The sequence below is a fragment of the Terrimonas ferruginea DSM 30193 genome (genome assembly GCF_000425585.1).
Classification (GTDB): Bacteria; Bacteroidota; Bacteroidia; order Chitinophagales; family Chitinophagaceae; genus Terrimonas; species Terrimonas ferruginea.
Map to the genome: position 1 here is coordinate 325,429 of NZ_KE384398.1, position 57,671 is coordinate 383,099.

Here is a 57,671-nt window from a genome sequence, read left to right on the forward strand (position 1 = left end):
TGGGGCCAGGATAGAAATCCAGCCCCGTTTTTAAAATCCAATATCCTATGAAAAACCAAGACGAAGATAGACATTTTTTGGTATATTCCTAGAGTTGCCCTGCTTTTTTTATATTTTTTGAAATCATTTATTTATAGCTACTTATCATGAAAAAAGCCACGCTTCAGCGTGGCTTTTTTCTATACTTTTCCAAGGTTCAAACATTGATCAGTATTCCCACAGATCTTGTTCGAAGTTGAACAGTTTCTCTTTGATATCTTCTCCTTCCAGCAGGGCAAGGATTTGATTTTTCTGGTACTGTTTGATCATACGGTTGGATGGGTTGTCCAGGCTAGACTTAATGATATAGCTGCTGAACATACGGCTTTCAAACAGTTCTTCCCATGTCATCCGGCTTTGGCCCATGTTTTTAGGGTTGTATACTTCCATACGTGCCAGGATCGGACGCAGATCAGGATAATAGATCCAGAACATCGGAGAGCTACCCAGTTCTTTCCCGGTATTACCAATGTATTTGGTTACGAGCGGAGAGATACCCAGGATGCGGCAGAAATAGCGGCTGGCCTCGCGGTCAAATACCCACTCTTCCTTGATACGCAGCTTGGTAACGGTATTTGCATCAAACGTGGCGCGTGTTACGGTATAGCGAACGATTTTGTTGATGTCGTTAACGTCGTAAACGGGCACCGTATCAGCAGAACCTACGGTCAGCTGGGCAACTTCGGCGGGGGTCATCGGAGTAGTGAAGCGCTCATCGGCAAAGGCTGTAACCTCGCCGGTGGCCACCGCTCTGAGGAGCATATCGATGAAGACCTGGCTTCCGTTATCGTCCTGGGCCTGGTAGCGGAAGGTTTGGTTCATCTTCTCGCGCAGATCCAGTTCGCGCCATACTTTTTCTGCAAAAAGGGCATCATCCCAGCGCAGGTGTTCGTAAGGCAAAGGGGTACGTGCTGTCAGATTGGATTTATCGAACGCATTTTCATTGCGCAGTGATTTTTTGACAGCGGTATCAGATACACCGGAAGAATCTACCACGATGGGGATACCACCATAGGGATCGTAGTTGGAGGGCGGACGGGTGTCATTCGTCTGCTGCTGCTCCTGCTGGTTGCCGGCGGGCTGCTGGGTATTGTTGTTACGTCTTCTGCCGGTACGCTGTGCATCAGCCTCAGAGATGGCGAGCACTGCCAGCAGTACGAACAAACATTTTTTCCCAATAGAGTATTTCATAGTCACTTTTTACAATTTCTTACTTGATATAATATACAAGCGACGGCGCATTTGAACCACGACCGTCTGGTCCCTGTACACGGATATTATCGATGGTTACGATCTTACCGGATTTCACCTGGGCGTTGATGTGTGAACGCGCAGCAGCACTGAACGTATTACCCTGACAAGTAGCTGTTGCAACGTCTCCGTCGTCAGTATCAACAGAGAAGGTGAATGATGTAACAGTGTAAGAGAGTTCGAAGGGGAAATCCTTGATACCGGCACCTACACCTTGCTGAGCGCGGAAAGCTCCTGCAGGAATGTTGGCACCACTCTCATAACCACCTACATAAGCCTGGGCACGTGGGATGGTTCTTACGCGGAACTGCGAAGCGCCAGCCACTTTACCGTCAACAGACACCGTGATACGGCAGTCGTCGGTTACAGAACCCACACGGGCTACGTATTTGCCGGGACCAACGCGGGTCAGTGATCCGCCACCACCTGTGATGGTAGCCTGAACCTTGTCGTCGCCGCCACCGCTTGCCGCGATGCTTACGGGGTTGTCCACACCTATGTAAAGAACGTTCATTTTATCCAGGGCAATAGAGGCGTTGGCCTGACCTACTGTGTAAGTAATGGTCTTGTCAATAGTCTCCTGCTTGTTGGTATACTGGTTAAAGAACGTAATTTTTACGGGAATAGTATGTTGACCGATACCGCCACCAGCAGTTTTGTAGTGGGCGGAACCGTCTTCACCGATTGAAACGTTGCTGCCACCGATAGAAATGGTTGGTTGTGCTTTTTTGCTGAACGCACCTACACCGGCAGTGATTTCCAGTTCCTGGCCGGGCATCAGGTAGTTGGAGTTCTGACCTACGATTGCTGCGTAAGAGTCAAATACCACTTCTACTTTACCAACCTGAGCGTGGTAGTAAGCAACTACCTTGTTCTCAGACGTTTTGATATCGTTCTGGAATTTGCTGAGAATAGTCAGACTCGCGATGGTAGGCACCATGTTGAAATAAGTGATGTCCCATGCACGTACTTTACCATCCTGGCTTTTAGGCGTTTCCAGGTTGATTTGGATGTCATTTTCAATTTCTTTCCTTACCGCGGGGTCGATCGCCAGCAAAGCAGCCTTATAATCCCCAAGGCGCTTTTGCAGTTCCTTACCTTTTCCGCCTTCAATCATGATCTTGGTAGCAATACCCTGGCTTTCCATGTTAAAAGGCTTGGTAGGATCGTTAGGGTCGCCGCCTGCATTTTTAATGATCTCTGACTTCAGTCCGTTGATATAATCATACAGCGATTTGGTCAGGCTGGTAGCTTGTTGAGCTTTGGCCAACCAGATAGTCGCTTTTTCGCGGGTTTCTTCTTTTTTAGATTTCTCCTCCAATGACGACATGATCGTATTGGTAGAAGCGTGGATTGTTGTATTAGTCGTTTCGAGACTTGTATTAACCGTTTTAAAGGCATTGAGGATCTCGGCTGAGATGTTGATGGCCAACATCGCAGTCAACACCAGGTACATGATGTTGATCATCTTCTGCCGCGGCTCTTTAGGTAGTGCCATATCAGGTCAAATAGTTTTTTCTTAAGGAATTATTATTTACAAGTTAGTTGGTATGCTTTGACCTTATTTACCCTGCATAGCAGTCAGCATATTACCGTAGATATTATTCAGACGGCCGAGGTTGGTAGCCAGCGATCCGATCTGCTCCTGTACTTTCTTAGCGTCTTCAGCGCTGTTGAGCATAGTGGCAGAAGCTTCAGAAAGTTTACCATAGAAAGAGTTCAACGCTTTCAGGTGGTTGTTGCTTTCCTGCAGTTCCAACTCATAAATAGTATTCAGCGAAGAAAGGTTTTTAGTGAGTACCTGTACCTGGTCGTGGAATACTTTCGCGCCTTCAGTAGCCTGGTTGAAAGCACCAACAGAACCGGCAGCCGTAACATAAGCGTCTTTCACTTTGTCGAGTGCGCCGGTTACTTCGCGGGTTTTAGCGGTGTAGTCGCCTGTAGCAGCTACCACGTCAGAGATATTGTTCATATTACCGATAGTCTCGTTCAATTTTTTGAAGTTGTCGCCGAGACGGTTCAGTGTTTCAGGAGTTACGTGTGCTTCGATCAGTGCTTTGTCCATAGCGGCCAGTGCGCCACCTTTAGCGGGTTTGATTACTTCGCCTGCTACAGTCAGTTCTTCGGAATGAGACGCATCGGGCAGTGCGGGATAGATCAGGTAAAGGATACCATACAGCGCGAAGATTGCGGCTTCAATGGTAAGACCGATCCAGAGCCATGTGTCTGCGTCGGGAGCGTGCGTGATTTTTCTCAGCGCACCCCAGATAACCAGTGATGCACCAAATGAAACGGCTACGTCAACGTATTTGCTTACTTTGGTAGGAATAGCTGCTGCCATAAAGAGTCAGTTTTAAAACGAGAGTTGTTTTGTGTTGATAATTAGGAATTGGTAAAACTAAAGCAGGGAAGGCTGAGGTTGATCGTCAACCTTCCCTGCTATTATTAAGTTTAGATGCGATAAGTAGTCAATTTGGTGGAGTCTTATCTGCGGCGACCGGAAGCAGCTGGCAGATCGATCACACAACGGAAACCGACATACGATTTTGCTGAATCCTGGTATTCGTACGTACTGGTACCTGTTTGCAGGTAATAACCTACATCTTTCCAGCTTCCGCCACGGATGATCTTGCGTTTCATGAGGGGGGGATCGTCGTCTTTTGCATTCCAGCGTACATCGGGGTTCATATCGTGCTGGAAGTTGTTACGACCTTCGTAATAGATAGAAGAAGTCCATTCTGCTACGTTACCTGACATGCAATACAGACCGTAATCATTGGGCCAGTAAGCATCGGCACGCACCGTGTAGAAACCTCCGTCTTCAGGATAGTTACCACGGCCAGGCTTGAAGTTGGCCAGCAGACATCCTTTCTTGTTGCGGAGATAGTAGCTACCCCAGGGGAACATAGACTGAGAGCGTCCGCCGCGGGCTGCATATTCCCACTGCGCTTCGGTCGGCAGGCGGAAGTCAGACTCCTGTACGCGGTTCTTGCCGATCAGGAATGAATTGAGGTAGTGCGTTCTCCACTCGCAGAAAGCAGTTGCCTGTTTCCAGCTTACGCCTACTACAGGATAGTTGTCAAATGCGGGGTGAGAGAAGTAACGTTTTGTCATCGGCTCGTTGTAAGAATACGCGAAGTCGCGGATCCACACGAGGCTATCAGGATAGATACGAACGTCTTTCTTTTCGATGAAATCTTTGCGGGGTCTTTTAGCGTTCTCACGCTTGGCCGCTTCTTTGAGGTCGAAGATTTCGGAGTGGTAAACCAGTTGGTTGACATCCACTTCTTTTTTTCCGAAGATACGGTCCTCAGGAGAGAGGATCATGTCGGTACTAGCAAGGGCCTCAACGTTTTTAGGATCGTTCCACTTGAACGTCTTCATCTTCTGCCAGTCAACTGCTTCATCGCCGTCAGCACCAGCTTTCACATAGCCGAGCTTGCGGGCAGCAACGGAGTCACGTACCCAGTAAACAAACTGGCGGTACTCCATGTTGGTGACTTCAGTAGCATCCATCCAGAAACCGCTGATTGAAACAGCACGGTTACGGGCACTGAACGCAAAAGCAGGGTCCTCATCACTGGGGCCCATGTGGAAGGAACCTTGCGGGATGTAAACCATTCCCGGAGGCTTCGGCAAAGAATACCTGCTGCCGGCCGCGATGCCATGCACCTGACCGTCGTTCGGTAAAGAGCCGCCTTTGTTTTTTCCCGATTTACAGCTCGCCAGCATCAAAATGCTCATAGCCGCAACGATAGCGTAGTTAGGGTTTTTCATTTTCATACACTTAAAGGGTATTGGGCAAATATAATATTTTGGTTTATTCAAGCGCACAAGGTTACAATTTATTTTTTTACAGTCAAAGGTTGTTTTACGGCGTAATTTATCTAACGAATCCTGATGCAGATTATTGTATTTAACAGAAAATTATCTTACACCTCTTACGCACTGTTAATCAACGTCATAAGCTGTTTTACCTGCTCCACCGGCTCGCGACAGGCAAAATTTTTGCACAGATAAATATTTGTTTTTTGACCTGGTTTTTTCCCTTTCGTCAGGGCAAATTCCTGGTTTTCAACCGGTGAATAAAGCATCAATCCATGCGGCACATACTCATATAATATTTTCTCATATATCTCTTTTTCCGGACCAATTACCACAATTTCCTGGGTCCCTCCGGCCCACTCCTGTAACAAACCCGCCCAGTTAGCAAAGGACCCCGCATATCGTCCGACCACGCCGGAAAGGCTCTCCACCATCTTTTCCGCACGATCCCGCCAGGGCAATGCATCATAGTAAATGCCCAGCCGGTACAGGTTAGTGGCCATTACCGAATTACCGGACGGCACCGCTCCGTCATAGATCTCTTTTTTCCGTAAAATAATATCGGTCTGGTAATCAGGCGTATAATAGAAAAGCGGGCCTTCTTCATCCCCAAAATGTTCCCACACATGATCCGTCAGTTGCGCCGCTTCCTTCAGCCAGCGCGTGTCGGCCGTGATTTCCTGTAATTGCAGCAACGATTCAATCAGGAAAGCGTAATCGTCCAGGAATGCCGGGTATTTTGCTTTCCCGTTTTTCCACGTATGCAATAACCGGCCTTCTTCCGCATCCCTGAATGCCTTCAGTAAAAACTCCATGTTCCGGATAGCCAGGTTCCGGTATTCTTCCCGGCCGGTTGCGCGGAATGCGCGGCTGCATGCCGTATTCATCAACGCGTTCCACCCCAGGATTATTTTGTCGTCGAGTAAAGGTCTGATTCTTTTTTCCCGGGCTGCCAGCAGGCGCTCCCGGCCTTCCTGCAGCGTTTGTTTTAACCCGGCGGCATCAATCCCTCTCAACCGGGCAAAAGACGCCAGATCGGGCTCCTGTACACGCAGGATGTTCTTTTCCTCCCAGTTACCCTGCTCCGTTATGTCGTAGTATTCACAAAACAGCGCGGCCTTCTCTCCCAGCGTTTCTTCCACCTCTTTTTTATTCCACACATAGTAACGTCCTTCTTCTCCTTCGCTGTCGGCGTCCAGGGCCGCATAGAACCCGCCCTCGGGCGACAGCAATTCACGTTTTACGAATCCCATTGTTTCATGGATCACCTCCTGGTATCGAGCGCTGCCGGTCAGTTGCGCCGCCTCGCTGATCACCGTCAGCAGCAGCGCATTGTCGTAAAGCATTTTTTCAAAATGGGGGATCAGCCATTCGGTATCCGTGGCATAGCGGGCAAAGCCGCCCCCGATCTGGTCGTAGATACCGCCTTCGATCATCCGGTCGAGACTGAGCAACGCCTGTTGCAGCGCCTCGGCTTCGAGTCCTTCCTTGTCATTGCGGCGGCCGTAGCAAAGCAGGAAGCGGATCACAAATGTCTGGGGAAATTTGGGTGCCCGGCCGAATCCGCCCCATTCCTTGTCGGCGGTGCGCAACAGGTTGGCGGCCACTTCTTCCATTCGCACCGGTGCTTCCGTGCGGTTGCTGCGGCCGAATTGGTTGGCCTGCTCGAGATGGGCGATCATATTGCCGGCCTGGGCTTCGATCTCTTCTCGGCGCTCAGTAAAGGCCTGGTAAATGCCTGTGAGCGTTTCCGTCCAGGAGGAGCGGTTAAAGGCCCGTCTGGGGGGAAAATAAGTGCCGCCGTAAAAGGGTTTTCCTTCCGGCGTCAGAAATACGTTGAGCGGCCATCCGCCGCTGCCGGTCATGGCCTGCACGGCATCCATGTAAATGTGATCGAGATCGGGCCGTTCTTCGCGGTCGATTTTGATGTTGACGAAGTGTTCATTCATCAGCACTGCTACGGCCGGATCTTCGAAACTTTCACGTTCCATCACATGACACCAGTGGCAGGCGGCATAGCCGATACTTACCAGTATGGGTTTGTCTTCCTTCCGTGCTTTTTCCAGCGCTTCCGGGCTCCAGGGATACCAGTCTACCGGGTTGTGGGCATGTTGTAAGAGATAGGGGCTTGTTTCGTGTACGAGATGGTTGGTATGAGCGTGCATCCCTCAAAGTTCCTCAAAATTCAAAAGGCAAAATTCAAAATTCAAAAAAAAGAAGTGAGGAATCGTCAATGGTGAATCGTGAATCGTCAATAAAAAGCCATGGTTCGTGTATACACGAACCATGAAAAAACTTATAACCTATTACTTAAAACTTATAACGGCTGTTTAACTCTTCTTCTTTACAGTCGTCGACGCGAGGTACTGATCCAGTGCGGAAACCATACTGGGGCTTTTGGGGTGCGGCGCTACGATCTCGAGGCTCAGGCCGGCTTCTTCGGCAGCGCGGCTCGTATTGCTGCCAAATGCGCCGATCACCGTTCCGTTCTGTTTGTACTCGGGTACGTTGTCAAAAAGACTTTTGATACCGCTGGGGGTAAAAAAACAAATGACGTCGAAATCTGTCTTGGTCAACAGCTCTTTCACGTCATTGCTTTGGGTACGGTACATAAATGCCAGCGCAAATTCACAATTGTTGCTCTTCAGCCAGTTCACAATGTCATTGTCCTGCTGGTTTTCGGAACATACATACAGGAATTTTTCATTTCCCTTGTGTTTGTTCACTACCTCGAACATGCTTTTGTTGGAACCGTCGGCGCCGTAGAAAACCTTGCGTTTGCGGTAGAGGATGAATTTCTGGAGATAAAGTGCCACCGCTTCGGTGATACAGAAATACTTGGTATCCTGCGAAACGCTCACTTTCATTTCCTCGCAGGTGCGGAAGAAGTGATCGATGGCGTTGCGGCTGGTGAAGATTACCGCAGTATAAGAAGCAATGTCGATCTTTTGCTTGCGGAAATCGCGGGCCGGAATCCCTTCCAGCCGGATAAATGGTTGGAATGCCAGTTTTACATTATACTTTCTTTCCAGCTCAAAATACGGCGATTTCTCGCTTTCCGGTCTCGGCTGGGTGATCAGTATCTGTTGTGTTGTTTTGGCCTTTGTATCGGCCTTGGTGACCCCGTTCTTTACCATGAAGTGTGGCTGAATTTGGGTGCAAAGGTACACCTTTCTACTTAAATACTGATAGTACCACTTTATAGATGAGCAGCAGGGGGGCCACTTCAAAGGCCAGCAGGTACAATACAAAATGAAAAAGCCTGAAGCTGACCTGATTACGGACGGCTCCCCATCCTAATATGTAACGATACAATAACAATAAACCGATACCAACCCAGGAAATTGACCAGGCAACCGTCTGCAATTCGCCCGAGGCATAACTCACGAGCCACAAAAACGGCAGCAGGAATATGCCCAGCGCCTTGTTCACCATGAACACCACAAACACATACGCATCGGTCAGTGGTGTCATGCGAAACAACCAGCCGATCAGTTTCAGACCGATGTATTTGACCAGGTAGATAGCCGCCAGTGCCCCAAAACCATAGAGCGCCAGCAACCAGAATCCTGTGTCCGGCAGATCCAGCTCCAGGTGCGTAAACAGAAAAGCGAGGTAAAGTCCGCCCGTTATGAAGAAAAAGATATTGAACAGCAAGGATGGCAGTGGTGTTTGCAATAATTGCTCGCGCAATTGACGCTGCTTGAGCGTAGACCGGAAAAACAAACGACGCAGATCCGCCAGGTATTTTCCAAATACCTGTTTAAGCAACGCAAACAACAGCACCACACCCGTCAGTACATAAAACAACAGGTCGCGGTCATCCACTTTTCGTTCCCTCGATTGACTGATTACCGGCTCACCGGCAAAGCCAAAGTATGGCTGGTGCGACAGGATTTGTAAAGGCAACGGTACACCCTCCTGTGTAGTCCACGATGGCGTGGCCGCCGAATGTTTTTTTACGGGCAACGGATTCCGGCCCGAATATTTCTGCAGACTGTCTGCCCGCGCTGCATTGATGCTATCCGCCTGCGCACTTGCCGCACTGGCGCGGGATAGTGAGTCCGGCTGTTGTCCGGATACTACCAACGAGAAGAGCCCAAAAATGCACAAGAGGAAAATTCGGTTCAATACCACGATTTATGTTGCAAAAATAAAGGCGCCGTTTTAGAAAAAGCTGACAAACCCAAAATGAATCTTTGATTGACGAAGATTAAAGTCCGTGTCATCTCTTTTGCCCACCGCCCAGGCCAGGTTGAAGATGCCCACTTTCGTTTCAAACGCGATGCCTAATCCCGCACCGAGATAAGTATGCGTTTCTTTTACATTCTGACTGTGATTGCGTCCCCAGCCGCCGTCGACAAATCCATAGAAGAAGGAGTTCTCCCCTATTAGATATCGGTATTCCACCGTGCCGATGCCATATTGTGAGAGGTACTGGCTTTCTTCATCAAAACCGCGCAGCAATTTGTAACCACCGATCTGGAAAAGCTCATTGCGGAACAGATAGCCACTTTGCAGATAACCGCCCTGCGCCCCCACTTTCAGGGTGCTCAGGCCTTTTTTACTGAGGGGGAAATAATGCGCCGCCTGCAGCCGCACACGCACCTGGTAGGTTTTTGCTTTCAGCGTATCGTAGATTTTTTTGAAGTCAAAGTCCGGATCGTTGGGGTCTTTCAGCTCCAGCACCGCATTGTTCTGTTTGATCTTTTTATTCCCGATGGTGGTGACCATTTTTATTTCACTTCCCCGCACCGGATTGAACCGGTAGTTGGTGGTGTTGCTTTCATATTCCAGTCCCACATTGGTCACCGATACATCTGCCGCTTCCGGCAGCCGGCGGTTTTGCAGTACATAATTGAGGTCGATGCCGTTGACCACCGTTTGAAATCTTTGCAGGAACAGCTTTCCCGATTGCTGCGTGTTGAGGATGTATTGCGCGCCGATCTGGAAGTTGACGTTCAGAAAACTGCTGTCTTTGCGGAACATATCGAACCCGAAATCCAGTCCTATCGGCGAACGGAACAGGTAGGGATGCTGGTAAACGATGTTCAGCCGCTGTGATTTTACCTGCAATTGCTGCCATATCAGTCCGATCGTTTCTCCGGCGCCCAATGCATTTTTTAAATTCAGGTTGCCTTCGCCCGTGATCAGTAATTTTTTGGAGGAAAGCTGATCGTTGTTGGGCAAAAAGCCGACAATCAGGCTTGCCTGGCTGCTGCGTTTTTGTTTCAGGTATACTTCGATCGTTGCGCCGCTGCTGCGCCACAGGATGCGTGGCGGAAATTCTTCTTCCACATAAGTGAGTTCGCGGAGTAGACCGCTGATGCGTTGCAGCTTTTCTTTACTATAAGTGCTGCCGTTGCGCAGATCGAGGTAGCGCTGCAGGTATTCGTTGGATACTTTTGCATTGCCTTTGATCTCGATACTGTCTACGCGGTACAACGGTCCTTTGTCTACTTTTAACCGCGCCGAAATGGCGTCATCATTCAGTTGAAGATTTTCCAGCGACACTTTTGCAAAAGGATGGCCGTTGTTTTCCAGGTAATTCAGGATGCGTTGCTGCAGCATGCTCACCTGGTTGAAGTCGATGGGTTTGTCGCGGTATTGTTGTTCGCGCCAGCCGCCGGCCGCCAGCAGCGCGGGTTCCACACCATCGGCATCGAGTTTTGCCCAGCGGTAAGGTTTGCCGATATAAATCACCGCATAAGCACCCAGTGAATCAAAACGCGCGGTATCGAGAGAGGCGGTAACGTAACCGCGGCCACGCAGGCGATCCGGTAATCCGTTGACATATTCAACGCACAACAGGCGGTTGTCGAATGTACCGGGCGGCTGCAAAATCTGCTGCAATGCCTTTTCATCGTAGTCCACAGCTCTCAGCGTCAGTGAATAACGATCCTGGGCCGATGACCTGAGTCCCGACAATAAAAACAAAACTGCGGTAAGAAGGTGTCGTACCTTTGTCATGCTATTCTCCGGCAATAATAGTATTAATCCACAAACAATCGGTTTCACTTGGCTGGTATTTATCTTCATATTCCTTTCTGCAAACAGGCCTGTCACTATTGCAATTTTCATTTCAGTACTTCGCTGCATTACAAGCCCGAACTGGTGGCTGCGTTGCAGGAAGAGGCGCGGCTGGCGGCGGAACAATTTCCCTTTCCTCCCGGCGAAGCCGTTCACACCATCTATTTTGGCGGCGGCACGCCCAGTTTGCTCACCCTTGCCGAGCTTACGCAATTGCTGACTGCGGTCCGCGGCCACTTTAACGTAGATCCGGATGCAGAAATTACATTGGAAGTAAATCCGGATGATATTTCAGAGGAAAGATTGAAAGAATGGCGTGATGCAGGCATCAACCGCCTCAGCATCGGCGTACAGAGTTTTTTTGAAGAAGAACTTCGCTGGATGAACCGCGCACACACGGCCAAACAGGCACTCGAGCAGGTTAAAAAGGCCCGGGAATATTTCAACAACATCACCATCGATCTTATTTACGGAGGACCGGGACTTTCGGATGAACAATGGCACCAGGATCTTGAACAGGCCAAAGCGCTGAACATTCCCCATTTATCCTGTTATGCGTTAACGGTGGAACCGCAGACTCCGCTCAATAAAATGATCCGTGCCGGCAAAGTGCCGGATGTGGACCCCGATAAACAATCAAGGCATTTTCTTTACCTCATGCAATGGGCAAAAGAAAACGGTTACGAACATTATGAGATCTCCAACTTTGCGCGGCCGGGATATCGCAGCCGGCACAATTCCGCCTATTGGCAGGGCAAATCCTATATCGGGCTGGGGCCATCCGCACATTCGTTTGATGGAAAAAGCCGCTGGTGGAACATCGCCAATAACCAGGCCTATATCCGTTCGCTGCAGGAAGGACTTATTCCTTTCGAAAAAGAGGAACTAACCGGCGTACAACAACTGAATGAACGGATCATGATTGCCTTGCGCACCGCAGACGGGCTGGATCTTTCCCATATTCCTTCTTTGGAAAAAACGCAATTACTGAAAGCGGCACAACGCCATATCGATGCAGGACACCTGGTAGCGCAGGAGAACAAGTTACGCCTTACCGATGAAGGCCGTTTACTCGCGGATGGCATTGCTGCCGATCTTTTTTTCGAAGAAATCAAATAAGCGACTGCTCGATCTGGCGGAAACCTTCGGATGGTTTTACCTGGTTCCACACGATCTGGTACACCGTCTCTGCAATCGGCATTTCCGCACCTACTTTTCTGTTGATGTTATAAATGCATTTGGCGGCATGATAGCCTTCCGCCACCATGTTCATTTCCAATTGCGCTGCCTGTACGGAATAACCTTTGCCGATCATTTGTCCGAATGTGCGGTTGCGGCTAAACAATGAATAGCAGGTCACCAGCAGATCGCCGAGGTAGACCGACGCTGCATAGTTGGAGGATTTCCGATGTGTAACCGGATCTTCTTCTTCGTGCTCGCCCACCACAATGTGCTCGGCTCCGAATTTTTTCAGGAAACCGGCCATCTCATCGGCACAGTTGGCAATGAATACGCTGAGGAAATTATCCCCGTATTCGAGACCGCGCGCGATACCCGCGCCCAAGGCATAAATATTTTTCAGCACGGCAGCATACTGCACGCCCAGGATATCCCCGTTAACAACGGTATTGATGTAGGGAGTAGAGAAATGCGCGGCCAGTTGCCTTGTGGTGGTAAGGTCTACACCGGAGAAGGTGAGGTAGGATAATTTTTCGCCCGCCACTTCTTCTGCGTGGCAGGGACCGAGTACGGCAAAATAATCGGACAGTTGCACATCGAATTCACGCTCGAGGTATTCGTTGAGCAGAATGTCTTCGCCCGGGATCAGTCCTTTGATGGCGGATACGATTTTCTTGGCGGCCAGGTCTTCCGGTTTCAATGCAGCAAAGCTTTCGCGGATATAAGCCGACGGCACGCCAACGATCAGTGTGTTGGCCTGTGCAATGGCTTGCCCGATCTCCGGATATAAACTGAAGCGGGTTTTATCGAAATTGACGGAACTGAGATAATGCGGATTGTGTCCGCGTTGACGCATGTAGTCAATCGTTTCTGTGTTGCGGATCCACCAATGGATATGGTGGCCGTTATCGGTAAGGATTTTGGCGAGTGCTGTTGCCCAGCTACCGCCGCCGATGATAGCAAATGTGTGTGTCAACCCTGCAGAATTTGCCTGCAAGATACAAGATTACTTCTTGAAGAGTTCTTCCTTGGGCACCACTTTCACCTTCATGCCGTCTTTGAGTATTTCACTGATGGTGGTATAGGGCGCCGTTACGATCTGCTCCCCGCCTTTCAGTCCGGAAAGTATTTCGATATAGTTGGCATCCTGGATACCCGAGCGGACCACCTGTTTTTTAACCGAACCATCCTCCTGCACGGTGAACACCACTTCTTCCATGTCATCATCGGCGGTAGCGGGTGTCGCAGTGGTGCCATTGTCATCGGCTTTCGATTGTTCTTTTTCCTTTTTGCGGTCTTCCATGCTCTGGTCCGTGCCTTTGGTGCGCACGTTGACGGAAGCGATGGGAACGGCGAGTACATTGGCTACCCGTTTGGTTTTGATATCCGCATTGGCATTCATACCCGGGCGGAAAGGAAATTTCTTGGGGTTGGCCGGATCAACCAGGTCTTCATAAGAAGATTTATCCAGGCGTATTCTCACTTCGTAGTTCGTTACATCCGTGGTGGAAGTGCTGATGCCGGTGGCGCCGCTCTTGGTGCTGCTGGCAATCTGTGTAACGATGCCGCGGAACTTGCGGCGGTTGTAAGCGTCAACGGATACATCAGCCGAGTCGCCGATACTTACTTTTACGATATCATTTTCCCCCACGTCCACGCGCACTTCGAGCACAGACATATCGGCAACGGTCATCATTTCCGTACCGGCCATCTGCGCAGTACCTACCACGCGTTCTCCTTTTTTAATACTGAGTGAAGAGATGACGCCGTTCATCGGCGCCACGATGGTAGCGCGTTCGAGATTTTTATTGGCCGATGTCAATCCGGTTTGCGAAACGCGTACGCCGGCCTGCAGGCTGCGGATGTTTTCTTTCGCCGCTTCGTAGTTGGCGGTGGCGGTGCGCAAAGTGGTTTCATATTGCTCGAGTTCGGATTGCGAGATCACTTTTTCGTTGTAAAGTTTTTTATTACGGTCATATGCCTGGCGGGCCTGCGTTACGGAGGCATCGAGCGCCTGCAATGCGGCCTGGCTGTTGGCTACCGTGGCCTGCGACTGGCTTACGCGTGAAGCGGCTTCGTCGCGCTGCAGCGCAGTGATGTCGGCATAAATGCGTGCAAGCACCTGCCCTTTTTTCACACTGTCGCCTTCCTGCACGTTCAGGTCCGTTACCTCACCGGAAATATCCGGACTGATCTTTACTTCCACTTCGGGATAAATCTGCCCGCTGGCCGTCACCGTTTCCACGATGGTACGGCGCACTACTTTTTCAACCGCCACTTTCTGGCTGTTGTCTTTCGGGAAAAAAATTTTACTCCCAACAATGACAGCCAGCAATACAGCGGCAATGATCAGGATCCATTTCCAGGTCTTTTTCATCAGACGTTTTTTTCAATTATAATTTCAACCCCTGTCCTTTGTAAAACTCCAGCAGTTTCATCTTGAACACATAATCGTACTGAGCCGACAGCAGATTGATCCGCGCACGGAAAAAATTATTCTGGTTTGTAATCAGGTCGATGGAATTGAGCAGGCCGACATCAAATCGCTTGCGGGCAAATTCATACGCTTTCTGCGAGGTAGCCACCGCTTTCTGGCTCGCCTGAAACTTTTGCAGGGCCGCTACGGCATTCAGGTGTGCCTGGTAAATATCCTGCTTCAATGTTTGCCCGTCCAGCTCTTTCTGTAATTCAACCGACTCTACATTCAGCTTTGCTTTGCGCCAGTTGGTGCGGGCAATGCCTGCGTTAAAAATGGGAATATTCAGGCTTAAGCCAACCGACTGGCCAAAGTTGTTATTGATCTGGCGGAAATAAGTATTTTTTGAAAAAGTGGTCGGCACCAACCGTTCGTCGAGTGTGGTTACGATCTCACCCGTTGGTGTGCGGCCGATCGGCACAAACGTATTGGTGAAGGCCGAAGCGTACAATCTTTCCGCATTGGAATAACGTGTATCCAGTCCGCCGAACAAGGTAAGTGACGGGTACATGGCCGCCTTCTGCACCGATACATTTTTAATGGCGGCTTTCAGGTTGAGTTCGTTGATCTTTTGCTGCGGCATGTTCTTCACCGCAAGTTCGTATACGGCTGCGGGCTCCAGTTCGGAAAGCGTTTCCACCGGAATGCTTTCAACCGAAGGCTCTTCCACTTCAAACGGAACATCGGCTTCGATGTTGAGTAAGGCTTTTAATTGTAATACGGACAGGCCGTAATTAGCCTGCGCATTGATCAGTGTGGCACTGTCATTGGACAGTTGCGCTTCCATTTCCATCAGGTTCAATTCGGGCAATGCACCTTCCTTAACCTGCTTGCTTATGTTATCGACCTGCTCTTTACTTTGCTTTACCTGTACCTCGCTGATGTTGATCTGTTCGCGGCTCAGCAATATTTGCAGATAGGCATTGGCCACATTGAGTGCAATATCACTGCGTGCTTTCTCCACGCCGGCACGTGCCGCTTCCGCGCGATACGTGTTGGCAATGACGGTGTTTTTTTTACTGAACCAATTGAAAAGATCGAGTCCGATATTGAGGGAATGATTGGCAAAAAGAATTTCCGCCGTGGTAAACTGGTTGCTGGTAGGATCGATCGAGCGGCCGAACTGATAACCGCCGTTGTTCTGCATACTTGCCGAGGGCAGGCGGGCCAGCTTGCTTTGCTCCAGGGTAAGCGCGTCGATGCGGGCCTGTACATCAGCCTGGCGCACGGAGATACTTTTATCCATGGCATATTCCACGCACTGCCGCAGACTCCATTTCTGGGCCATTACCAGTGAGCTGCAACACAATAGCAGCAGCAGTTTTATCCCGCGTAACATCATGCAACAAAAATAACTGAAAAGATGGTCGGCCCTGTTGATTTTTGATAAGCGGGCTCAGATGGCGTCAAACGCCTGTTTCAGGTCGTTGATAAGATAGTCCGGTTCTTCCAGCCCTACGTATAGCCGCACCCATCGATGTTCAGGGTTGGATACGTCGAAATCTGCCGCCGGAATACCGGCACATTTAGGAATGACCAGGCTTTCATGCCCGCCCCAGCTTACCGCCATCAGGATATGTTTCAGCGCTTCGCAAAAACGGACAACCGATTCCCTGTCGGGCACATCCAGCTCGATGGTGATCAGCCCCAGCGCGGCTTTCATCTGTTTGCGGGCCAGTTCGTGCTGCGGGAAAGTGGGATCGAAGGGGAACAGGAGGTTTTTAACCCGCGGATGTTGTTGGAGAAAAGCCAGCACGGTTTGCGTGGAAGCTTCTACCCGTTGCAACCGCAATGGTAAGGTACGCAGGCCCCGCAGCAGTAACCAGGCATTAAAGGGTTGCAGTCCGCTGCCGATGGCCAGGAATTCCGTATCGAAGATCTTTTTAATGAGGGCGTGCGAACCGGTGAGCACACCACCTAGTGTATCGCTGTGTCCCCCGATGTATTTGGTGGCGGTCTGCATGGCCAGGTCGATGCCCATGCCGATCACGGGTTGGTACAAAGGCGTACAATAACTGTTATCGATCATCGTCACAATGCCCCGGCTTTTAGCGAAAGTGGCTACTTCTCCGATGGGTTGAATGGCATAGTTCCAGCTATTGGGTGATTCGAGGTAATAGAATTTTGTGTTGTCCTGCGTGGCATTTTTCCAGGAATCGACCGTGCCGCCATCGACATAGGTGGTGGTAATGCCGAAACGCGGTAAGATCAGGTCGAATAATTTACGCGCCCAACTATAGGGTTCTTTTACGGAAACGATGTGATCACCGGAACTGACGAAAGGCAGCACGCCGGCAAAAATGGCGGCGGCGCCGCTGTTGAGCACGAGGCAATCTTCTGCTCCGTCGAGTGCCGCCAGTTTTTTGCGAAGAATGTCGATCGTTGGATTGCGTCCCCTGCTGTAAACATAGCCACTCATCTCGTCGGCAAACACTTTTTCCATGTCTGCTACTTTATCAAAAGCAAAATTACTGGCCTGTGCAATGGGCGGTGCTACGGTATTGAAGTAAAGCGAGCGGTCTTCGCCGAGTTCATTGATGATTGATGAAAGATCCATGGGGTTGATCAGTTGTTTTCAGCCGGCTTGCGGTTGAGCCGCCTGCTCAGCAGGTAAAGAGGATAAAATCCGAAGAACAAAAGTAAGCCGTATCCCGTACCCGAAGGATCTTTGATCGCACAACTTATGGCTACAAAAATATAAGCAAGGATATAAATAACGGGCATCAGCGGGTACAACTTCATTTTATAAATGCCGGTGCCATCGAGATGTTTTGTTTTTTTCCGTAAAATAAAAATGGAACCTACCGCGGTGGCCAGCCCGATGGAATCGAGAAAGATCACCCAGTTGACGATGGTATCAAATGATTCGGCAAAAAAAAGCGTGATGACCGCCACTGCTGCAAATACGGGCAAAGCCACGGTCAGCACGTGAGTGCGCTCATTCGTTTTCTTTAAAAAAGAGGGCAACACTTTTTCATCGGCCATGGCATACATCACGCGCGGGTTACTCATCAGGCCGATGTTGACATAAGCCAGCACCGCAAAAAAAAGCAGCCCGCTCATGATCGTATAACCGGTAGGGCCTACCATTTGTTGCACATGCCGCGCGGCCAGGTCATTTTTGGACGGAAGGCCCGCATCATTATACACAATACCATCAAAACCCAATACATGGTAATAGGCAAGATTGGTCAGGAAATAAAGTGTAACGATGATCCCGATACCCCAGAAGATGGAGCGCGGAATAGTGCGTTGCGGATTGTTTACTTCACCGCCGAAATTGATCGTTTGCTGATAGCCGCCGTAGGTGAACGATACGGCGATCAATGCGGCGCCAAACATTTTGATGGTATCCCAGGCGCCCGAAGGGGCAGTAAGACGCGAAGTGGTAGTTGGTTCGGCACCGGGCCAGAACAATCCGGCGCAAATAAATAAGACGATGCCGATCTTGATCACCATGAGTATATTCTGCGTGCGCACGCTCATGCGGAAGCCGAGGTAATTGACAAAGAAAAAAACGATCACGGCTGCAAGTGCTACAATCTGTACCACATTATCCGTTTGCCATTGCTGCGGCAAAATACCTTTGAGATAACCGGCGCCGATCAACGCCACTGCGCTTACCGATGCAGCATTGGAGATCAGGATAATGCAATTGATCATGAACGCCAGCGCGGGGTGGTAACAATAAGAATAAATTTTGTAGAACCCGCCCATCACCGGGTAGCGGCTGCCGATCTCGGCAAAAGTAAGCGCACCGAATAAGGCGATGAGGCCACCAAACAACCAGGCCGCAAAAAAGATCCAGGGACTTTGCGCTTCCATTGCCACATTGAAGGAACTGCGGAAGATGCCCATGCCGATAACAAGACTGACCACGATCATGGTCAGGTCGAAACGGCTCAGCTTATTTTTGGATGTCATGCAATGAAGATACCAAAACGAAGCATTCGCCGCACAGCGTCCATTAATTTCCTGCGGGCGTGTAAGGCTAAGGTAAAAGGCGTAGGGTGTAAGGCGTAAGGTGTAAGGTTGTACATCCTCATCATGGTTCGTGATTCACTATTCACCATTCACTATTCACTTATTCACCATTGACAATTCACGCCGAGACTTCAGGACTGAATTTTTGAATTTTGACTTAGTAAGTCGGACAGCCATACATATTCTTCTTCCCTATCCGGTAAACCACTCCCACTGTATGACTATAAAAATGATCATTGCGTGATGGATTGGCGGAGCGGCTGAACCCATCGATATAATCGGAAGATGTGATGCGGTAATTTGTTTCGAGGCTTACCCCCCACCTGTCGTTTAAATAATACCGTGCGCCTACACTCACGGGAATGGTGACCACACCGCGTGGAGGTGAAGTGGCGGCATCTTCCGCAAGGCGCGGCATCAGGTCAGACTCCGCGCCGAAATAAGCCACATTCATCCGGCTGTAATCGCGTTTTACATGCAAAAAAGAATAACCGATACCGGCCGATATATAAGGAGAAAAACCTCTCTCCCGGTAGTTGGTGCCAAGCGGTGCCCATTCGCCCTGGACAGCCACTTCGGCAACGGGTGATTGAAAATAGAAATTGCGTTCGCGGCGGTATTCGGGATGTGCATAGCGTGAATCATCGCCCTGCAGTGCACCAAAACTGAATACTCCTTTCAGCGAAAGAGAACGGCTGAATAACTTAGCGGCGGTTAATTGTAAGGCAGGCTTTGCGGTACGGTAAGAACCGATATCCGACGGTGTAAGATCGCCCTGGTAAATGAACGCTCCGGCGGAAACGCCGAGTTGAAAGCGGGGCACATTGCTGAGCTGCGCGTGTGAGGCCGTGCCGGATACAGCCAGACATAAGATGGCTGCTCCGCTGAAGATGTTTTTCATTGGTGTGTGTTTTTGCCAGTAAAAAGGAATGAAGCAGCAGTTGGTGAGAATAAGGCCAAAGGTCAACGTGCAATCACATAACGCGCTATCCGCTTTTTCATTTCGGACGGACTGTTAAAAAAATGTGAGAGCCTATAAGTCGCGGTAACGTTTCCATTCATCGACCACGTTGGTATAACTATCACTGACAGGCAGTTCTTCACCGGACATTAATCGCAGTTTGCGTCCCTGTATACCACTGATATGATCGAAAGCCACGATATAGCTGCGGTGAATACGCCTGAAACGGTCGGCAGGTAATTTTTCCAGGATGGACTTAAGCGTCATCAACGTGAGTACGGGCTTGTCGTTGTCACGGTGTACGCGTACATAATCTTCCATGCTTTCCAGGTAGCGGATGGAAGCAAAAGGAATTTTCAACAATTGATAACCGGCATAAACAAAGAGGCTGTCATCTGCATCCGACAGCGCGCGGCGGCGGTAGTGATCAAACTCCCGCGCTTTGCGTACAGCGCGCGAAAACCGTTCGAAGCTGATCGGCTTTACGAGGTAATCCACCGCATCCAGTTCAAACCCTTCGAAAGCAAACTGCCGGTAGGCCGTGGTAAAAATGATCATCGGTTTTTTTTCGAGTGCCCGCACCACGGCGAGACCATTTACATCGGGCATGTTGATATCGATGAAAAGCAGGTCTATCCCGTTATTGCGGATAAACTCGCTACCCGCAACCGCATCTTCAAATGTTTGTATCAACTGCAAGCCGTCGACACGACTTACATACTCGCGGATCAATTGCAAGGCAAGCGGCTCATCATCTATGGCAACACACTTCAGGGGCATGGGCATTAGTTTACGCTAGCGATCCGGGTACCGGCAATTCGAGATCTACCACAAATCTTCCGTTTTGTTCTCCAACCGACAAAGTATATTGGTGTTGATAAAGATGTTGGAGACGCTGTCTTGTGTTCTCGATTCCGATACCGGTGCTTACCTGTTCTTTTTTATCGGGGAAAAGCGGATTGTCTGTATGAAAAAATAACCGGTTGTCCTTCACCTCTATGCTGATCGTGATCACGGAGGCCTGTTGTTTACTTACGCCATACTTGAATACGTTTTCCACAAAAGCGACAAGGATCAGCGGGACAATACGTTTACCGGCCACCTCGCCTGCCGTGATCAACCGCACTTCTGTATTGGCGCCCAGCCTGAGTTTTTGCAGATCGATATAGTCGCGCAGGAAATCCAGTTCATCTTCGAGCCATACAAAATCTGCGCGCACATCATCGGTGAGGTAGCGCATGATGTTGGAAAGTTTCATGACGCTGAGTGCGGTGTGTTCGCTACCCGTAACGGCGAGGGAATAAATATTATTGAGTGTGTTGAAAAGAAAATGAGGGTTGATTTGTGCTTTGAGAAACGACAGCTCGGCATTGGCGCGGTCGGCTTCGGCTTGTAGCATTTTTTTCTCCGTAATCCGCCATTGGCGGATGATACAGATTGCGAGGCCGAGTGACCATACGGCCAGAAACAAAATGGTGCTGACGATATCGGTTTTTCCGGGTCGTCTGTTTTGCGGCGGCTCGTTGCGCGACGGCATTTGCGGCCCCGGTTTGTTTTCCCATTGCGGTGGTGGTGGGGCCGGCATCTGGCCTGGTGGAGGTCCGGGCATATCGGCACGTTCGTTCCGGTTAATGGTCATCAGCTTGTCGAACGGTTTAAAATACATGATGGCGGCCAGTAGTCCCACAGACACAAGTGCATACAGTATATATTTTCCCCGTAAATAAATAAAAGGGATGAGTACAAATGTGTTCAGGTAAAAAAGAAGCAGGTACAGCAAACTGAAGCCCAGGAAGCTTTTGGAAAAAAGCATACCGGGCCATGCGTCTTGTCCTGTGCCGTTAACAAAACCGGCAACGAGACTGAAGAAAAATAACCAGCCGGCGATATGCGCTGATATGGTAAGCCACGAACGTTTCATGTGGAGTAAAGAAAGATAATTAAAAACAGTGAGCCGGGAAGGTGTCGGTGAAAAAAGCAATTGTCGCGATGAACGGTGAATCGTCATCCCTTCGCCTTGGTTCGTGTATACACGAACCAAGGCGAAGATGTACAACCTTAAGCCTTACACCTTACGCCTAATGCCTTACACCTATTACTTAAAACTTATTACTTAATACTCATTACTCCCTACATTTGCAGCGATGACGGTTCCGCCAGACGGCGGATTAAAAGGGAAGTCCGGTGAGAATCCGGCGCTATCCCCGTAGCTGTAAGCCTTATGGGACCACAAGTCCCGGTAACCGGTTTCTTACGCCACTGTCCGCCGAAGGCGGACGGGAAGGCAACCAAGTTAAAGGCGAGCCAGAAGACCTGCCTCCATCATTTCATTGCTGAGCTTTCGGGTGAAAGGCTGGCAGGGTTTATCCGCTTTGCCGGTACGCTTCTGCTGTTTTTTACCTTTTTGTTTTTATTCATGATCCCGCTTACCAGGTATATCGCCAATATGGGCCGCATGGCTGTTGTTGTAATCCTTGCAGGATTAATCACCACCTATGCCTCAGCCCAAGCGCCTGACACCCTGAGCCCGGTGAATGTTACGGGCACCGTCCGCGCAGACACGGTATTGACCACCGTGCTGGTGCAGCGGTTTGATAAAAAAGAATGGATACAATTCAACAGCCTGTCGGTAGCTGACGTCGTTCGCTTTTTTGCCGGCACATTGGTAAAGGACTATGGCGGAATAGGCGGACTGAAAACGGTATCCGTTCGAAGTATCGGCGCTTCACATACCGGTATTTTATATGACGGGGTACCGATGAGTGACGCGCAGGGCGGACAGATCGATCTGGGAAAAATCTCCCTGGACAACCTGCGCGAAGTAGTGTTGTTCAACAGCCAGCCACCTGCTTTATTGCAACCGGCGCGCGCTTACGCAAGTGCTGCCGTATTATCCTTGAGAACTTCCGGCGATCAGGCCGATTCAACCAGCGCAACCGCGGGTATCCGGGCAGGCTCCTGGGGTTTCTTCAATCCTTCGCTTACCTTGCGGCATAAAGCGAACAAACATTTTTCCCAATCACTCAACGGCGAATGGCAGCAGGCAGACGGAAGTTACCGCTTCGATGCCTACGAACAGGATGGCTCCCGCGCTAAACGAAACAATACCGATATCAAAGCGCTGCGTGCAGAATACGACGCCACCTATCGCTTTAATTATACCAGCCGCATCAACTTCAAAGCCTATTATTACTCCTCCCACCGCGGACTTCCCGGCGAAGTGATCCTATACAATACGCGCAGCCGGCAGCGTCTCGAGGACCAGATATTTTTTGCACAGGCCGGATGGCAGAAAAGAATTGCGCTGAAAAGCCGCATGGCCATCAATGCGAAATACCAATATTATTACAACCGCTATACAGATCCTGATTTTCTGAATGCGCAACGTTTCCTTGAAAACCGTTTCTTTCAACGCGAAGGATATTTATCTGCCGCTTACACCTACGAATTCAATCATATCCTGTCGGCGGCCTACGCAAGTGATTTCACCTTTTCCTCCCTCCGCCGCAGCGATGCCTACACCGAAAATTTTCCCAGCCCCGATCGCCATCATTTCCTGAACAATGCAACACTTAAAGCCAGGTGGGATCGTCTGGACATACAGGGAAACATCCTGCATACTTACCTGCAGGACCGCGTAAAAGCAGGCAATACGCCACGGATATTGAGAGCCTACACACCTGCCATAGCGGCCAGTTATCAACCCGTTGCCGCATGGCCGATGCGTGTCCGTTTTTTTTATAAAGAAATTTTCCGCGTACCTACTTTCAACGACCGCTATTATACATTAGTAGGCAATACCAATCTGCGTCCCGAATATGTGCGGCAATACAACCTGGGTGTGGCATGGGCCAGCCGCGATTTTTCCAACCGTTTTACCTGGTCTGCGAGTGTAGATGCCTACTATAATTATGTCCGCGACAAGATCGTGGCCGTGCCGCGTCAGAACTTATTTCAATGGACCATGCTCAACGTAGGCACCGCAGATATCCGCGGCATTGATGCCGTGCTTTATGGAAATAAAAAATGGAATGAACACTGGCGTACTTCTGTCCGGCTGAGTTATTCCTATCAGCGTACCCTGGATATCACCAATCCATCTTCACCGCTTTACAAAACGCCGTTGCCTTACGCACCCGCGCACAGCGGCTCGGGCAATGTGAGTGTTTATTACGGTAAATACACATTGGGATATAACCTGCTGCTCTCTTCCTATCGTTACAGGCAGGGAGAACCGATCCGCGAGAATATGGTGGAAGGCTTCCTGATCCATGATGTGTCGCTTGCACGCACATTCGCTTATCGTGGTCAGCAACGTATACGTGCCATTGCAGAAGTCAACAATCTTTTTAATACAAACTATGAAGTGATCCGCTACTACCCGATGCCCGGCTTGCAATTCCGGGCGGGCGTGTCAGTGGACTTTTAATCAAAAAATGAATAACGCGAAATACATGAAAAAGAAAAATCTACTCCCATGGACGCTGGCCCTGATGGTGCTGGCAGCTTCCTGCTCTAAAGACGATGTAAATCCCGGCGGCCCGGTTCTTTCCCCGGCGCAAGGTGTGTATGTACTGAGTGAAGGCAGCTCTAACAATGCCACACTCGGCTATTATTCTCTCAGCAGCAACACACTTACGGGTAATTTTTACCAACAGCAAAATCCAACGCAGGCCGGCCTCGGCAGCATCGGCAATGACATGACCATCTACGGAAGCAAACTCTACATTGTAGTGAATGTGTCAAGTGATGTGGTAGTAGTGAATGCAGCTACCGGAACCTTTATCAAACGTATTGCCTTCAAAGAAGGCAGCACCAACAAAGAGCCCCGCTATGCAGTAGGTGCCAAAGGAAAAGTATTTGTAAGCTGCTACGACGGAACCGTTGCCGTGATAGACACAACCAGTCTCAACATTGCCACCAGCATCCGGGTAGGCACCAATCCCGAAGAAATGGCGCTGAGCGGCGACAACCTGTATGTAGCCAACTCCGGCGGCCTCAACTTTCCCAACTACGACTCCACACTGTCTGTGGTAAACGTTAATTCGCTGACCGAAATAACCAAAATCAAAGTAGGGATCAACCCGCAAAGCGTAACAGCCGATGATCAGGGATTTGTTTATGTAAGCTGCACCGGCAACTACGGTAGTATACCGGCCAGACTGGTGAAAGTAAAAATATCGGACCGCTCGATTGCCAAAACTGCAGATACGGCAGCAGGACGTATACGTTATTACGACAACAAGTTGTGGGTAACCGGCGGTTACATTGGTTTGCCTTATGTACGTACGTTGAGCACCGCGGATTTCTCCCAGACACGTGCAAATTTTGTAACAGATGGTACCGCCATTGCCACACCTTATGGTCTTGACATTGATAAGCAAAATGGCGACGTATATGTAACGGATGCACGTGACTATGTATCATCCGGGCAATTGCTTTGTTTCGATAAAACGGGCAGGAAGAAATTCGCCGTTAATACTACTCCGGGCGTGATTCCAACAAAAGTGGCATTTAACCGTTAAATGTATAAATGAGTTGCCACGAACAAAAAAAATGCCCGCGTTGCGGAAATGCATTTGAATGTAAACCGGGAAACATTACCGAATGCCAATGCTTTGGTATTGTATTGTCCGATGAGCAGCGTTCGTGGATCGAACAAAAATACAGCGACTGCCTGTGTCGTCCCTGCCTTCAGCACCTGCAACAACAGGTGAACCTGTTCCGGGAGAAACACGGGTTATAAAGTCAAAATTCAAAAGTTAAAAAGCCCTGGTTTATGGCGTAGAAACAACCGTGGTTCGTGTATACACGAACCACGGTTGTTTTGCCTATAACTTATTACTTAAAACTTATAACTGGTCACTGATCAGGATCCAACTGCATAAACTCCCGCTTCACAGCCTTGAGCATACTGAACAATTGCGCCACCTGGATTGCCAGCATTACTACCAGTGCTAATAATACGTACCAGGGCAGGGAAATTTTTTCTATGCCGGTCACATGCTGAAACTGTTCGAGATGCCAGCCGGCGAGTGCTGCACCGAATGCCATTCCCACTAATAAAAAAGATAACAGGGAATAGATCACTTTCATGAACATGATCCGCATGGTAGAGTAGCCGATCTTGAAATTTTCAAAGATGGCTGCGGGAATAATCAGTACCAACGTCACCCAGCTCCAGTTGCTGCGAAACCAGCCATCACTGAGCGTGAGGTTCAACGTAAGCATTAATACAATAGATAATAAGCCCCAGGGAAATAACAGAAAAGCTGAGGGCTTGCCAGAGGTTTGCGCCATGGTAATGGTTTTATCAGTAAGATAAGAAAAACCTGTCACCGGGCATTGCGGTCCTTTAGGACACTTCTCCTTTTTTGATACGGTCCAGCAGCGACGATGCCCGCTCCTGCAAACCGGCAGCATCCGGCAGTGCCGGGCTTTTCCAAGCGGCACCGACTACCGTCGCCGTATGCCGGAGCACGGGATCATCCGCGAGCATTTGCTGCAGTGTTTCTTTTTCGCTGGCGGAGGCTTCTCCGCTCAGGTGTCGGGCAAGTAGTTGCCAGAAGGGGTTGTTTTCTTCCATGAACAGGGGCATGAGAACAGCTTCCGATTAAAGCTATCTTCCGTCAAACGTGTGGATGCTGATTTAGTTACAGCCCATGCATCATAAAAAATTAACATATAAACCAGGTGAACCATCTTTCCAACCCGTTGTTTTTTAACATAGATCATCATGCAGTCCGTCCAGGGTGACGAATTTTGCAGCTTAAACCGGATAAAGAATGGAATTCAGCAATTACCTGAAATATTTCGAAGAAATTTTGCTCCTTCCCGAGCCATTGCCGCCTTATGATAATCCCGCTTACCTGGATTATACGCGCCTGAACTGGTCGCGTATGAACCGTTGGCTGAAACATGGCGTGTTGCTGCCGGAAGTGGAAGAAGCCATGGCGGCCATAAAGGAACCCCGTCACTGGATCATCATCACCGAGCCGTGGTGCGGCGATGCGGCACACAGCGTTCCTTTCATTGAACGGATGGCCGCACTGAACCCGCTCGTGACCACGAGTTATGAGCTCCGCGATTCGCCGCCTTTCCTGATTGAAAAATACCTCACGGGCACGAGTAAATCCATTCCGAAACTGATCATCCGCAATGCGGCAGGTGAAGATCTGGCAACCTGGGGTCCCCGCCCGGCAGATTGCCAGGTATTGTATCAGCAATTGATCGATGAAAAGGCAGACTTCGAAACAGTGAAAACTGCCCTGCAGCAATGGTACAATAAAGACCACGGACGACAACAACAGCAGGAATTGCTTCCGCTGATCAGCCTTTGATCATTCAGGAACGTTGATAATACAAACCAACCAGTCCTGAACTGAATGCACGCGTGTGCGTAAGGCGGAGATTGATGCGGTCTTTTACATTACTGAACAGCGGCTTACCGGTACCAAGGACAACGGGATGCACGGCTATGCGGTATTCATCCACGAGGTCATCAGCGATCAATGCGCTGATCAATGAAGCGCCGCCGAATAACCAGATATCCTTTCCAGGCCGGGATTTGAGTTGCGTCACCGCGTCTTTGATATTGTCGCGGATGATGGTAGCGCCCGGAGCGTTGAAATCTTCATTGCGTGTGAAAACGACCTTGTGCATCTGGTTGATCTGCCAGTAGAATTGTTTTTCAAAATCACTGGCAGTGTCCGCGGGTGTATAATTGCCGTAGCCGTCATAGCTGATACGCCCATAAAGAACAGTGTCGATCCGGGAAGCCAGTTTCAACAGTTCTTCCAATACTTCCTCGTCGAGGATACACCAATCGATTTCGCCGTTTTCATCTTCAATGAAGCCGTCGAGAGAAACTGCCAGGTCGAGAATTATTTTCCGCATAAAGGACAAGTTATATGTTTAAGTAAGGTTAAGACTGCAGGCTTATAATTGCGCGCAAGATTACGGCCAATCGGACTTTAAAAAAAGATACTCTTACCGGATCCGGAAATTAAACGATGAAGCAGGAGTCAATACTTATGACCTTTTATTTAAAATGAAAAAACAGCCGTTATAAGTAGTAAGTTATTCATTCACTGATTGACTGATTCACTGAACGACCTGTTGCCCTTTTCCTCCAATACTCCGGTGATAACATTGACGCCGCAACTCACTATTTCCCATTCACTTATTGACCTATTCACCGATTCACCCAACTTTCTTTTGGCAGTTTCCTTCAACCGGATTAGCTTTGCGTTTAACAAATTTGTCAAACATAATTGTAAAATGGCAGTAAAAGACAGTCGCACGGAACAGCAGATAAAGGACGCCGCTAAGAAACTCTTCTTTACCGAAGGACGTTTCAAAGCCACTACCCAGGAAATTGCCGATGCAGCCGGTGTCAACCGCACATTGGTAAATTACTACTTCCGTTCCCGCGATCAACTGTTCGACCAGGTACTCAAAGATGCGCGCCTCCAGATGGACAGCCGCCTCGAAGCTACTGCAGATGAAAAAAACTTCCGCAAAAAAATAGAACATTTCATCGACGTATTTATGGAGCAGGCCCGCAACTACCCCTACCTCGATATCTACATGGTGTCCCGGCTGAATGACGACGTGGAAAAACAAAACGAAATCCTTACGGATATCAAGAAAACCGACAAACTGAAATTGTTTTTAGCGGAAATAGAAGAACAAATGAAACTGGGCACCATCAATAAAATGCCGCCCGTACAATTCTTCATCAACATGCTTTCTCTCATCAGTTATCCGCAGGTAATGCAGCCGCTGCTGAAAAAAGTTTTCCGCTACACCGATAAACAATACCAGCAAATGCTGGCCGAACGCAAGGCCATCATTTTAAAAATACTGTTTCGCTGAACAGTTTTTTTTGCCCCTGATTTGACAAAATTGTTAAACATATTAATTAAATATAGAAGTTAACATGCAAGAGTTGATCTACCACGAAGCGGCCCGCCTGTTCGGGCTTCATGGTCTCCGTAGCGTAACGATGGAGGATATCGCGCGCAGCCTCGGCGTTAGCAAGAAAACACTTTATATATGGTTTACCGATAAGCAGGAACTTATTTCCGCCGTTTATCTGCCCTTCCTGCAATCGACCAGGCAAAACTGCCTTACCATTTCTGCACAAGCTCCCGACGCCATCCACGAAGCCTTCGATTGCTGGCAGGAAATACGTCTTTTCCTGCTTCGCCTGCAAGGCGGCCTATTACAGGATTTGCAAAAACAACATCCCGCTATTTATAAACGATATACCCGCTTCTGCAACCTCACCATCCCTTCCCTGTTCCGCCTCAACCTCGAAAGAGGGCAACGTGAAGGTCTCTACCGCGATGACTGGTCAAAACAACTGGTCCTCTACCAGGCTAAAGCTGCACAGGATCTGTTACAGATGCTCGCCCTCAGAGAACCCAGGCGGCCGGATTGGTACACCGATGATGAACTCGTTGTGCATTACCTGCGTGGTTTGTCTACTCCCAAAGGACAAGCAGCTATCGAAGCATGTCATATGCAGACAGCCGCTGCCGCCATCTGACCAGCAAATAACTTTTTGACATAAACCCAACAATTGTATGATTCGTCGTATTTCATCCGCCCTCTTTTCCCTGCTGCTTCTATTATCGGCAGGTCAATTGCAGGCGCAGGAAAAAACACTCTCGCTTCCGGACGCATTGAACTATGCGCTCAAAGCAAGCCAGGACGCCCGCAAGGCCCGGCTGGAAATTGAAGCAGGCCGTTACAAAACGGAAGAAGTAAAGTCACGCGCTTTACCACAGATCAGCGCCACCGGCTCATTGAATTACAACCCAATCCTGCAGCTCACGGCTTTGCCCGGTGAACTGGCCGGACAACCCGGGCAAACATTGCTGGTAGCCTTCGGACAAAAATGGAACTCCGGTGCCAGCGTTTCTCTTTCACAGAATCTTTTTGATCAAAGCGTTCTGACAGGCCTTAAAGCCGCTAAGTCAACGCAGGAATTTTATCGCATCAATGCACAGCTTACCGAAGAGCAATTGATCGAGCAGGTAGCCAATGCCTATTATCAGATCCTCGTGGAACGCCACAAGATCGGCGTACTCGACACTACGCTTTCCAATACAAAACGCGTTCAAGACATCATACAGGGTCAATACGACAACGGACTGGCCAAACAGATCGATGTGGACCGCATCAAAGTAAGCATCGCCAATCTTCAGACACAAAAACAACAACTACTTAATGCGGTTACATTGCGCGAAAACCAATTGAAGTACGCGATGGGCATGCCGATACAGGATACTATCAGACTCCCCGAGATGGATTTCTCGCGCGTCCAACCGGGCGAACTCGCGATCCGCGACACCGTCAATGTTTCCGCACGCACAGAATACCGCCTGCTGCAACAACAGGAGCAACTCCTGAAATACCAGAAGGAAGCTTACAAGTCCGAATACTATCCTTCTTTGTCGCTTTCCGGCAATTATGGTTACCAGGGTCTGGGAAATGAGTTTCCGCTTTTCAAAGGCGCTCCGGCGATCAACTGGTTTGATTACGCCTCGATTGGTCTATCGTTGAAAATTCCTTTGTTCAATGGTTTTGCCACCCGCTCGCGGGTTCGCCAGGCCGATGTGGAACTGCGTAAGCTGAAAGAAGACATGGACCAGACCACACTCGGTCTCAACCTCCAACACGAGAACGCGAGAACACAATTGAAGAACAGCATTATCATCCTCAACAACCAGGAAGAGAATGTGTTGCTCGCACAAAAAGTTTTCGACAACACACGCAACAACTATAACAACGGACTGGCTCCTCTCACCGATCTGCTGGATGCAGAAACCTCGCTCACCGAAGCCAACAATAACCGCTCCGCCGCTTTGCTCGATTACAAACTGGCCGAAATACAACTCATTAAAGCAAAAGGAAATTTAAAATCATTGTTAAACAACTAACTCATGAAGAAGAAAACAATCATCCGCACCATTATTACTATAGCCGTGATAGCTATTGCTTTTGTTGCCGTAGCGCGGGTGCTGGTCAATAACAAAAAAAAGAACGCAGAAAAGACGGCCATCGTAGCGCAGTCAGACGGTGCCGTAGCGGTGAGAATAAGTGTTGTTCAGCAAGATACCCTGCAACAGGATTTTAGTGCAAATGGCAATTTCATTCCTGTACAACAACTCAACTTCTCTGCTGAAAATGCCGGCCGCATCACCCGCGTATTGGTAGACGAAGGCAGCCGCGTGAGCAAAGGACAATTACTCGCCGTAATCAAAGCCGATCAATTGAATGTGGATGTGGAAAGCGCGCAGGCCGCCTACCAGAACGCCATGGCCGATAAACAACGCTATGAGAATGCCTTCCGTACGGGCGGCGTTACACAACAGCAAGTCGACCAGGCACGTCTCGCACTCAGCAATGCTGAGGCCAGGCTTTCACAGGCACGTCTCAAAGTAAGCGACACCTATATTAAATCTTCGATCAATGGCATTGTCAACAAACGCTTCATCGAACCGGGCGCAGTCGTTTCCCCCGGCACACAATTGTTCGAACTCGTGGATATTTCCCGGTTGAAATTGCAGGTGAATGTGAGTGAGGCAGTGGTCGCACAGGTAAAGGAAGGTGACCAGGCAAAGATCCGCGTGAGTGTATTTCCTGATAAAGAATATACCGGCCGTATCAGTTTTATTGCGCCGAAGGCAGACAACACACTCAACTTTCCATTGGAAATCGAGCTTACCAGTAACCCGGAACAATTGGTACGCGCCGGTATGTATGGCACTGCCATCTTTACCGCGCCGGCCCGCAACTCCGCGATCCTCATTCCCCGCTCTGCTTTTGTGGGCAGCGTAAACAGCAACCAGGTGTTTATTGTGAAAGACAGCGTCGCCAGTCTCCGCCAGATCGTGGCCGGTCGCGTACTGGGCGATCGCGTAGAAGTATTACAAGGCCTCAACCAGGGCGATAAAGTAATTACCAGCGGACAGATCAACCTCAGCGAAGGCACCCGCATTTCCATTGTTAAGTAAGCGTGGCATTGATTAAAAAAACTGATTCATGAAACTTGCAGAAATATCCATTAAGCGGCCCACACTCGTAATCGTACTTTTTACCGTACTGATCCTCGGCGGCCTGCTTAGCTATACCATGCTCAATTACGAGCTGCTACCCAAATTTTCTCCGTCCGTGGTTTCGGTTACTACCGTTTATCCCGGCGCTTCTCCCAGTGAAGTAGAAAATACCGTTTCCAAAAAAATTGAAGACGCGGTTTCTTCGATGGAGAACATTAAAAAACTCGAAACAAAATCGTTCGAAAGCCTTTCCATCATCACCATCACCCTCAACAGTGGTACCGATGTGGACCTTGCGCTCAACGATGCACAAAGAAAGGTAAACGCCATTCTCGGTGATCTTCCCGATGACGTGGATCCACCTTCTCTCAACAAGTTCTCGCTCGATGATCTTCCAATCATGACCTTATCGTCTTCCGGCAAGATCAACGAAGCGGATTTTTATGACCTGATCGACAAACGCATTGCGCCCGTGTTGTCCCGCGTACCAGGCGTGGCACAAGTAAATCTTATTGGCGGACAGGAACGTGAAGTACAGGTAAATATCGACGCTTCCAAACTGGAAGGTTTCGGTTTGTCCCTGTCGCAGGTGCAAACAGCCATCCTCAGCTCCAACCTCGACTTTCCCACCGGTAGTGTGCAAACAAGAGACCAGGACATTCTTATCCGCCTCGCCGGTAAATACAAAGACGTGGAAGAACTGCGCAATCTCGTGGTGTTTAATAAAAATGGTGTGCAGGTACGTTTGCGCGAGATCGCCGATGTACAGGATACGCAAAAGGATGTAGAAAAACTTGCGCGTGTAAACGAACAAAGCTCTATCGCCTTACAGATCATCAAACAATCGGATGCAAACGCCGTATCGGTGAGTAAACAGGTAACGGCCAGCATTGAAAAACTGCAAAAAGATTATGCCAGCTCCGGTTTGAAGATCGATATCGCCAACGACAGTTCCGTTTATACCTTACAATCTGCCGACGCGGTGATACATGACCTTTTATTGGCCATTGTGCTCGTGGCATTCGTGATGCTGTTCTTCCTGCACAGTGTGCGGAACGCATTGATCGTAATGGTTGCCATTCCTGCTTCCCTCATCGCCACATTTATTGGTATGCAATTGCTAGGTTATTCGCTTAACCTGATGTCGCTGCTGGCGCTTTCACTGGTGGTTGGTATCCTGGTGGACGATGCGATCGTGGTTTTGGAAAATATTTACCGCCACATGGAAATGGGCAAGAACCGCGTGCGCGCAGCTTATGATGCCACAAAGGAAATCGGTTTTACCGTCACTTCCATCACGCTTGTAATCGTAGTGGTATTTATTCCTATCGCGCTTAGCACAGGACTGGCCGCAGACATCCTGAAACAATTCTGTGTTACCGTTTCCATTGCCACCCTGTTGTCATTGCTCAGCTCATTTACCATCGTACCCTGGCTCTCCTCACGTTTTGGTAAACTGGAAAAGATCACCGGCAAAACGTTTTTCGGGAAGATCATTGTTGGTTTCGAAAAGGGCTTGCATGCCTTTACCAACTGGATTACCAATTTATTGAAATGGTGTCTGGGGCATAAGAAAACAACACTCGGTGTAATGTTGCTATTGTTCTTCGGCTCCTTCTACCTGGTGGGTGCCGGGTTTATCGGTGCAGAATTTTTTGCCAAAACAGACCGCGGTGAATTTCTCGTGCAGATTGAAATGCCGAAAGATGCTTCCATCGAACAAACCAATGCAATGACCCGGAAGGCGGAAGATTTTCTGAAAAGAAAAAAAGAAGTCACCAAACTCATTACCACGGTTGGACAAAGCAGTGATGGTATGGGAGCGAACCAATCTACTGCCTACAAATCGGAGATCAATGTGCAATTGGTGCCCAAGACAGACCGGCACGATGAAGCCAATATTTACGCAGTAAAAACAAAACGTGAATTACAAAACATATTGGTGGGTGCGAAAGTAAAAACAGTTCCGGTAAGCATACTCGGAACAGCCGAACAGGCGCCACTTGCATTGGTGGTAACGGGACCGGAACTCGACAGTGTATTGAAATTTGCCAATGCGGCCATGGCCGAGCTGAAAAAAGTACCCGGTGCTACCGAAATGCGTTTATCTGTTGAAGCCGGCAATCCCGAGATCAACGTACAGGTTGACCGTGATAAAATGGCGGCGCTGGGTCTCACACTGGCCAATGTGGGCGGTACGATGCAAACGGCTTTCAGTGGCAATACCAATGGCAAATTCAGACAAGGTGAATACGAATACGACATCAATATCCGCTACGAAAAATTTAACCGTCAAAGCATAAACGATGTAGCCAATCTGCTTTTCATCAATGACCAGGGACAGGCGATCCGTCTTTCCCAATTCGCTACCGTGCGCGAAAGCAGCGGCCCCAGTCAGTTGGAACGCCGCGACAAAAGCACTTCAGTGACCATACAGGCACAAACGGTCGGCCGTCCTTCCGGTACGGTGGCAACCGAATGGCAGGCCATGTTCGACAAGCTACAGCGTCCTGTTGGCGTGAGTTATGTATGGAGTGGTGACATGGAAAACCAGAGTGAAGGTTTTGGCTCCATGGGCATCGCACTGCTGGCAGCGATCATGCTGGTATACCTGATCATGGTGGCGCTGTATAACAGTTTCATTTATCCGTTCGTGGTGCTGTTCTCTATTCCACTTGCGATCATTGGTGCATTCCTGGCGCTGGCACTGACGAACAATTCGCTGAACCTCTTTACGATTCTTGGCCTGATTATGCTGATCGGTCTGGTAGCAAAGAACGCGATCATCCTGGTGGACTTCACCAATCAGCGGAAAGCCGAAGGAGCAACTACCTACCAGGCGCTGATCGATGCCAACCATGCGCGTCTCCGTCCGATCCTGATGACCACGATCGCGATGGTGATCGGTATGTTGCCGATTGCGCTGGCGCAAGGCGCAGGCGCGGAATGGAAAAACGGCCTGGCCTGGGTAATCATCGGCGGCCTGATCAGTTCGCTGTTCCTGACGCTCGTGGTGGTGCCGGTGATGTATGCCATCTTCGACAAACTCATCGAACGGTTCAACAGGAATAAAAACAAAAAATCGGTGGAAGAATTGATGACGGAAGAATTCACACCCGTCGAACACGGTGAACAGGGATTTGATCCATCACATATTTAACGGTTACGATAAGAAAGAAAGTCCCCGTGTTGGTCTGGAGACCAACACGGACGGGACTATCCAAACAAAGCACGGAAAAAAGCCCCTGTTGGTCTCATGACCAACAGGATCGGGGAAGGAATGGTCGAAGAAGTTGTGTTGGTCGGGAGACCAACACAGGCGAGTCCAACACAGCAATGAAGCGTTTCAACGCATTGCTGAAAATGCAGAACGTACCTGTCCTGTAAGCGGCGCGTTTAATTTTCCCATCCGTCTCGAAGCGAGCCTGGCGTGAGGGCGGTGAATAGTGAATGGTCAATGGTGAATGTAAAAATGCTAAGCTGGCAATCTATTCACTATTGACCATTCACTATTGACCATTCACCATTGACCATTCACTATTCCCTATTGCCTCATTGACTTATCCACTTCTTGTTATACGTCCAGGCTCGATTTCTCATGGTAAAGAAATGTTAAAGCAGTAGCCAGCAATCAAAATTGTGTATTTTTAAATATACTACTGCATATGAAACATTCAACCTTTTCCAACTTTCGTGTGCTTCTCGCACTCATCTTCATTCCGGTTATATCATCCGCCCAGGAACTCAGTACAGCGCTCGAAAAATTCAGTGAACAATACGTACAGGAGCGTTTCTTTTTATCAACTGACCGCGAAATTTATAAACCCGGAGATTCGTTGAAGTTGCAGGTCTTCAAGTTTTCAACAGCCGCCAATCAACTTCCTTCTGAAGTATTGTATATTGATTTGATCGATGAAAAAGGAAAAGTAGTACAGCATAAAATTTTCCGGCTCGAAGGCAACAATACGCAGTTGTCCTGGAAGATAGCAGAAGACGACGCCGGCTTTTTGCGTTTGCGCGCTTATACGCGCACCAGCATACAGAACGCCGGTAACGCGGCAGAGATACAGGTTTTCGTACATGCCGATAAAAGAACATCCGGAAAAACACTCTCGGCCTTGTATAATAATGAGTCGCCTGTTACCCTTCGCTTTTATCCCGAAGGAGGATCATTGCCTGCAGGCTTTATGAACAAGGTGCTGGTACAGGCAACCGACGAGCACGGATGGCCGCATGAGGTAAGCGGTGATATCACCGACAGCCGCGGACAGAAAGTGGCCAATTTTACTACCAACAAAAAAGGTTATGCCATCGTAAATTTCGAAGCGCTCGACAATGCCTATGAAGCGCGCTGGAAAGACGGAATAACCGAAAAAAAACAGGCATTACCCGTTGTATTGAAAGATGGTGCAGGACTTGAATGCCGTATTGATGAGAAAGGCATTACGTATCTCGTAAAAAGAACGGAACCTTATACCGGTGCCGGCAATTATCAGTTGATTGCACATCAGCTCTACAGTCCGGTCTATTTTGCCAAACTCAATCTTAAAACAACCGATATCGCCAGCGGCTTCATCGATACCAAAGAACTCACTCCCGGTGTAATTTATGTTGCATTGCTCGATGCCTCCAACAACGTGGTCGCATCAAGACTCGTTTATCATGGAGCGGCAGAACTGGTAGCGCCACCGAATACGATCGAGGCAACCGTCCGGCGCGACAGTGCCACACCGGCTGTTGATCTGCGTTTTGCCGACCAGCAACACAGTGGCTTTTTATTGCATGCACGTTCGGTGAGAAGCAGAAACGGCGCGGCTGGTTTTGTTGTTCCCACCTCCTTTCTTTTTGGATCGGAAATAACTTGTCCGGTACCATCGGTACTGTTGCAACCAGATGGCACATCCGGTTTGCAGGAAGAACTCAATACGCTTTTATTGATGAGTGACTGGAATGGATGGAAACCCGCGGAAATTCTTGCTCCCGCCAAACCATTAACACCCGCGAAACCTGAGCAGGGATTGAGCTACAAAGGACATTTTACACACGGCTTTAAAAAAGAAATGGGCGGTACCAAAATGGTGCTGATGGCAAAACTGCACAACGGTCTGCAAGAGTTTTTCGACATCGTACCGGATGAGAATGGAAAATTTGAGCTCAACAATGTGGCATTTGAAGACACGGCCAATGCACAATACAGAATACAAAGCACGAAAAAAGTAACGGCAACAAGCAGAATGACATTGGCCATCAGGCCAACAACGTTGGACAAAAGCCCTGTTGATGCCAAACCCATCCGGGTTGATCCATACCGTTTTGCCAGTCTCATGACCACACAGTCCATGTCCGGAAACGAGCTGGCACGCCGTATGGATTCGCTGGCGACTTCTGCCGACGGAACGCTGCTGGCGGGTGTAACGGTCAAAAGTAAAACGCGTACACCTTTACAGATATTGAATGACGAATACTCCTCCGGTTTTTTCAATGGCATGGAGAATGCAAGAATGATAACACCGGAAAATGATCCTGCTTTCCTTAGTTCGATGACGGTATTTCACTTTTTACAAGGAAGGGTTGCGGGCATGGAAATAAATCCCGATGCGATCTACGACCCGGTCAGATGGCGGGGTCATGTGACCTCACTTTTTCTGAATGAAATACCACAGCAAATTCCTGAAGGATCACAACTTGCGGAAGATGCGACAGCTATTCGTTCTGTTGCCATGTCGGATATTGCATTGATCAAAATTTTCAGTCCTCCTTTCGTTTTGGCTATGGGCAACGGCCCCGGCGGCGCTATTGCCATTTACACAAAAAAAGGAGGCGACTTCCAGCGACGTCAATTATCCCAAACGGTTTCGCTGCCTGGTTTCTCCAAAACCAGCGTTACGCAGGAACTGTATTATACATTGGGAGAAAAACAGGCCGTCCGTTTATTGAACTGGATGCCCGGATTGCATCTGGAAGAAACCATGAAGAACCGGGTATTGACCGTAAAACCTGAAACCGGTTTAAACAACGACCGCCTGCTGATCCAGGGATTCGATGCCAGGGGCAGGATGATCCTCAAAGAAATAAACTGGTAATACAATTTAACAAACATAATACGAAATTAATCGTATCATTGTTCGTGTTATGCGATACCTACTGCTATGTTGCTTGTCATTGACAATGTTTCAGCTTACTGCACAGAAAATTTATACGCCAGCGATTGAAACCTGCGGTTGCGACTTCAAAGTCGACAGTTCCTTTGCACGCACATTTCCCGAAAAGTTCAGATCCGATCTCAGCTTCAGCCACCGTGTAGACAGTTCCATCAAGATGATCTGCGGTTACCTGAAAGTGCCGGAAAACCGCAAGGACCGCCAGTCACGGATGATCCGTTTACCTTTCATTATTTTAAAAAGTAAAAATCCCGGCCGGCATAATGATCCGCTTTTGTTTACCAGCGGTGGGCCCGGCAACAGCTCATTGGGTTGGGTGAATGGCATTTCCAGAAGCAATATCATCAACGACCGTGATTGTATTGCCTTCGAGCAACGCGGAACAAAATTCGCCATTCCCTATCTCCGCGACCTGGTGCTCGATTCTGTGATGCGCGAGGCCTACCGGCGCAATCTTCCGAAAGACAGCATGTGGATACATGGCATCAAACTTTACAAACAACGTTTACTCCGTAAAGGCATCGATCTGAACGGTTATAATTCAGATGAGACCGTAGCGGATATTACCGACCTGCTGAAAGTGATGAAGATAGACTCCGTTAACCTGATCGGCGGTTCTTATAGCGGCGGCCTGATGATGGCCGTGGCGCAAAAAAATCCTTCGAAAGTCCGGTCCGCTATCCTGGATTCGCCGCTGCCGATGTTCTCACCGATTGATGAAGATGAGCCACGCCATTTCATGGAAGCATTGCACGAGCTCAGTGAACGTGTCAATAAAGATTCAGCTGGCGAACGCTATAAAAACCTGGAACAACAATTTCATCAATACTTTTTATCCATCCGTAATAAAACATTCGGTATCGATTACAAGGACACGTTGCTAAAAAAAACAATTACGGTTCAATACAATAAGAATGAGCTGCTGGAAATTATTGTGGGTGCTATGCTGGATTTCAATCAACTGAAAGATGTGCCCTATATGATTACGGAAATGATCCGTGGCAATCATCTTCCTTTTATTTATCCGAAGATCGATCGTATCCTGACTAAATTCCCTTCACCGGACGGGATGCGTATGTCGGTTTATTGCGCCGATCAGGCTGCTTATCATGACCAGGTGATCATTCAGCAGTTATATAGATTGTATCCTTATCTCGAAGGGTTCCGCATCAATGATGTATGGAAAGAAGTATGTGATTGCTGGGATGTGCCGCCATTAAACCCCGCAACGAAGAAACCTTTTTATTCGTCCGTTCCTGTATTTATTGGTGACGGGATCATGGATCCGGCCTGTAGCCCCTTGTATATGCAACAACTCAAACATTATTTGCCTAACGCGCAGACTTTCCTCTTCCTCGACCGCTCACATGGTGTGGGAGGTAAAACCTTTGCCACGTTGGTGGAAGCCTTTATCAACAATCCCTATCAAAGATTAGAGTCGCAGGATCCGCGGGTTGTAGCTTATTAAAGCCGTCAGGCTTGTTGCGCACCGTCAACAGGGCATTCGATATGAACGGAAGTTCCTTTACCGGGCGAGGATTGTATATCTATAGTGCCGCGGAGGTAATTGACCCGCGACTGGATGTTCTGCATACCGGCAGTTCTTAGCTCTTCCAATTTTGATTGTTCAAAGCCCTTCCCGTTGTCTTCTACGGTAATGGTGATAAGGTTGTCCTGGCTCATCACCTGCGCGAGAATGGTGGTGGCACCGGAATGTTTAACGGCGTTGTTCACCAGTTCCTGTACGATACGGTACACCACTATTTCAATGGATGGTTCGAGCCTGTTTTCCAACCCATAAAAAGCCGTTTCGATCGTGAAGGGTTGCGACTGGCTCAGGCTTTCGCAATAATCCTGCAATGCGTGTTGCAGACCCAGTTTCATCAATGCCTCGGGCATCATATTGTGGGCCACCCTCCGCATTTCGGAAATGGATTCGTCGAGTTTGATGAGTGCATTGTTGAAAATGCGGCCGTGTTCTTCGGTAAGAATAAGATTTCCTTTCATAGCTCCTAATTGAAGTTTGACACCGCTGAGCAGTCCGCCCAATCCATCGTGGAGATCCTTGGCAAGACGGCTACGTTCGTCTTCCTGGCCTTTCAGCAGTGATTGTGTGGCAAGTAATTGTTTCTCTGTTTCCAGTTCCTGGATCCGCTGCTGTTGCAGTTTTCTCCTTTGCTGGTAGGTCCGGTAGATTAAAAATGTCAGCAGCAGTACAAGGATGGTGCTGCCGGCAAATACATAGTTGAGTATATTTTTCTGGTGAATGCTGGCCTGCTGCAATTTTATCTGGGATTCTTTCTTTTCCGTTTCGAATTCCACTTCCAGTTGACTCGCATAGTGTTTATTCTGTTCGCTTGCCATGGAGTCGGTCACGGCTTTGTATTCTTTATAATAGGCCAATGCTTTGTCGCTTTTGCCCCAATCCTCATAAAGCCGGCTCTGGTAGTCGAGCAATACTTCCAGGTGTGAATGGGCTGCCCCTTTCTCTATCTCGCGCTCTGCTTCGTTGAGCAAATTTTCCGCTTCGGGATATGATTTTTTTAATGTCAGTACTCTTGCCGTTTGTAATAAGCCCTGAATTTTTCCAAAGGTTTGTGGATTGTATTTAGAAGCATTTACTACCCAGGCAGAATGCACTTCGGCACTGTCGAGTTGATTCAGGTTCATGTCCAGCAACCCGCGGACAAGGTGATAACTGATCAATAATTGAGGCTTGAAATTTTCGTCGTAATACAATGCGGCGGAATCGAGATAGATGTCGGCTTCTTTGTACCGGTTCTGCATATTGAGCGCAAGACCGATACGATAGTATGAAGCAAAATAGTCTGCAGGCACACCTGTTAAGCGCGACGCATCAAGCGCCTTTCGCGCGCAGCTCTCCTCTTTTTCAAACTCGTTCATTTCCTTGTGATAATTGGCCATATCCACATAGGCGAATGGCAATTTATTCACGGCGCCTATCTTTTCATACATCCGGATGGACTTATAGCCATAGTTAATCGCCTTTTTATAATCGCCCTTTTCCCGCCAAAGATTGGCCATTGTGCCCCAATTGCTGGCGATACTTTGTTCGCGTTTCGGATAGTCGCTTTTTATCATATAGTATTCCGCACTGTCCATGAAGATCACTGCCGCGTCGAGATTACCGTTTGCCCAATAAAAATATCCCTTGTTATGATAAAGCATGCCGGTCAGATAATCCAGGCTTTTACTTTTTGCAAATTGTATTCCCTGCTGGTAGGTCTGATCGGCCAGGGTTGAATCCACCGTTTCATAATTAATCGCCAGCGTCATCATACTTTTTGCGCGCGAGGTATCATGGAGATCATTTTGCCGGAGTTGCCTGATCAGGCTGTCAACGACAGCGGGCTGGTCACCCGTCTTCTGCGGAAGATCGGGTATACGGTACGGCTTATTGCGGTCTCCTTTGCAGGAGATCAATAACAGAATGACACAAATAGCTGATACTGGCAACTTCATCACAAATGGTTTTCGGTGGAACCAATGCACAAATAAAGAACAGGTTATTAAGTAAATGATCCCCCGAACGGGGGATTTGCTTCAGTCATATATCATCTTAATGGGGGATTGCCGGAAGTGGGGCATAACCGCATTTTTACACGAAAATCAGTCAACCCTAAACCTGTTTTTCTATGAAAAGAAAACTGTTCCTGTTACCAATGCTGCTTTGCGTTGTATGCCAGTTACGGGCGCAACATCCGGTTAAGCCGATCCCGGCCGCCATTCCGCGGCACGAAGCAGCACAGCCTCAACTGAAACCGAATCTTCAAATCAAAAATTGGGAACAGCTGCTCGATGATGCTTCCTGGCGTGGTGCACGAAGCTGGAGAAATAACAACAGCACTGTTGTGGATTCGATTACCACGCTGTCTTTTTTCCTCCAGAGCCGGCAGGTCACCTGGACCAAACAAGGATGGGAATATGTAACACCGCAACCAGCCAGCTACGAGATCACCGGCAACAGGATCGTCATACGCTTTGATTACTTTCCGTACAAACATGTATTGGATGGCACGTATGATCATCTGACGAAAAAAATCAAGGGCACTTTCAGGGAAGAAAGGCAGGTGACCAGGAATGCGCCACCGGCTTACAGCCCGGGTACAACCACCGGTGATTTTGAACTGATCATGAAATAAACCACAAACATGCGGACAATAACATCACTCAGCATTCTGCTGATAGTCTTTCTGCTGGCGGGTTGTAAAACGGTACCGGTTACCGGTCGCAAGCAGCTTAACCTCGTACCGGATTTTATGATCAGGGAACTATCCTTCAGCCAATACGACTCCGTAGTGAATTACAGCCGCACGCTGTCGCAATACGATGACCGTGCGCAAATGGTGACGCGCGTGGGTATGCGCATACAACAGGCTGTGGAAACTTATATGAATGAGAATAAGATCGCGAAAGACCTCAAAAATTTCAAATGGGCCTTCAATACCATCGATGAAAATGTGGTAAACGCCTGGTGTATGCCCGGGGGAAAAGTGGTGGTGTATACAGGATTGCTGCCTGTCACGCAGTCAGAAGAAGGCCTTGCCGTTGTAATGGGCCATGAGATTGCACATGCTATTGCCCGGCATGGTAATGAAAGAATGAGTGAAGGGTTATTGGTGAACTTTGGCGGCCTGGTATTGCAGGAAGCTTTGAAAAACAAAAAACAGGAAACGCAACTGTTGTTCCTTGCGCTCTACATGGTGGGCAGCAACTTTGCCTTGTCGTTACCCAACAGCCGCATGCAGGAAAGCGAAGCCGATAAACTGGGATTGATCTTTGCCTCGATGGCGGGATACAACCCCGATGCAGCCATCCCTTTCTGGCAACGGATGTCGGCTTTGAATAAAATAAAGACACCCGAATTTCTATCCACTCACCCGAGTGATGAAACGCGGATACGCAAGTTGACCGCGTTGATCCCCGAGATAAAAGAGAAGTACTACCGGTAGGAAGGCGTACGGTATTGGGCCGCACGTAAAGTGGACGAATAGGTTTAACATTGTGTATGCCTTTTCAAAAACTGGTTAACGGGTTTCGTGTCCAGCCACGCAAATTGTTCCTGATAGATGGAGCAGGCGCTCTGCTGACTGCTGCCATGAATATATTATTGATCCGGTTTGAGGAATATATTGGCATGCCCGTCGGCATGCTTTATTATTTGCTGGCAGCGGCGGTCACGTTTGCTTTTTTCTCATTTGTCTGTTATTGTACTAACCCGGCAAATCCATCCCTGCCATTAAAAATTGTCGCCATCGTCAATGCGCTTTATTGTTTGACGACATTGTTATTGGTGCTCGTGTTTTATGAGCGGCTGCGTATTATCGGACTCGCCTATTTTTCCGTAGAAATCGTGGTAATGACGTTGTTGATTGGGATGGAATGGACAACAGCCAAAGCTATCATGAGCCCAAATACCGGCGGAGTATCAAATCTATAACTCGCCAGAATGGCCTAAAAAGGAATAATTTTGGCGAGATATAAAAATTATAACTCGCCAGAATAGACTAAAAAAGATTAATTTTGGAGAGATATAAAAAATATAATTCGCCAGAATTTGGCTGCTTTAATATAAGCAATTCATAATTAATACATTATGAAATCACTGATTGGTCGCCGTGAAGAAACCAGCATCCTGGACAAAAAACTGGTCTCGAATGAACCGGAACTTATTGCGGTTTATGGACGTCGTCGTGTGGGGAAGACTTATCTGATCCGGACTCATCTGAAAAAACACATCGCTTTTGAGTTAACAGGTATACATGGTGCATCTTTAAATGAGCAACTGGCAAACTTCAGCCTGGCTCTTGGCTCTGCACTCAAAAGCCCTGTACCGATCGCTCTGGTAAGCAGTTGGCTGCAGGCTTTTCATAATCTGGATACCTACCTGTTAAATAATCTGTCGTCAGAAAAGCCGGTAGTACTCTTCTTTGATGAATTTCCCTGGTTAAATACACCCCGTTCAAACTTCCTCCGTGCATTTGATCACTGGTGGAATAGCTCGGGAACAAAGCGCAACAATTTAAAAGTTGTCATTTGCGGGTCAGCCGCATCATGGATGATTGAAAAGGTGCTCAACGACCGTGGTGGCTTACACAACAGGGTCACACAAACAATTCGCTTGTCGCCTTTCACGTTAGATGAAACGGCCGCCTTCCTGCTCAACAAAGGAATTTCTCTTGATCAGTACCAGATCATGCAGCTATACATGGCCATGGGAGGTGTCCCTTTCTATCTTCAGCATATTTTACCAGGAGAAAGCTCGGCCCAGGTAATCGACCGGTTATTTTTCACGCAAAATGGTTTATTGAAAAACGAATTTGACAATCTGTTCCAATCATTATTTGCGCACCCGCATCAACACGAAAAAATAGTACGCGCACTGGCGAAAAAAGGAAAGGGGCTGACGCGAGAGGAGATTATTGTTGCCTGCAAACTCACTACCGGCGGCGGTACCAGTAAAATTCTGAAAGAACTCGAAGAATCCGGATTTATTACACCTTATACGCCTTTTGGTAAGTCTGTCAATGAAAGTATTTACCGCCTGACAGATGAGTATTCACTTTTCTACCAACAATTCATTGAAGGTTCAAAAGCTACGGGCAAGGGGACGTGGATCAGGCAGTCACAAACGCCCTCATATATAAGCTGGTGCGGGTTCGCCTTTGAAGCGGTTTGTCTGAAACATACGCCGCAGATTAAAAAAGCATTGGATATTGCAGGCGTACTGACAGAAGAATCCTCCTGGCGTTATCAATCCGCCAAAAATCAGGCTCGGCAGGGGGCGCAGATTGATCTCCTGCTCGATCGCCAGGACAGGTGCATCAACATCTGCGAAATGAAGTTTGCCCGGGATGAATTTGTTATCGATAAAAAGTACGCGGCCGAATTGGATAACAAGGTCAATGCTTTCCGCGAACAGACCCAAACCAGGAAAACGCTCTTTCTGACATTTGTCACGTCTTACGGCGTTAAACATAACGAACACTGCACCGGTCGCGTTCATGCTGAAGTGAAGATGGAAAGCCTCTTTACACCACTTTAGCCAAATCCCATTTTGTCGGATTCGTTCAATTCAGCCGCTCCGGCTGCTGCTAGTTTTGTTGCCTACAATTGAAAAAATATGAGCAGCAAACATTTTAGTTTCTTTTTCCTGATAGTCATTCTTGTCACCGGTTGTGCGAAATCGGTGTACAGTTCAGACGGTGAAAGCATTTACAAATCGGGGAAGAATCTGGCAGGAAAAAATTTATTCGACCGGGAAAAGTCGCGCATCACACTTTTTAAAAGCTGCCAGGGATGCCATGGCCCTTCGGGGAAAAGAGTCAGCGATTGTAATATCCAATGGCGCTACCTCAGCGATTCCGCTAAAATTGCGGTTCCATATACAGAGGAATTATTCTTCCGGTTTCTTGATGAAGATCTCAAAAGTGATGGCTCCAAAGCGCAGACCGGTGTACACTGGCAAATGTCGGACGCTGAAAAATCCGCCCTGATCGACTACCTCAAATCACTGAAATAGCCTTACACCCTACGCCTTACACCCTACGCCTTAGCCCGAAGTGTCGGGCCTTATGCCTTACGCCTTATTTCAATTCAACTCGATCAGTTTATGTACGACTGCCATGCGGATGAGCATCGCTGTATTGCGGGCATTCAACTTCACCAATAAATTTTTCCGGTAGGTATCAACCGTTGTAGATCCAACAAACAGCCGCGCGGCAATTTCCTTGGTGTTGAATCCTTCTGCAATCAGCATCAACACCTCTTTCTCCCTGCGTGTAAGTACCGGTACCAGCGGGTCATTGGAAGAAGAGTTCTGCAAGGTTTTGGCCACATCGAAACTCAGGAATGTTTTTCCTTCGTAAACCGTATGGATAGCGGTACTCAATTCGTCGCAGGTTACATTTTTTAAAATATAACCAAGGGCGCCGCTGTCCATCATTTTCCGGATGGTCGTTTCCTGGTTGTAGGTGGTCAGGGCCAATACGGAGATCGTGGGATACTCATGTGTTATTTCCGCGCAGAGGTCGATGCCGCTTTCGTCAGGAAGATTGATATCGAGTAATACCACATCGGGGCGGAGCTGGGCCAACAGACCGCGGCAGCTGCCGGCAGATGTTGCATGCCCCACATAGCTGATGCCCGGTGCATCCTGCAGCAATGTCTTGATGCCTTCGATCACCAAAGTATGATCATCTACTATCAATACGCTGATCATGATTTCAGATTTATGGCAACATGAACATAGGTACCATTTCCCGGAGATGATTGTATGTCCATTTGTCCTTTTAAAAATTTAACCCTGTTGCGGATATTGCACCAGCCCATGCCATCTTCCTTCGCCGACACGGAAAGATCGAACCCGCGCCCATCATCTTCCACAGTTATCGAAAGTGTATTGCTCTCGCGCGATAATTGTACGATTGCCTGTTGCGCCTGCGCATGACGCAGCACATTGTTCAGCAGTTCCTGCACGATGCGGAAGATGGTATTGCTGACGGTAAGATCCGGCTTTACATCATCCGCATTCATCGATTGAAACACCACTTTCAATTCGCCTGATTTATTAATGCTCGTGCAGTAGTCACGGATAGCGGCAGCGATGCCATATTTGGCCAATGATTCGGGGATCATGTTGTGCGCGATACGGCGCAGTTCGGTGATCGATTGATCCAGCAGGTCAGATGCGTGCGTGTAGCGCGTTTCATTGATCGAAGCGCCATCTGTGGCCTTCGAGCGCTGAAAGGCAAATTTCACCGAAGACAACATTCCGCCCAATCCATCGTGCAGGTCTTTGGCCAGACGCTTACGTTCTTCTTCCTGGCCCAGCAATATGGAACGGGTAATATCCAGCTCGCGGTCTTTTTCCAGTTCACTGATCATCCGTTGCTGCAGTTGCTGTTTTTGCCGGTAGATCCGGTAAAGCAATAACGACAATCCGGCTGTGATGATCAACGCACCGATCAATGCATAGTTGATGAGATTTTTCTGCCGTATCTGTCCTTCCTGCAACGAATGCTCGAGTTGTAATTGGTTGATCTGCCGGCTGCGTTTTTCCGTTTCATATTCCGACTCCAGTGTATTCAGCAATACGGCTACTTCCTCTCCCCTTGTCTTATCTTTCAACTCTTCATAAAGATGGAGGTAGCGGTTGGCTTCTTCGAATTGTTTACCAGCCTCGGCTGCTTTGGCCATATTGAAATAAGTATCCCGCAGCAACATCCACTCGCCTTTTTTCTTTGCAATGGCCAGGGCTTTTGCCAGGTAAAGGGTAGCATTTTTTGTGTTATGCAGCGCCAGTTGTGTCATGGCCTTGAGATTATATATCTCGGCTGACAGATAGTCTTCATTTTCATCTGTAAGCAATCCTAAAGCAGCGTCGGCAAGCAGATCGGCTTTTTGCGAAAACCCGGTTTCCAGCAGGTGATGACCTTGCAGCACCTGAAATTGCGCGCGGATGACAGGATTATCTCCGGCCTGCAGCAGTTCTTCGATTGCGGCAATCTGTGCTGGAGCTTCCGCCGCTCTGTCTGATTTATAAAGGGATTTTAAAATTCGCAGATGTGCACTGGCCCGCACAACCGGCGCAACTTTATCGCCGCCGCGCAGTGCTATTTCACTATATGAAATAGCTTTTGAATATTGATGCAGGTCGCAAAAGATGGTGGCAACATTGAGCAATGCACTGGCGCTGAGAGCCGTGTCCTGCCTGGCGTAGTCAATCGCCTGAAGATAAAACTGCAAGGCACGTGCGGGTTTGTTCTGCAACAGGTAACAGGAGCCTATGTTATTGGTAAAATTACAGGCGGCGCGGTCGAGCTTATGTTGTTTGGCAAATTCGAACCCTTTTGTAAAAAACACCCTGGCGCTATCGTAGTTATCGGCATTAAAATAGAAGCTTCCGATTTCCATGAGGGTCATTGCTTCGAGGCGCCGGAATCCTTTCTGATTGCTTTGTACACCAGCTTCTTTGAAAAGTTGTATACGAACAGCCTCGGTCAAATCCGGATTGGATGAGGTTGCCCGGATAAAGGAATCTATGCGTATGGAGTCGGCAATGCGCTGATCGTCTGGCAAATTGCCACGGCCCGGGTCCGACTCGCCATACAATGCGGACACCGTAATGGCCAACAGTAGAACAAGTATGTATTTCTTCATGTGTAGGTGGAGGGCAAAGTTGCGGTAAAATGCGGACGCAATATATCCTGATTTTTAGGGAGCCGGATGCCGTTCATCCATTTCCTGAAATATAAGGATTGACCCCGCCTGCCTGCTCCGGTAGTTTTGCCCGCTCAACAACAAGTCTATGAAGCAATTATTACTTCTTTTACTCCTGCTTTGTCAAATGGTGGTGCATGCAGCACCTCCGACAACCCCTTCAAGTGCGCTGGCATCCAGCAATGTAGATGGTGACCGTTTCACCTTAAGATGGACTAATGGCAATGGCGCCCGCCGCATCGTGGTGATGACCACCAACACCACTATTACCGGCTTGCCGGTCAACGGGGTGGATTATACCGACAATCCTGTATTCGGTCAGGGCAATACGCTTGCTCCGGGTGAATATATTGTCGGTGACCTGAACAGCGGTGTTTTGATAGTGTACGGATTGCAGCCTGCCACAAACTACCGAATTGCTATTTTTGAATACAATGGCAGCGGGTTTTCAACAGAATATCTTTCCACGCCCGCAACGGCTACTTTTTCAACGGCCATTACGCCACAAACCCAGGCATCGGCCCTTCCCGCCACTACCATAGCACCTGCGAGTGCCTATATAAACTGGACAAAAGGTTCCGGGTCACAGACGCTGGTTGTCGTGCGCGAAAATTCTCCGGTAACCGCTACGCCATCCGATCTTACTAAATATTCAGCGAATTCCAATTTCGGAATTGGCACACAAGTGGGTGCGGGTAACTATGTAGTATACAACGGAGCCGCCAGCAGCAATCAGGTAAACAATCTGAAAAACGCTACGACTTATTATGTAGCCGTCTTCAGTTATAATGGCGCCGACGGGCCTGTTTACCTTACACCGGGTTCCACCACCAGCTTCACTACAGCCGACCGGCCCACCCAATCAGCCAACAGCTTTACACAGTATACGACGGATGGCCTGAGCCTGCAGGCCCGATGGAACAATGGTAATGGCACGAAACGTATGCTGGTGGCCAGTGAAAACGGCCCCATCACCGGCGTGCCGGTTGACGGCACAGATTATGCGGAAAACATCCAGTTTGGACAAGGTGCGACACTGGCGAGTGGTGAATATGTGGTATATGATTCCGATCATTTCGTAGCCGAAGTCAGAGGGCTTCAGCCAAGAAAAGATTATTACTTCCAGTTGTTTGACTACATCGTGGTGAACGGCGTAATCAAGTATAGAACCGTTGATGCACCAAGAGGTGTTTTCTCAACGGCCAAAGAACCCACCGTGAATGTATCCAACCCTTACATCACCAACCTGCGTGCCGATTACATGCGGATGAACTATACCTACGGTAATGGTTCCGGAAGATTGGTGCTAATCAAAAAAGGAAGTCCTGTTGACGCCACACCCGAAGACCTTACAAAGTATACGGCTTCGCAGAATTATGGCAGCGGAAGCGAAATCGGCAATGGAAACTTCGTAAACAGCGGAGACAATATCAATAACCTCGAACCCGGTACTACTTATCATTTTGCCTTCTATGAATACAATGGCAGCAATACTCCGGTCTATATAAAAACACCAACGCGGTTTTCCGCCGCAACATTATCCAAACCGACCGTTGCACCTTCAGCATTGGGCGGAGTATCGTATGGCGCTTCGTTGCGGGTTGGCTGGACACGCGGCAACGGCAACTATTGTATCGTAATCGGTAAGAAAGGTGGTCCTGTTACAAGCTTGCCGGTCGACGACATCACTTATACGGCAGATCCCGTTTTGGGCAACGGCACGCAGATTGCTCCCGACGAATTTGTATTATTCGCCGGTAGTAACAACGCCTGCGATGTCAACGGACTCACTGCCGGCACCTCTTACAGTTTTAGGGTGTTTGAATTCAATATCATCAATGGAAAACCTACCTACTACACAGATGCTTTTGCATCCGGAACCATCAGTACGCTGTCCCCGCCAACCGTTCAATCGAGTAATATAGTTGCGACTAATATTACCCAGACCTCAATTACCTTGAGTTGGAATCCGGGTAACGGCTCGGGCAGCCTGATGGTAGGTAAAGCCAACTCGGCTGTAGACCAGGAACCTGTAGATGGTGTGTTGTATGGCGTATCCGTTTCTTTTGGCAGCGGACAAACGCTGGGCAACGGCAACTATACCATTGACCGCAGTGCCGGCAATGTTACGGTTACCAATCTCCAACCCGGTGTCACTTACCATTTTGCTGCCTTTGGTTATACAGCACCCAATACATACGGTCCTGCATTCCAACGAAACAATCCGGCACGCGCCAGTTTCACCACGCTTACCAGTGTATCTGCACCTACCACACCTGCAAGCAACCTGCAATTCGTCAATATTGAAGGAAACAGGTTCAATGTAAAATGGACGAATGGCAATGGCGCCAATCGCATTGTGGTAGCAAGAGCAAACAACGCCGTTACGTTTGATCCGGCAGATGCCGCTTCTTATACGGCAAACGCTTCATTCGGTGCAGGTACTGATCTGGGCAGCGGACAGTATGTAGTTTATAATGGAAACAGCAACAATTTCGACCTGACCAACCTTCAGCCTGGTACTACGTATTATTTGGAAGTGTTCGAGTTCAATGGAACAGGCGCCACTACGAAATACCTGACCACAGCAACGGCAACAGGCAACCGTTCTACCGTCACTGCACCAACAATCGGAGCCTCCACTTTTGCTGTGTCGAACGTTACGGCTACCCAGGCAACTATTTCATGGACGAATGGAAACGGTGAAGGTCGCCTGGTACTGATCCGCGCAACTGATGCGGTGAATGCTACTCCGGTAAATCTCACTGGCTATACCGCCAATACCGTATTCGGCAGCGGTGCACAACCTGCCGCCGGAAATTACGTGATCTATGCCGGTACGGGAAGTTCCGTAACCGTTACGGGACTCACCGGCGGACAGAACTATCATGTGTCAGTAGTTGAATACAATGGTAACAATGCCCCGGTATATATTACAAATCCATTACGCGGATCTTTTGTAACCATCGGTGCACCCGCAACGGCAACCACTAACCTCATTTGTACTCCTTATGCGGCCGACTCTGTCCGCCTGCAGTGGAACAACGGTTCCGGCCAATACCGCATAGTACTGGCACGCAGAACAGCAACCGTCAACCAAACGCCTGTTAATGATCACGATTATATGTTCAACGTGGTGTTTGGCAGCGGCGAGCTGTTGGGCACGGATGTATATGTGGTGTATAAAGGCAATGCATCTGCCGTTACCGTCAAAGGTCTGCAGGGCAACAGCACCTATCACTTTGCAATATTCGAATACAATGATTTTGGAAACAATGTTATCCGTTATCAACCTTCGAATCCTGCGCGCAGCAGTGTTACCATGCCGATCACATTACCACTTGTATTGAATGGTTTTGGTGTGCGGGGCGAGAACGGTATTGCCAGACTGAACTGGTCAACTGCCTGGGAAAGCAACCTCGACCGGTTTGATATTACCGTAAGCCGTGATGGTGTAAGGTTTACCAAACTGGGAGAAGTGGCAGCCCGCAACCGCAACGACCAACAGCACTATCAATACGATTATCAACTTCCCGAATCAGGTACTTATCATTTCCGTCTGCGCATGGTGGATAAGGACAGCAGCGAACGTTTCTCCTCTGTGGTTACACTGGTATGGCAGGGCCGCGATCAGCTCTCTCTTTACCCGAATCCTGCGGGAGAGCAACTGATCGTAACACGAAGCACAGCCACAGCAGCCGCATGGCAAATGATCGACATGCAGGGAAGAGTGGTGAAGACAGGTTCGCTCAACGGACTTACCACCATCATCCCGCTCGGTGGTCTGAAAAATGGTTCGTACGTGCTGCGCTTTACAGACAACGGCAGGCCTGTTCAATCAACCTTTATCAAAAAGTAACAAACGAAAAAAATGACCCGGAAACTGATAAATCCCGTCCAGAAAGACACGATCACGTTTCTGCACAAAGCAGAAGAAACAGGTTACCTGTACACGGAGATCGATGTGGATCTGCAGCCCGGCGGCGGCACTCCTCCTCATACACACAAAACGTACTCGGAAATATTCCGGGTACTCCAGGGGGAGTTGACCATTTATGCCGGCGGCGAAAAATATGTACTGCACCCCGGCACCGAAATCGAAGCAAAAGCAGGTGTGGTACATCGTTTCGCCAATGAATCCAAAAAAGCAGTGCGCTTTAAAGTACTGGTAAAGCCCGGACATACCGGCTTCGAGAATGCCTTGTACATCCTTTACGGTCTGGCGGCTGACGGGTTGACCAATAAGAAAGGCGTACCAAAAAATCTCACTCACCTGGCAATCGTAAACGAGATCAGTGAAATGAATTTGGCAGGACCGTTAAAAATCATGCAGCCTTACCTGAGATACCTCGCACGGAAAGCAAGCCGTGTGGGTGAAGACAGGAAGCTGATCGAAAAATACTGTGGTTAATGCGCAGTGGACCTGCGAAAGCAGGTTTGGTTTCTTTTGAGCACGTTTAGTTAAGCGACCGGGGGATGTATTTACATCCCCTTTTTCTATGCTATCAACATCCCCCAGCCCTCCCTGCTCTCCTCATAATAATTCATCAGCGCCTCTTCCAATTCGCGGTCGTTCTCCATTTTTTCAAAACAATAATTGCGCACACTGACGAGATACAGCTCACGATCATTCAAGAGATAACTGTATCTCGCCTGCCCCTCTTCCACATAAGTCAGAAAGTTTTTGATAAACTGATTCCTGACACCGGGCGATTGATAATATTTTTCAAAGATGGCTTCGAAACAAAAGGCTTCCAGCAATGCCTGATCTTCTCCTGTATCAAGATTGGTCAGTCCATTCCTGCCGATGCAAATGGTAGTGGATATGGTCGTATCGTTGCGTACCGACTGGCAATAAAAAAAACGGGCCGCCACCTTCATCATTTGTTCTCTGGTAAAACTGACCGGGCGATTTTCCTTTTTTATAAATGGCTGTGAAAGCTGTGTAAACACCCGCATAAAAGATGAATCGTGTGCGAGTGTATCCGTAAAAAGCCGGTTGATCCTTATCGTATCCGGGTAATATTTTTCATAAATCCCCTGGAACCTGGTTTTGTTCAGCAACACATACCGGAACCGGCGCGGGTATTTTTTCATGGCGGCCGAAAGCAGGTCTGTACCCGATGTGACCAACTCCGGTGATACGCCTAAATAGCGTTCCCCATCTTCCTGATAGTATTGTATATGAAGCCGGATATACCGGTGCAGGTCCGCCTGGGCAGTTGATGGGCTGGCCTGCAGAAAACAGCAAAAGAAAACGACGAAGAGCTTGGTCATGTTATATTGTTTCCTCCGAAATTCCGCCGCAGGCGGCTGTAGTGGCCTATGGAAAGACTTTGCTTTTCCTTTGGAGAACCTTTAGACTTGCTGCCGGAGGCAAACACTTCGCATATTTAAGTAGTTTTGGCTCAATGGAAACAGGCAAATTCCTCATCGATGAACAGTTCCTGATCGACACCGGCAGGAATGTTGTGACCAACCTCGTCAACGGAACCGAAACCAAACTGGAACCGCGTTTAATGAAACTTTTGTGCCTGCTTGCTTCGCGTCCTCGTGAACTCGTAAGCCGCGAATCCATCATCCGGGAAATCTGGAATGACTATGGCGGAGCGGATGACGCACTTCACCAGGCGGTCTCGTTTTTACGCAAGGCGCTGGAGGACACGAACAAAATCTGCATCCGCACCATTCCGAAAAAAGGTTATATGCTGGATGCGGAGGTTAGTCAGTCCGTAAATACTCCCCCGGCAACCCCTGTTACTAAAGAGCGCAACCGAATAGTATTGCTCCTGGCGATAACCTCATTGATTCTAATCGCCGCTTTTATCGGACGGAATATTTTCTTCCCTTCGCCAGACCCGCATCCTGAACCACCGGGTGCTGTTCCGGACACAACCTATCAATACCAGGAACTGCGGGAACACCTGGAATCTTTAAAAGCTGCTGATACAACAAGGCGCTAACCTACATTCCTCTTTCCAACCCTTTCAAACGGAGCCGATATATTAACTTCAGGACATGAAACCAACCATTATTCTGCTAGTCCTGCTCCCGTTTCTTTATTTAAAAACCATCGCCCAGCCGGGTGACAACGTGCTGCAACGTATTGAAGAGATTCGGCGCATGCCGCTGGATACCGCACAGGTGAACCGCCTGAGAATAACAGGTCATGAATTGATCGAAAAAGACAAAGACCTTTCCCTTCAACTATTAAAAGAAGCGCTGGACAAAAGCCTGAAGGTGGGCGAGCGCGATGCCATTACCAATTGTTACCGCCTGCTGGGATTATGGTACAGCTCCTTTGAGCAATATGAGGAAGGCTTGTACTATTATCGTTTGTCCTGCGAGTCTGCTGTAAAAAACGACAACCTTCAACTGCAGGCCGGGGTGCTTTATAACATGGGCAATATCAAATACTGGAAAAGCGCTTATGACAGATGCATTTACTACTATCAACGGGCACAACAGATACTGGAAGATCCTTCCTTTGTCAAAAAATCCGGTACACCGCAAAACAAGGCCGATGTAATGCTATCGGATCTTTACCGCAACCTGAGCACCGTATTCAGCACCGTTAAAAATCTGAAGAAAGCCGATGAGTACATCGATAAGGCCATTGCGATCACCTCCAAATACACAAGCAGGAAGGCACAGGAAAACCTGGCGGAATACATGATGCAGAAAGCGGGCAACTTTTATGATAACGGTCAAACAGAAAAAGCGCTGCGTATGCGCTTGCAATACCTGCCATCGCTGGAAGAAAAAGAATTTCAATACCCGCTAGCCGACGCCTATTACAACATCAGCAAAGAATACCTGGAACTGGACAAAATGGATTCGGCTGTATTGTTTGCGGCAAAACAATTTACGCTGGCGAAGGAGCTGGACCAGGACAGCTATCTCGCAGATGCACATCTGCTGCAGGCCCAGATAGCGTACCGCCAGAAAAACTGGGCATTGGCCGATGAACATGCGCAACAGGCAAAAAATTATTTTGAAGAAAGCGAAGACATTTTTGAGAAGAATGAATTCTTCCGGCTGATGAAAAATATCGCTTATGAACGCGGCCGTTTCAAAGAAGCCTATGCGTATTACGAAAAATATGATCAAACCAAAGACAGCCTGCAAAGCAGTAAAAGAGCCATCACCTTCTCCGAAATGGAAATGCGGTACGAAACGGAGAAAAAAGAAGACCAGATAAAACTGCAACAATCAGACCTCAGGCAAAAAAATCTGCTCAATTATGTGTTGCTGGGAGGTGCCGCGGCACTGCTCATCATCCTTGTATTGTTATACAGAAACTATAACAGCCGCAGGAAGATTCAGCAACAGCGTATTCACGAATTAGAAGCGGAGAAACAATTGCTGGCAACGCAATCTTTACTCAAAGGACAGGAAGAAGAGCGGAGCCGTTTGGCGCAGGACCTGCATGACGGTCTTGGCGGACTGCTCAGCGGTGTCAAACTCCAGTTAGGGTCTATGAAAGGAAACCTCATTACATCGGAATCAAACAGCCTGGCATTTGAAAGAGTATTGAATAAACTCGACGAATCGATCAGCGAAATGCGGCGTGTTGCCCATAACATGATGCCTGAAGCGTTGCTGAAGCTCGGGTTGAAACAAGCGCTTTCCGATTATTGTGAGAGTCTCTCCGGCGATCAATCGCTGAAAGTGAATTGTGAAATCTATGGCCTCGAAGAAAGAATGGAAAATACCGTGGAAGTGGTCGTGTACCGGATCATACAGGAGTTGGTCAACAACGCGGTAAAACATTCCGGCGGCGACACCATACTTGTGCAGGTCATACGACAGGACACCGGTCGCGTAACCATTACCATTGAAGACAATGGCAAAGGCTTTGATCCCTCGCAAACAGATATATTGCAATCCGCGGGTATGCGCAGCGTAAACTCAAGGATCAATTACCTGAAAGGCTCCATGGATATCAAATCAGAACCGGGCAAAGGCACTTCGGTTTACCTGGAATGTGATTCAACACTAAGTTAACGGCTGCCCTGCATCGCAATTCGCCCCTCTTTTGTCGCGTTCATACCCTGACTGCCAGCAGCGGTATGCGGATATTTGTGTAACACACAAACTCTAAAAACAATTTTTATGCGAAAATTAAAATTGCAGATTCAGATGACCATCGATGGTTTTGTAGCCGGACCAACCGGCGAACTCGATTGGATGTGGACCTCTGCCCAACCGGATGAATCCATGTTCAGGAAAATAGCTGAGCTTGCCGAAACCAGCGACACGATTTTACTTGGCCGCAAGATGACGCGTGAATTCTGCGACTATTGGGAAAATGTTGCCGACAACCAGCCCGATAGTCCTGAATATTCCTTTGCGCAGCAGATGGTCAATATGCGCAAAATTGTCTTTAGCCGGACACAAAAAGAAATCAAAGGCAGAAATGTTGAGGTAGAAAATGGAGAGATGGTTGCTGCCGTAAAAAGCGTTGAAATCGCAGCCCGGCAAAGACATTCTTGTGTACGGTGGTGCTGGCTTTGTGCGTTCACTGATCAATGACAACCTGGTGGATGAATATTATATTTTCGCCAACCCGGTGGCCATTGGAAACGGCCTTTCCATTTTTCAAGAAAAACGATGCCCCCGGCAATGCATTTACAATTGCCTCATAAAATTTTTATCGATAAACAGCTCCAGGGTGTTATCACCTGCCTTCATCAATTTGTTGGGAGAAAAAAGAATCTCTCTGTAACCCATGTAAGGATGTGGATTACCATTTCTGTCTTTTATTTCGAGAACGACGGTCACATTGTTGATACGCCACGCATCCAGCGGAAAGTTAGGGGAATAAGTGATCACAGCTTTGAAACCATATGGTTCCACATAACCGAGCATAATATCGACTGGCTGGTAGCTAAAAGAATAGATGCTTTTCAAATCTATTTCATTCGTTGAATTGACTTTAAATTCTCTTGTTGGTTCATCCCTGGTTTCAAACAACAATCGTTGTCCCGGATAAGCTTTAAAATCTCCGGGACTCGCGCCGCCTGGTGTATAACTGAGTTTAAATATTCTGACCGCGGCTCCTGACTGCAATTCTTTGTTATCATCGCCGGTAGCCACCCTCACTCTCGCCGATACCAGGTAATAAGCCGGCGGCGTAGCTGCTGCCGGTGGCTGGGTGGTAGTTGCCACTGCAGGCGGCGACTGTTTCACAACTGTATCGGCAGGCTTGACGGTATTCGTTTTAATGCCGGGCTGCATTTTCACCGGCTGATCCTTCACCACTGTTTTGTTCCTGTCAACAGGCAATTGTTTTACCTGGGCAGATACCGGGCCGGCTAAGAAAGTAACAGCTATGAGTACTGATCGCAATGTCTTCATGTTGCATTTTTATTGCTGAAAAATGATATTGATCGAATCACTATTCAAAAATGCTTTATTGCAATGCGGCTTTCAATCCCCTGAAACGACCATTT

Annotated in this window: 47 protein-coding genes and 1 riboswitch; of the genes, 23 read left to right on the plus strand and 24 right to left on the minus strand. The window is 48.5% G+C overall.

Annotation, left to right across the window (positions count from 1 at the left end; all coding sequences use genetic code 11):
• Window positions 1–207 precede the first annotated feature (207 nt).
• The 8 genes from porN to H608_RS0113570 all read right to left on the minus strand — a co-directional run bounded on the left by porN (window position 208) and on the right by H608_RS0113570 (window position 11,085).
• Window positions 208–1,230: a type IX secretion system ring subunit PorN/GldN gene (porN, locus tag H608_RS0113535; protein WP_028788149.1), complete on the minus strand. Its 1,023-nt coding sequence runs from the start codon at window positions 1,228–1,230 to the stop codon at window positions 208–210.
• Between the two features lie 19 nt (window positions 1,231–1,249).
• Window positions 1,250–2,788, minus strand: a complete 1,539-nt coding sequence (porM, locus tag H608_RS0113540) for a type IX secretion system motor protein PorM/GldM (RefSeq protein WP_028788150.1) — start codon at window positions 2,786–2,788, stop codon at window positions 1,250–1,252.
• A 63-nt stretch (window positions 2,789–2,851) separates the two neighbouring features.
• A complete protein-coding gene (gene porL, locus H608_RS0113545) occupies window positions 2,852–3,631 on the minus strand; it encodes a type IX secretion system motor protein PorL/GldL (protein ID WP_028788151.1) in 780 nt (259 codons plus the stop codon).
• 143 nt (window positions 3,632–3,774) lie between these two features.
• Window positions 3,775–5,073 carry a T9SS ring complex lipoprotein PorK/GldK gene (gene porK, locus H608_RS0113550; RefSeq protein ID WP_038008431.1) on the minus strand — a complete coding sequence of 433 codons (1,299 nt, stop codon included), beginning with the start codon at window positions 5,071–5,073 and terminating at the stop codon, window positions 3,775–3,777.
• Window positions 5,074–5,231: 158 nt separating this feature from the next.
• A complete protein-coding gene (locus tag H608_RS0113555) occupies window positions 5,232–7,280 on the minus strand; it encodes a thioredoxin domain-containing protein (protein WP_028788153.1) in 2,049 nt (682 codons plus the stop codon).
• A gap of 165 nt (window positions 7,281–7,445) precedes the next feature.
• Window positions 7,446–8,252, minus strand: coding sequence for a uroporphyrinogen-III synthase (locus H608_RS0113560; RefSeq protein WP_028788154.1), 807 nt, complete (start codon window positions 8,250–8,252; stop codon window positions 7,446–7,448).
• A gap of 37 nt (window positions 8,253–8,289) precedes the next feature.
• Complete coding sequence (locus H608_RS22350) at window positions 8,290–9,246, minus strand: DUF4271 domain-containing protein (RefSeq protein WP_162142880.1); 957 nt, start codon at window positions 9,244–9,246, stop codon at window positions 8,290–8,292.
• 36 nt (window positions 9,247–9,282) lie between these two features.
• Complete coding sequence (locus H608_RS0113570; RefSeq protein WP_162142881.1) at window positions 9,283–11,085, minus strand: POTRA domain-containing protein; 1,803 nt, start codon at window positions 11,083–11,085, stop codon at window positions 9,283–9,285.
• Between the two features lie 48 nt (window positions 11,086–11,133).
• On the opposite strand from H608_RS0113570, the gene hemW reads away from it, so the two are divergent.
• Window positions 11,134–12,264 carry a radical SAM family heme chaperone HemW gene (gene hemW / locus H608_RS0113575; RefSeq protein WP_028788156.1) on the plus strand — a complete coding sequence of 377 codons (1,131 nt, stop codon included), beginning with the start codon at window positions 11,134–11,136 and terminating at the stop codon, window positions 12,262–12,264.
• Here hemW and H608_RS0113580 read toward each other — a convergent pair.
• The 8 genes from H608_RS0113580 to H608_RS23725 all read right to left on the minus strand — a co-directional run bounded on the left by H608_RS0113580 (window position 12,257) and on the right by H608_RS23725 (window position 21,666).
• The gene (locus tag H608_RS0113580) at window positions 12,257–13,321 is read right to left on the minus strand and encodes an NAD(P)H-dependent glycerol-3-phosphate dehydrogenase (protein WP_245565762.1); all 1,065 of its coding nucleotides are present in this window, start codon (window positions 13,319–13,321) and stop codon (window positions 12,257–12,259) included. The genes hemW and H608_RS0113580 overlap by 8 nt on opposite strands.
• A 9-nt stretch (window positions 13,322–13,330) precedes the next feature.
• Entirely contained in the window at window positions 13,331–14,701 is a 1,371-nt protein-coding gene (locus H608_RS0113585; RefSeq protein WP_028788158.1) for an efflux RND transporter periplasmic adaptor subunit, read from the minus strand.
• A 16-nt stretch (window positions 14,702–14,717) separates the two neighbouring features.
• A complete protein-coding gene (locus tag H608_RS0113590; RefSeq protein WP_245565763.1) occupies window positions 14,718–16,142 on the minus strand; it encodes a TolC family protein in 1,425 nt (474 codons plus the stop codon).
• Between the two features lie 54 nt (window positions 16,143–16,196).
• Window positions 16,197–17,357: a trans-sulfuration enzyme family protein gene (locus tag H608_RS0113595; protein WP_028788160.1), complete on the minus strand. Its 1,161-nt coding sequence runs from the start codon at window positions 17,355–17,357 to the stop codon at window positions 16,197–16,199.
• Window positions 17,358–17,365: 8 nt separating this feature from the next.
• On the minus strand, window positions 17,366–18,724 hold the full coding sequence (locus tag H608_RS0113600; protein WP_028788161.1) for an APC family permease: 1,359 nt from the start codon (window positions 18,722–18,724) through the stop codon (window positions 17,366–17,368).
• 217 nt (window positions 18,725–18,941) lie between these two features.
• Window positions 18,942–19,685, minus strand: coding sequence for a DUF6089 family protein (locus H608_RS0113605; RefSeq protein WP_028788162.1), 744 nt, complete (start codon window positions 19,683–19,685; stop codon window positions 18,942–18,944).
• Window positions 19,686–19,817: 132 nt separating this feature from the next.
• The gene (locus H608_RS0113610; RefSeq protein ID WP_051268350.1) at window positions 19,818–20,525 is read right to left on the minus strand and encodes a LytR/AlgR family response regulator transcription factor; all 708 of its coding nucleotides are present in this window, start codon (window positions 20,523–20,525) and stop codon (window positions 19,818–19,820) included.
• A 10-nt stretch (window positions 20,526–20,535) separates the two neighbouring features.
• Complete coding sequence (locus H608_RS23725; protein WP_051268318.1) at window positions 20,536–21,666, minus strand: sensor histidine kinase; 1,131 nt, start codon at window positions 21,664–21,666, stop codon at window positions 20,536–20,538.
• A gap of 210 nt (window positions 21,667–21,876) precedes the next feature.
• A riboswitch (cobalamin riboswitch) is annotated at window positions 21,877–22,080 on the plus strand.
• Between the two features lie 120 nt (window positions 22,081–22,200).
• Between H608_RS23725 and H608_RS24135 the strand changes: the two genes are divergently transcribed.
• From H608_RS24135 to H608_RS24140, 3 genes are read left to right on the plus strand one after another with little or no spacing between them, the layout of a single operon-like run.
• Window positions 22,201–24,174 carry a TonB-dependent receptor plug domain-containing protein gene (locus H608_RS24135; RefSeq protein WP_162142882.1) on the plus strand — a complete coding sequence of 658 codons (1,974 nt, stop codon included), beginning with the start codon at window positions 22,201–22,203 and terminating at the stop codon, window positions 24,172–24,174.
• Between the two features lie 25 nt (window positions 24,175–24,199).
• On the plus strand, window positions 24,200–25,270 hold the full coding sequence (locus H608_RS0113625; RefSeq protein ID WP_028788164.1) for a DUF5074 domain-containing protein: 1,071 nt from the start codon (window positions 24,200–24,202) through the stop codon (window positions 25,268–25,270).
• A gap of 8 nt (window positions 25,271–25,278) precedes the next feature.
• Window positions 25,279–25,491 carry a cysteine-rich CWC family protein gene (locus tag H608_RS24140; protein ID WP_071836956.1) on the plus strand — a complete coding sequence of 71 codons (213 nt, stop codon included), beginning with the start codon at window positions 25,279–25,281 and terminating at the stop codon, window positions 25,489–25,491.
• 116 nt (window positions 25,492–25,607) lie between these two features.
• Here H608_RS24140 and H608_RS0113635 read toward each other — a convergent pair whose 3' ends face one another.
• Complete coding sequence (locus tag H608_RS0113635) at window positions 25,608–26,045, minus strand: hypothetical protein (protein WP_028788166.1); 438 nt, start codon at window positions 26,043–26,045, stop codon at window positions 25,608–25,610.
• Window positions 26,046–26,100: 55 nt separating this feature from the next.
• Window positions 26,101–26,343 (minus strand): hypothetical protein, encoded by a 243-nt coding sequence (locus tag H608_RS0113640; protein ID WP_028788167.1) that lies wholly within the window; start codon window positions 26,341–26,343, stop codon window positions 26,101–26,103.
• Between the two features lie 187 nt (window positions 26,344–26,530).
• Between H608_RS0113640 and H608_RS0113645 the strand changes: the two genes are divergently transcribed.
• A complete protein-coding gene (locus H608_RS0113645) occupies window positions 26,531–27,085 on the plus strand; it encodes a thioredoxin family protein (protein ID WP_028788168.1) in 555 nt (184 codons plus the stop codon).
• A 4-nt stretch (window positions 27,086–27,089) separates the two neighbouring features.
• On the opposite strand, the gene H608_RS0113650 is transcribed toward H608_RS0113645, so the two are convergent.
• A complete protein-coding gene (locus tag H608_RS0113650) occupies window positions 27,090–27,641 on the minus strand; it encodes a dihydrofolate reductase family protein (RefSeq protein WP_028788169.1) in 552 nt (183 codons plus the stop codon).
• A gap of 384 nt (window positions 27,642–28,025) precedes the next feature.
• On the opposite strand from H608_RS0113650, the gene H608_RS0113655 reads away from it, so the two are divergent.
• The 7 genes from H608_RS0113655 (at window position 28,026) to H608_RS0113685 (ending at window position 39,442) form a co-directional block, all read left to right on the plus strand.
• On the plus strand, window positions 28,026–28,622 hold the full coding sequence (locus H608_RS0113655; protein ID WP_028788170.1) for a TetR/AcrR family transcriptional regulator: 597 nt from the start codon (window positions 28,026–28,028) through the stop codon (window positions 28,620–28,622).
• 64 nt (window positions 28,623–28,686) lie between these two features.
• On the plus strand, window positions 28,687–29,298 hold the full coding sequence (locus H608_RS0113660; protein WP_028788171.1) for a TetR/AcrR family transcriptional regulator: 612 nt from the start codon (window positions 28,687–28,689) through the stop codon (window positions 29,296–29,298).
• Window positions 29,299–29,335: 37 nt separating this feature from the next.
• Window positions 29,336–30,694, plus strand: coding sequence for a TolC family protein (locus H608_RS0113665; protein ID WP_038008434.1), 1,359 nt, complete (start codon window positions 29,336–29,338; stop codon window positions 30,692–30,694).
• A gap of 3 nt (window positions 30,695–30,697) precedes the next feature.
• Window positions 30,698–31,771 carry an efflux RND transporter periplasmic adaptor subunit gene (locus H608_RS0113670; RefSeq protein ID WP_211227067.1) on the plus strand — a complete coding sequence of 358 codons (1,074 nt, stop codon included), beginning with the start codon at window positions 30,698–30,700 and terminating at the stop codon, window positions 31,769–31,771.
• A 28-nt stretch (window positions 31,772–31,799) separates the two neighbouring features.
• Window positions 31,800–34,973, plus strand: a complete 3,174-nt coding sequence (locus H608_RS0113675; protein ID WP_028788174.1) for an efflux RND transporter permease subunit — start codon at window positions 31,800–31,802, stop codon at window positions 34,971–34,973.
• Window positions 34,974–35,478: 505 nt separating this feature from the next.
• Complete coding sequence (locus H608_RS0113680) at window positions 35,479–37,896, plus strand: alpha-2-macroglobulin family protein (RefSeq protein WP_028788175.1); 2,418 nt, start codon at window positions 35,479–35,481, stop codon at window positions 37,894–37,896.
• A gap of 85 nt (window positions 37,897–37,981) precedes the next feature.
• Entirely contained in the window at window positions 37,982–39,442 is a 1,461-nt protein-coding gene (locus H608_RS0113685; RefSeq protein WP_051268321.1) for an alpha/beta fold hydrolase, read from the plus strand.
• A 5-nt stretch (window positions 39,443–39,447) separates the two neighbouring features.
• Here the strand turns inward: H608_RS0113685 and H608_RS23730 are convergent, their stop codons facing one another.
• On the minus strand, window positions 39,448–41,457 hold the full coding sequence (locus H608_RS23730; protein WP_081658896.1) for a tetratricopeptide repeat-containing sensor histidine kinase: 2,010 nt from the start codon (window positions 41,455–41,457) through the stop codon (window positions 39,448–39,450).
• Window positions 41,458–41,630: 173 nt separating this feature from the next.
• Here H608_RS23730 and H608_RS0113695 point away from each other — a divergent pair, with 173 nt between their 5' ends.
• From H608_RS0113695 to H608_RS0113715, 5 genes are all read left to right on the plus strand, one after another.
• A complete protein-coding gene (locus H608_RS0113695) occupies window positions 41,631–42,137 on the plus strand; it encodes a hypothetical protein (RefSeq protein WP_028788177.1) in 507 nt (168 codons plus the stop codon).
• Window positions 42,138–42,146: 9 nt separating this feature from the next.
• A complete protein-coding gene (locus H608_RS0113700; RefSeq protein ID WP_028788178.1) occupies window positions 42,147–42,947 on the plus strand; it encodes a M48 family metallopeptidase in 801 nt (266 codons plus the stop codon).
• A gap of 56 nt (window positions 42,948–43,003) precedes the next feature.
• Complete coding sequence (locus tag H608_RS0113705) at window positions 43,004–43,435, plus strand: hypothetical protein (RefSeq protein WP_028788179.1); 432 nt, start codon at window positions 43,004–43,006, stop codon at window positions 43,433–43,435.
• 156 nt (window positions 43,436–43,591) lie between these two features.
• Window positions 43,592–45,040, plus strand: coding sequence for an AAA family ATPase (locus H608_RS0113710; protein ID WP_038008437.1), 1,449 nt, complete (start codon window positions 43,592–43,594; stop codon window positions 45,038–45,040).
• A gap of 78 nt (window positions 45,041–45,118) precedes the next feature.
• Entirely contained in the window at window positions 45,119–45,517 is a 399-nt protein-coding gene (locus H608_RS0113715) for a c-type cytochrome (RefSeq protein ID WP_028788181.1), read from the plus strand.
• 69 nt (window positions 45,518–45,586) lie between these two features.
• Here H608_RS0113715 and H608_RS0113720 read toward each other — a convergent pair whose 3' ends face one another.
• Both H608_RS0113720 and H608_RS0113725 read right to left on the minus strand, forming a co-directional pair.
• The gene (locus H608_RS0113720; protein WP_028788182.1) at window positions 45,587–46,216 is read right to left on the minus strand and encodes a response regulator; all 630 of its coding nucleotides are present in this window, start codon (window positions 46,214–46,216) and stop codon (window positions 45,587–45,589) included.
• On the minus strand, window positions 46,213–48,156 hold the full coding sequence (locus H608_RS0113725; protein WP_028788183.1) for an ATP-binding protein: 1,944 nt from the start codon (window positions 48,154–48,156) through the stop codon (window positions 46,213–46,215). The genes H608_RS0113720 and H608_RS0113725 overlap by 4 nt, the downstream gene beginning before the upstream one ends.
• Window positions 48,157–48,304: 148 nt before the next feature.
• On the opposite strand from H608_RS0113725, the gene H608_RS0113730 reads away from it, so the two are divergent.
• Both H608_RS0113730 and H608_RS22370 read left to right on the plus strand, forming a co-directional pair.
• Window positions 48,305–52,075 (plus strand): T9SS type A sorting domain-containing protein, encoded by a 3,771-nt coding sequence (locus H608_RS0113730; protein ID WP_081658897.1) that lies wholly within the window; start codon window positions 48,305–48,307, stop codon window positions 52,073–52,075.
• 12 nt (window positions 52,076–52,087) lie between these two features.
• The gene (locus H608_RS22370) at window positions 52,088–52,627 is read left to right on the plus strand and encodes a cupin domain-containing protein (RefSeq protein WP_038008442.1); all 540 of its coding nucleotides are present in this window, start codon (window positions 52,088–52,090) and stop codon (window positions 52,625–52,627) included.
• Window positions 52,628–52,713: 86 nt separating this feature from the next.
• On the opposite strand, the gene H608_RS0113740 is transcribed toward H608_RS22370, so the two are convergent.
• Window positions 52,714–53,493, minus strand: a complete 780-nt coding sequence (locus H608_RS0113740) for a hypothetical protein (protein ID WP_028788185.1) — start codon at window positions 53,491–53,493, stop codon at window positions 52,714–52,716.
• Between the two features lie 134 nt (window positions 53,494–53,627).
• Here H608_RS0113740 and H608_RS0113745 point away from each other — a divergent pair, with 134 nt between their 5' ends.
• The 4 genes from H608_RS0113745 to H608_RS24960 all read left to right on the plus strand — a co-directional run bounded on the left by H608_RS0113745 (window position 53,628) and on the right by H608_RS24960 (window position 56,944).
• The gene (locus H608_RS0113745) at window positions 53,628–54,179 is read left to right on the plus strand and encodes a winged helix-turn-helix domain-containing protein (RefSeq protein WP_028788186.1); all 552 of its coding nucleotides are present in this window, start codon (window positions 53,628–53,630) and stop codon (window positions 54,177–54,179) included.
• Window positions 54,180–54,234: 55 nt separating this feature from the next.
• Window positions 54,235–56,223, plus strand: a complete 1,989-nt coding sequence (locus H608_RS23735; RefSeq protein ID WP_051268323.1) for a tetratricopeptide repeat-containing sensor histidine kinase — start codon at window positions 54,235–54,237, stop codon at window positions 56,221–56,223.
• A 108-nt stretch (window positions 56,224–56,331) separates the two neighbouring features.
• Window positions 56,332–56,751, plus strand: a complete 420-nt coding sequence (locus tag H608_RS24405) for a dihydrofolate reductase family protein (protein WP_051268324.1) — start codon at window positions 56,332–56,334, stop codon at window positions 56,749–56,751.
• Window positions 56,732–56,944 carry a hypothetical protein gene (locus H608_RS24960; RefSeq protein ID WP_425426004.1) on the plus strand — a complete coding sequence of 71 codons (213 nt, stop codon included), beginning with the start codon at window positions 56,732–56,734 and terminating at the stop codon, window positions 56,942–56,944. The genes H608_RS24405 and H608_RS24960 overlap by 20 nt, the downstream gene beginning before the upstream one ends.
• Here the strand turns inward: H608_RS24960 and H608_RS24415 are convergent.
• On the minus strand, window positions 56,848–57,576 hold the full coding sequence (locus H608_RS24415) for a hypothetical protein (protein WP_051268325.1): 729 nt from the start codon (window positions 57,574–57,576) through the stop codon (window positions 56,848–56,850). The genes H608_RS24960 and H608_RS24415 overlap by 97 nt on opposite strands.
• Between the last annotated feature and the right edge of the window lie 95 nt (window positions 57,577–57,671).

Coding starts and splice junctions, on each gene's coding strand:
- H608_RS0113730 (WP_081658897.1), top strand. CDS start 48,305: ATGAAGCAATTATTACTTCTTTTACTCCTGCTTTGTCAAATGGTGGTG.
- H608_RS0113660 (WP_028788171.1), top strand. CDS start 28,687: ATGCAAGAGTTGATCTACCACGAAGCGGCCCGCCTGTTCGGGCTTCAT.
- H608_RS24405 (WP_051268324.1), top strand. CDS start 56,332: ATGCGAAAATTAAAATTGCAGATTCAGATGACCATCGATGGTTTTGTA.
- H608_RS0113705 (WP_028788179.1), top strand. CDS start 43,004: ATGCCTTTTCAAAAACTGGTTAACGGGTTTCGTGTCCAGCCACGCAAA.
- H608_RS0113745 (WP_028788186.1), top strand. CDS start 53,628: ATGGAAACAGGCAAATTCCTCATCGATGAACAGTTCCTGATCGACACC.
- porL (WP_028788151.1), bottom strand. CDS start 3,631: ATGGCAGCAGCTATTCCTACCAAAGTAAGCAAATACGTTGACGTAGCC.
- H608_RS23735 (WP_051268323.1), top strand. CDS start 54,235: ATGAAACCAACCATTATTCTGCTAGTCCTGCTCCCGTTTCTTTATTTA.
- H608_RS0113610 (WP_051268350.1), bottom strand. CDS start 20,525: ATGCCCCTGAAGTGTGTTGCCATAGATGATGAGCCGCTTGCCTTGCAA.
- H608_RS22370 (WP_038008442.1), top strand. CDS start 52,088: ATGACCCGGAAACTGATAAATCCCGTCCAGAAAGACACGATCACGTTT.
- H608_RS24140 (WP_071836956.1), top strand. CDS start 25,279: ATGAGTTGCCACGAACAAAAAAAATGCCCGCGTTGCGGAAATGCATTT.
- H608_RS23730 (WP_081658896.1), bottom strand. CDS start 41,457: ATGAAGTTGCCAGTATCAGCTATTTGTGTCATTCTGTTATTGATCTCC.
- H608_RS0113700 (WP_028788178.1), top strand. CDS start 42,147: ATGCGGACAATAACATCACTCAGCATTCTGCTGATAGTCTTTCTGCTG.
- H608_RS0113715 (WP_028788181.1), top strand. CDS start 45,119: ATGAGCAGCAAACATTTTAGTTTCTTTTTCCTGATAGTCATTCTTGTC.
- H608_RS0113645 (WP_028788168.1), top strand. CDS start 26,531: ATGGAATTCAGCAATTACCTGAAATATTTCGAAGAAATTTTGCTCCTT.
- H608_RS0113600 (WP_028788161.1), bottom strand. CDS start 18,724: ATGACATCCAAAAATAAGCTGAGCCGTTTCGACCTGACCATGATCGTG.
- H608_RS0113675 (WP_028788174.1), top strand. CDS start 31,800: ATGAAACTTGCAGAAATATCCATTAAGCGGCCCACACTCGTAATCGTA.
- porK (WP_038008431.1), bottom strand. CDS start 5,073: ATGAAAATGAAAAACCCTAACTACGCTATCGTTGCGGCTATGAGCATT.
- H608_RS0113725 (WP_028788183.1), bottom strand. CDS start 48,156: ATGAAGAAATACATACTTGTTCTACTGTTGGCCATTACGGTGTCCGCA.
- H608_RS0113635 (WP_028788166.1), bottom strand. CDS start 26,045: ATGGCGCAAACCTCTGGCAAGCCCTCAGCTTTTCTGTTATTTCCCTGG.
- H608_RS0113555 (WP_028788153.1), bottom strand. CDS start 7,280: ATGCACGCTCATACCAACCATCTCGTACACGAAACAAGCCCCTATCTC.
- H608_RS0113595 (WP_028788160.1), bottom strand. CDS start 17,357: ATGGATCTTTCATCAATCATCAATGAACTCGGCGAAGACCGCTCGCTT.
- porM (WP_028788150.1), bottom strand. CDS start 2,788: ATGGCACTACCTAAAGAGCCGCGGCAGAAGATGATCAACATCATGTAC.
- H608_RS0113710 (WP_038008437.1), top strand. CDS start 43,592: ATGAAATCACTGATTGGTCGCCGTGAAGAAACCAGCATCCTGGACAAA.
- porN (WP_028788149.1), bottom strand. CDS start 1,230: ATGAAATACTCTATTGGGAAAAAATGTTTGTTCGTACTGCTGGCAGTG.
- H608_RS0113585 (WP_028788158.1), bottom strand. CDS start 14,701: ATGAAAAAGACCTGGAAATGGATCCTGATCATTGCCGCTGTATTGCTG.
- H608_RS0113655 (WP_028788170.1), top strand. CDS start 28,026: ATGGCAGTAAAAGACAGTCGCACGGAACAGCAGATAAAGGACGCCGCT.
- H608_RS0113670 (WP_211227067.1), top strand. CDS start 30,698: ATGAAGAAGAAAACAATCATCCGCACCATTATTACTATAGCCGTGATA.
- H608_RS0113650 (WP_028788169.1), bottom strand. CDS start 27,641: ATGCGGAAAATAATTCTCGACCTGGCAGTTTCTCTCGACGGCTTCATT.
- H608_RS0113570 (WP_162142881.1), bottom strand. CDS start 11,085: ATGACAAAGGTACGACACCTTCTTACCGCAGTTTTGTTTTTATTGTCG.
- H608_RS0113695 (WP_028788177.1), top strand. CDS start 41,631: ATGAAAAGAAAACTGTTCCTGTTACCAATGCTGCTTTGCGTTGTATGC.
- H608_RS0113740 (WP_028788185.1), bottom strand. CDS start 53,493: ATGACCAAGCTCTTCGTCGTTTTCTTTTGCTGTTTTCTGCAGGCCAGC.
- H608_RS0113560 (WP_028788154.1), bottom strand. CDS start 8,252: ATGGTAAAGAACGGGGTCACCAAGGCCGATACAAAGGCCAAAACAACA.
- H608_RS24135 (WP_162142882.1), top strand. CDS start 22,201: ATGGCTGTTGTTGTAATCCTTGCAGGATTAATCACCACCTATGCCTCA.
- H608_RS0113605 (WP_028788162.1), bottom strand. CDS start 19,685: ATGAAAAACATCTTCAGCGGAGCAGCCATCTTATGTCTGGCTGTATCC.
- H608_RS23725 (WP_051268318.1), bottom strand. CDS start 21,666: ATGAAACGTTCGTGGCTTACCATATCAGCGCATATCGCCGGCTGGTTA.
- H608_RS0113640 (WP_028788167.1), bottom strand. CDS start 26,343: ATGCCCCTGTTCATGGAAGAAAACAACCCCTTCTGGCAACTACTTGCC.
- H608_RS24415 (WP_051268325.1), bottom strand. CDS start 57,576: ATGAAGACATTGCGATCAGTACTCATAGCTGTTACTTTCTTAGCCGGC.
- H608_RS0113665 (WP_038008434.1), top strand. CDS start 29,336: ATGATTCGTCGTATTTCATCCGCCCTCTTTTCCCTGCTGCTTCTATTA.
- H608_RS0113590 (WP_245565763.1), bottom strand. CDS start 16,142: ATGATGTTACGCGGGATAAAACTGCTGCTGCTATTGTGTTGCAGCTCA.
- H608_RS0113680 (WP_028788175.1), top strand. CDS start 35,479: ATGAAACATTCAACCTTTTCCAACTTTCGTGTGCTTCTCGCACTCATC.
- H608_RS0113625 (WP_028788164.1), top strand. CDS start 24,200: ATGAAAAAGAAAAATCTACTCCCATGGACGCTGGCCCTGATGGTGCTG.
- H608_RS0113685 (WP_051268321.1), top strand. CDS start 37,982: ATGTTTCAGCTTACTGCACAGAAAATTTATACGCCAGCGATTGAAACC.
- H608_RS0113720 (WP_028788182.1), bottom strand. CDS start 46,216: ATGATCAGCGTATTGATAGTAGATGATCATACTTTGGTGATCGAAGGC.